The sequence below is a fragment of the Novosphingobium sp. PhB55 genome (assembly GCF_004368805.1).
Taxonomy (GTDB): Bacteria; Pseudomonadota; Alphaproteobacteria; order Sphingomonadales; family Sphingomonadaceae; genus Novosphingobium.
Genome location: NZ_SODQ01000016.1, coordinates 1 through 40443 on the forward strand (window position 1 = coordinate 1; position 40443 = coordinate 40443).

35 protein-coding genes, 1 tRNA gene, 1 pseudogene and 1 riboswitch are annotated in these 40443 nt (G+C 67.2%); of the genes and pseudogenes, 16 read left to right on the forward strand and 21 right to left on the reverse strand.

The window, feature by feature from the left end; translation table 11 throughout:
• Positions 1-17: 17 nt before the first annotated feature.
• From EDF57_RS24705 to EDF57_RS24725, 5 genes and pseudogenes are all read left to right on the forward strand, one after another.
• A tRNA-Met gene (locus EDF57_RS24705) sits at positions 18-94 on the forward strand.
• Positions 95-308: 214 nt separating this feature from the next.
• A pseudogene (locus EDF57_RS26155) lies at positions 309-568 on the forward strand (IS3 family transposase); the annotation flags it as partial.
• 273 nt (positions 569-841) lie between these two features.
• A complete protein-coding gene (locus EDF57_RS24715) occupies positions 842-1780 on the forward strand; it encodes a magnesium transporter CorA family protein (RefSeq protein WP_134096299.1) in 939 nt (312 codons plus the stop codon).
• Positions 1781-2140: 360 nt separating this feature from the next.
• Entirely contained in the window at positions 2141-2551 is a 411-nt protein-coding gene (locus EDF57_RS24720; RefSeq protein ID WP_134096300.1) for a cupin domain-containing protein, read from the forward strand.
• Positions 2552-2555: 4 nt separating this feature from the next.
• Positions 2556-2792, forward strand: coding sequence for a tautomerase family protein (locus EDF57_RS24725; RefSeq protein WP_134096301.1), 237 nt, complete (start codon positions 2556-2558; stop codon positions 2790-2792).
• A gap of 58 nt (positions 2793-2850) precedes the next feature.
• Here EDF57_RS24725 and EDF57_RS24730 read toward each other — a convergent pair whose 3' ends face one another.
• Complete coding sequence (locus EDF57_RS24730; RefSeq protein ID WP_208324957.1) at positions 2851-3597, reverse strand: siderophore-interacting protein; 747 nt, start codon at positions 3595-3597, stop codon at positions 2851-2853.
• The gene (locus EDF57_RS24735) at positions 3597-4292 is read right to left on the reverse strand and encodes a class I SAM-dependent methyltransferase (protein ID WP_134096302.1); all 696 of its coding nucleotides are present in this window, start codon (positions 4290-4292) and stop codon (positions 3597-3599) included. Before EDF57_RS24735 ends, EDF57_RS24730 begins: the two co-directional genes overlap by 1 nt.
• A 143-nt stretch (positions 4293-4435) precedes the next feature.
• Between EDF57_RS24735 and EDF57_RS24740 the strand changes: the two genes are divergently transcribed.
• A complete protein-coding gene (locus tag EDF57_RS24740; protein WP_134096303.1) occupies positions 4436-5245 on the forward strand; it encodes a helix-turn-helix transcriptional regulator in 810 nt (269 codons plus the stop codon).
• Between the two features lie 38 nt (positions 5246-5283).
• Here EDF57_RS24740 and EDF57_RS24745 read toward each other — a convergent pair whose 3' ends face one another.
• The gene (locus EDF57_RS24745; protein ID WP_208324958.1) at positions 5284-7236 is read right to left on the reverse strand and encodes a beta-N-acetylglucosaminidase domain-containing protein; all 1953 of its coding nucleotides are present in this window, start codon (positions 7234-7236) and stop codon (positions 5284-5286) included.
• Between the two features lie 457 nt (positions 7237-7693).
• Here EDF57_RS24745 and EDF57_RS24750 point away from each other — a divergent pair, with 457 nt between their 5' ends.
• Entirely contained in the window at positions 7694-8056 is a 363-nt protein-coding gene (locus EDF57_RS24750; protein WP_134096304.1) for a PRC-barrel domain-containing protein, read from the forward strand.
• 36 nt (positions 8057-8092) lie between these two features.
• On the opposite strand, the gene EDF57_RS24755 is transcribed toward EDF57_RS24750, so the two are convergent.
• Both EDF57_RS24755 and EDF57_RS24760 read right to left on the reverse strand, forming a co-directional pair.
• Positions 8093-8713, reverse strand: coding sequence for a TetR/AcrR family transcriptional regulator (locus EDF57_RS24755; protein WP_134096305.1), 621 nt, complete (start codon positions 8711-8713; stop codon positions 8093-8095).
• A 97-nt stretch (positions 8714-8810) separates the two neighbouring features.
• The gene (locus EDF57_RS24760; protein ID WP_134096306.1) at positions 8811-11033 is read right to left on the reverse strand and encodes a TonB-dependent receptor; all 2223 of its coding nucleotides are present in this window, start codon (positions 11031-11033) and stop codon (positions 8811-8813) included.
• A 256-nt stretch (positions 11034-11289) separates the two neighbouring features.
• Here EDF57_RS24760 and EDF57_RS24765 point away from each other — a divergent pair, with 256 nt between their 5' ends.
• Positions 11290-12234, forward strand: a complete 945-nt coding sequence (locus EDF57_RS24765; protein ID WP_134096307.1) for a 3',5'-cyclic-nucleotide phosphodiesterase — start codon at positions 11290-11292, stop codon at positions 12232-12234.
• On the opposite strand, the gene EDF57_RS24770 is transcribed toward EDF57_RS24765, so the two are convergent.
• The 3 genes from EDF57_RS24770 to EDF57_RS24780 form a co-directional block, all read right to left on the reverse strand.
• Positions 12200-13783, reverse strand: a complete 1584-nt coding sequence (locus EDF57_RS24770) for a peptidase (RefSeq protein WP_347876971.1) — start codon at positions 13781-13783, stop codon at positions 12200-12202. The genes EDF57_RS24765 and EDF57_RS24770 overlap by 35 nt on opposite strands.
• A gap of 4 nt (positions 13784-13787) precedes the next feature.
• The gene (locus EDF57_RS24775; RefSeq protein WP_134096308.1) at positions 13788-15830 is read right to left on the reverse strand and encodes a TonB-dependent receptor; all 2043 of its coding nucleotides are present in this window, start codon (positions 15828-15830) and stop codon (positions 13788-13790) included.
• Between the two features lie 198 nt (positions 15831-16028).
• A riboswitch (cobalamin riboswitch) is annotated at positions 16029-16273 on the reverse strand.
• A 146-nt stretch (positions 16274-16419) separates the two neighbouring features.
• Positions 16420-18510: an AsmA family protein gene (locus tag EDF57_RS24780; RefSeq protein ID WP_134096309.1), complete on the reverse strand. Its 2091-nt coding sequence runs from the start codon at positions 18508-18510 to the stop codon at positions 16420-16422.
• A 231-nt stretch (positions 18511-18741) separates the two neighbouring features.
• On the opposite strand from EDF57_RS24780, the gene poxB reads away from it, so the two are divergent.
• Positions 18742-20478, forward strand: coding sequence for a ubiquinone-dependent pyruvate dehydrogenase (poxB, locus tag EDF57_RS24785; protein WP_134096310.1), 1737 nt, complete (start codon positions 18742-18744; stop codon positions 20476-20478).
• A gap of 49 nt (positions 20479-20527) precedes the next feature.
• Here the strand turns inward: poxB and EDF57_RS24790 are convergent, their stop codons facing one another.
• The gene (locus tag EDF57_RS24790; protein ID WP_134096311.1) at positions 20528-20935 is read right to left on the reverse strand and encodes a hypothetical protein; all 408 of its coding nucleotides are present in this window, start codon (positions 20933-20935) and stop codon (positions 20528-20530) included.
• 322 nt (positions 20936-21257) lie between these two features.
• Here EDF57_RS24790 and EDF57_RS24795 point away from each other — a divergent pair, with 322 nt between their 5' ends.
• On the forward strand, positions 21258-21854 hold the full coding sequence (locus EDF57_RS24795) for a hypothetical protein (RefSeq protein WP_134096312.1): 597 nt from the start codon (positions 21258-21260) through the stop codon (positions 21852-21854).
• On the opposite strand, the gene EDF57_RS24800 is transcribed toward EDF57_RS24795, so the two are convergent.
• The 5 genes from EDF57_RS24800 to EDF57_RS24820 all read right to left on the reverse strand — a co-directional run bounded on the left by EDF57_RS24800 (position 21830) and on the right by EDF57_RS24820 (position 28058).
• Positions 21830-22447, reverse strand: a complete 618-nt coding sequence (locus EDF57_RS24800) for a chemotaxis protein CheB (RefSeq protein WP_134096313.1) — start codon at positions 22445-22447, stop codon at positions 21830-21832. The genes EDF57_RS24795 and EDF57_RS24800 overlap by 25 nt on opposite strands.
• Entirely contained in the window at positions 22444-23286 is an 843-nt protein-coding gene (locus EDF57_RS24805) for a CheR family methyltransferase (RefSeq protein WP_132270188.1), read from the reverse strand. The genes EDF57_RS24800 and EDF57_RS24805 overlap by 4 nt, the downstream gene beginning before the upstream one ends.
• 22 nt (positions 23287-23308) lie before the next feature.
• A complete protein-coding gene (locus EDF57_RS24810) occupies positions 23309-26833 on the reverse strand; it encodes a response regulator (RefSeq protein ID WP_134096314.1) in 3525 nt (1174 codons plus the stop codon).
• A 179-nt stretch (positions 26834-27012) separates the two neighbouring features.
• The gene (locus EDF57_RS24815; protein WP_134096315.1) at positions 27013-27546 is read right to left on the reverse strand and encodes a YceD family protein; all 534 of its coding nucleotides are present in this window, start codon (positions 27544-27546) and stop codon (positions 27013-27015) included.
• The gene (locus EDF57_RS24820) at positions 27543-28058 is read right to left on the reverse strand and encodes a ubiquinol-cytochrome C chaperone family protein (protein ID WP_134096316.1); all 516 of its coding nucleotides are present in this window, start codon (positions 28056-28058) and stop codon (positions 27543-27545) included. The genes EDF57_RS24815 and EDF57_RS24820 overlap by 4 nt, the downstream gene beginning before the upstream one ends.
• A 186-nt stretch (positions 28059-28244) precedes the next feature.
• Between EDF57_RS24820 and bamE the strand changes: the two genes are divergently transcribed.
• The 6 genes from bamE (at position 28245) to EDF57_RS24850 (ending at position 32288) form a co-directional block, all read left to right on the forward strand.
• Positions 28245-28724 carry an outer membrane protein assembly factor BamE gene (bamE, locus tag EDF57_RS24825; RefSeq protein WP_243841286.1) on the forward strand — a complete coding sequence of 160 codons (480 nt, stop codon included), beginning with the start codon at positions 28245-28247 and terminating at the stop codon, positions 28722-28724.
• 152 nt (positions 28725-28876) lie between these two features.
• Positions 28877-29446, forward strand: a complete 570-nt coding sequence (gene hslV, locus EDF57_RS24830; RefSeq protein WP_132270196.1) for an ATP-dependent protease subunit HslV — start codon at positions 28877-28879, stop codon at positions 29444-29446.
• Positions 29447-29460: 14 nt separating this feature from the next.
• A complete protein-coding gene (gene hslU, locus EDF57_RS24835; RefSeq protein WP_132270198.1) occupies positions 29461-30759 on the forward strand; it encodes an ATP-dependent protease ATPase subunit HslU in 1299 nt (432 codons plus the stop codon).
• 99 nt (positions 30760-30858) lie between these two features.
• Entirely contained in the window at positions 30859-31257 is a 399-nt protein-coding gene (locus tag EDF57_RS24840) for a GFA family protein (protein WP_132270200.1), read from the forward strand.
• A complete protein-coding gene (locus tag EDF57_RS24845) occupies positions 31254-31958 on the forward strand; it encodes a phytanoyl-CoA dioxygenase family protein (RefSeq protein ID WP_243841287.1) in 705 nt (234 codons plus the stop codon). The genes EDF57_RS24840 and EDF57_RS24845 overlap by 4 nt, the downstream gene beginning before the upstream one ends.
• A gap of 126 nt (positions 31959-32084) precedes the next feature.
• Complete coding sequence (locus tag EDF57_RS24850) at positions 32085-32288, forward strand: DUF1737 domain-containing protein (RefSeq protein WP_132270202.1); 204 nt, start codon at positions 32085-32087, stop codon at positions 32286-32288.
• 18 nt (positions 32289-32306) lie between these two features.
• On the opposite strand, the gene EDF57_RS24855 is transcribed toward EDF57_RS24850, so the two are convergent.
• From EDF57_RS24855 to EDF57_RS24885, 7 genes are all read right to left on the reverse strand, one after another.
• Entirely contained in the window at positions 32307-33356 is a 1050-nt protein-coding gene (locus EDF57_RS24855; RefSeq protein WP_166675398.1) for a glycosyltransferase family 61 protein, read from the reverse strand.
• A gap of 163 nt (positions 33357-33519) precedes the next feature.
• Positions 33520-33705, reverse strand: a complete 186-nt coding sequence (locus EDF57_RS24860; RefSeq protein ID WP_166675399.1) for a hypothetical protein — start codon at positions 33703-33705, stop codon at positions 33520-33522.
• Positions 33706-33791: 86 nt separating this feature from the next.
• Positions 33792-35612 carry an ABC transporter ATP-binding protein/permease gene (locus EDF57_RS24865; protein ID WP_134096319.1) on the reverse strand — a complete coding sequence of 607 codons (1821 nt, stop codon included), beginning with the start codon at positions 35610-35612 and terminating at the stop codon, positions 33792-33794.
• Between the two features lie 145 nt (positions 35613-35757).
• The gene (locus EDF57_RS24870) at positions 35758-36717 is read right to left on the reverse strand and encodes an aspartyl protease family protein (protein WP_134096320.1); all 960 of its coding nucleotides are present in this window, start codon (positions 36715-36717) and stop codon (positions 35758-35760) included.
• A 50-nt stretch (positions 36718-36767) separates the two neighbouring features.
• Complete coding sequence (locus tag EDF57_RS24875; RefSeq protein WP_134096327.1) at positions 36768-37685, reverse strand: beta-1,6-N-acetylglucosaminyltransferase; 918 nt, start codon at positions 37683-37685, stop codon at positions 36768-36770.
• Positions 37686-37697: 12 nt separating this feature from the next.
• Positions 37698-39149: an oligosaccharide flippase family protein gene (locus EDF57_RS24880; protein ID WP_134096321.1), complete on the reverse strand. Its 1452-nt coding sequence runs from the start codon at positions 39147-39149 to the stop codon at positions 37698-37700.
• Positions 39150-39154: 5 nt separating this feature from the next.
• Positions 39155-40147 (reverse strand): glycosyltransferase, encoded by a 993-nt coding sequence (locus EDF57_RS24885; protein WP_134096322.1) that lies wholly within the window; start codon positions 40145-40147, stop codon positions 39155-39157.
• Positions 40148-40443: the final 296 nt, after the last annotated feature.

Below are 40443 nucleotides of genomic sequence, written 5' to 3' on the forward strand. Positions count from 1 at the left end.
TCAGCCCTCAATGGTGACGCGGGGTGGAGCAGCCCGGTAGCTCGTCAGGCTCATAACCTGAAGGTCGCAGGTTCAAATCCTGCCCCCGCAACCATGAACATACCTCCACACACAACAGCCCGGGCAAGCGCGCGACTTAGCGCCGCACGCGCGGCAGTAGAGCCCGAGCAGGAGCATGCCGCAGGGACGGCACCTCGCGTACAGCTGGCTTTACGCCGATGCGCCCGGCAACTGGACCTGGTCCTTCCGAACTGCATGCCCGACAACATCATCCTGACGGACTGGTTTGGAAAAGTCTGACGACGCCAAACCAGCGCGGGGCCTTTGTCCTGATTGGCGTCGATCCCAGGACCGTCCGGCGCAAACTTCCGCCAGACGATAGCGCTATCCGGGCCACCATCCGTGAAGTCGCCGGCAAGTGGCGACGCTTTGGCTGTCGCCGGATAGGCATCATGATCGAACGCCCGGGATTGATGATGAACCACAAGAAACTCTCCCGGCTCTACCGGGAGGAAGGTCTGTCGGTCTGTCGGTCCGCCGCGGTCGCGGTCGAAAACGGGCGCGTGGCGGTGGCACACCGGCGCATCGCGCTCGCTTCATGCCGCGGCTCAACCTCTGGCCCCTGACCGAACTTATCCAATTTCGCACAGCGGCCGGGATCAGGGCTTCGTTCCAGGCGGCTTGCGCAGGGGCAGCACCGCCCCGAACCTTGCAACCTTACATCCGATTTTCACGCCTCTCCTGCACCGCTGGATCGACTTCGGAGCCGCCGCATGTCACATCGCCATGGAAGAGATCCGGACGACGGGACGGTGAAATCGATATCGGGGCGGAGAGCAAAGTGCTGAGATCATTTCCTGGCAGCGAAACGGAGGCCAGCGCCGCGTGGATCGATCTGATGTCGCCCGACGAGGCCGAAAAGGCCCGGATCGAGAAACGGTACGGCATTCGTATCCCCGACCTGGACACGCTTCGGGAAATCGAGACTTCGAGCCGTCTGCGCGTCGATGGCCATGTCCTGTACATGACCGCGCCCCTGATCGCCGGCACCACGACAAATCACTGGAAGCTGGCGCCCACGGGCTTCATTCTTACGCCGGACGTGCTCGTAACGGTCCACTATTCCGACCTTGCACCGTTTGACGCCGTCGCCGGCCAGCTGCGGGACAGCGCGGACCTGACGCCGCCGAGCGTATTGATCACGTTGCTGGAGGACGTGGTGGACCGCGCGGCAGACCATCTCGAGCACGCTTCGGAAATTCTCTCCCGCGCTTCGCAGGCGCTGTTCTTCGAGGAAGAGGCACGACCGGGCCTTCGCAAGGAAACGCGAAAGATCCGGGAGATCATACGGGATATGGGCCAGGCCAGCGACCGTGCTTCGCGCGTGCGGTACGCGTTCCTGAGCATCGGCCGGATGATAAGCTTCGTTCTGGACCGCTGCACGCCCAAGCTCGACGAGAACCTGCGCGAAAGGTTCGAATCGATCCGCCATGACATCAACTCGCTGGACGAATTCGAGACCAGCCTGGGCGGGCGGATCCAGCTCCAGCAGGATGCCGCTACCGCCTTCATCAACATCGAGCAGAACGACGTCGTGAAAGTGCTGACGGTGGCCTCGGTCGTCGGCATTCCGCCGGTGATGGTGGTCGGCGTCTACGGCATGAATTTCAAAGTCATGCCCGAACTGGACTGGCCGCTGGGCTACCCCTTCGCGCTGGCGCTCTGCGTGCTGTCGACCGTCATTCCCTATCTGTGGTTCAAGTGGCGCGGTTGGATCTAGGCCAAGGAAGGGCGGCCCGGCCATTACAGCCCGGCCTGTCGGCGCATCGCGGTAGCGGTCGAGATTTTCCGAGGCCAGGCCGGGTGACGCTCCGTGTGGCCCTGTCAACAACCGCACGCCCTGGCGGCATCGCCGCCGTGGAGAGGCTTGGCACCGCCTGCCGCATTGCTGAGGCCTGTTCATCGGTGCGTTGCCGGAGTCGGGGCTAATGGCGGCGGCCCGGAACGCCTAGATGAGGAGCCGGCGGTTCGCGCGTGCGGGCCGGCCATCAGCAACGTCGAAAAGGGCGGTCGGCATGATCGGATGGCTGTTCTCTCGGCGCCCGTTTGCACCGCTCAAGCTCAGGAAGGCACTCGCCCCATGGATATCACCCGCAAGGCAGACATGAAGACCGTCGAAGGCCCCGAGGCCTGTTTCACCGGCAGGGTCACGATCACCGGCCAGTTCCAGCGCGAGGATCCCTCGCGCGTGTCCGGCGCCATCGTGCACTTCGAGCCGGGCGCGCGCACGGCCTGGCATAGCCATCCGGCCGGGCAGACGCTGATCGTGACCGAGGGCGTGGGCTGGACGCAGATCGAGGGCGGCGCCAAGCTGGAATTCCATGCCGGCGACATCCTTTGGTGTCCCGCCGCGCACAAGCACTGGCACGGCGCCACGCCGCATGAGGGCATGACCCATATCGCCGTGCAGGAAGTGGTCAACGGCACCCCCGTCACCTGGATGGAGAAAGTGACTGACGAGCAGTATCTCGCACCACTGGCGAAGGATTGAGCCGATGCCGCATGTCATCGTGAAGCTGTGGCCGGGCAAGTCAGAGCAGCAGAAGCAGGCCCTGTCCGACCTTATCGCGCAAGGCGTGATGGACCATCTGGGCTACGGCGAGGGAGCGATTTCCATTGGCTTCGATGAGGTCGCTGCCGATGACTGGGAAGACCGGGTCGTGAAGCCCGACATTCTCGGCAAATGGCCGAGCCTGTCGAAGCGGCCGGGCTATATCGACCCACCTGCCTGAGCCGTGCGCGGCGTATCGCGAAGCCGGCGCTTATGGCCCGGCTTCGCGCCTCTCGCACTCAATCCATCCCGACTTTGCCGGGTGCCCAATAGGCTTTGGTCCTGATCCGGCCCGGCGGCACGCCATGTCGTTTCAGCGCCTGGCGCAGCCGTTGCACCGTTCCGGCCTTGCCGGTCAGGACGAAGGCATGGCCCGCGCCTGCCAGCGCGGGAAGGGCCGCCTCCATGCCGGCAAGATGGGCATCGTCGGCCGATCGTTGGAAGATGTGCACTGCGCCCATGCTCAGTTGGTCGGCCACGGCGGTGCTCTCCGTCTCGTCATCGACTTCGAAATATCCCGAGACGATGCGCCGGGGATCGTGCCGCGCCGCCGCGCAGGCCAGTCCGAGGGAGGTTTCGTCACCAAAGAACGCGATCGGGCCGTCGAAGGGGCGCAAGTCGAGCGAGGGACGCGGGCCGAACAGGTGGCACTCGTCGCCCTCGCGGGCCTCCCGGAGCCAGTGGCTGCCCGGCGCACTGCCATGCGCAAAACCCAGGAACTGCACTCGGCCCCTATCGGCATCCCAGTCCATCGGCGTGTAGGTGCGTGCGACGAAGGCGGAGTCCATGGCGATCTGCACTTTCTGACCGGGCGCCCATTGCGCGGACCGAAGCGCGGGACTTTCCAGCGAGACGAGGCGAAAGCGCTCGCCCAGCGGCGTATTGGCGGCGATGGCGGCGCGCTTCATGAGCAGCCCGATCAGGGCCTTGCCGATGCGGCCCGGCTTCCGTTCGGGCGCGGCGGGATCGCTGTAGGCCTCCACCATCAGGCGATCCTCACCGTGAATTCATTGCCGCGCCCCTCGCCGATCGGCAGCGGCTGCGAGAGATAGCCGTTCGCCGGATCGTGGATATAGGCCTGGTAGGCAGGATCGAAGGCATTCTCGCCAATGACCGCGGCCCCCGTTCGCAAGCGGGGTTCGATCAATTTGAGAACGGGCAGGTACAGCGACATGGCGCCATCGATGAGGGCCAGGTCGATCTCGCCGCCCGTGTCGCGCAGCGTTTGCAAGGCGTCGCCTTCCCGGATCTCGACGAGGTCGTCCAGACCGGCGTCGGCCAGATGGTCACGGGCTTTCGCGACTTTGCCGGGCTCTAGTTCGGTGCCGATGACGATACCGCCGCCATTGTCGCGCAGGCCGGCCGCGAGATAGAGGGTCGAAATGCCCATCGAGGTCCCGAATTCCACGATGCGCCGCGCTCCGGTCGCGCGGACGAGGGCATAGAGGAAGCGGCCGAATTCCGGCGATATCGCCAGGAAATTCCCGGCATAGCTCTGGTAGATGGCCGGATAGTCCTGCCGTTCCGCGGCCAGGTGCTGCCTGACGACCTCCTCGATCGTGGCGCCCGGGGCGTTCAGCTTGGCCATCATCATCGCAAGGTGTTCGCGATCCGATGCTTCGGCGGTCTCATGCAGTCGTTCGAGAAGCGCGGCCACGCGCGGGCTGTCCAGAGTGTTCACGGCTGTTCCTTCAGGGATGGGCGAGGACGAAGGCGCCTCGACGGTGCCTGCCGTCCGGGATAAGGACGCAGCCGGGTGGCGTCATTACGAAGGCTTGCCATGTTGTTATTCAATACCGCCAATGCGGCGTCGCAGCCGGGATCATGCCTGTGCCGGTTCTGAATCCCGCCGATGTCACGGAGTGGGTCGAGCCCGATGACGTCCCGCGGCCGATCGTGGCCTTCGGTGCGGCGATGGCGGACGACGAGGACTTCGAACTCGATCCTCACCGGCATCGGAAGGGTCAGATCCTGTTGGTCCTGCGGGGGGCGATCAGTTGCGAGGTCGAGGGCGGTCTCTGGATCGTGCCTCCGCGCAGCGCGATCTGGATTCCCGGCGGCGCTTTGCATTCCTTCCGGATCACGGGCGCGCTGGAGGGATATTGCGCCTTCGTCGATCCCGCCCTGAGCGGTGCGCTGCCCAAGTCGAGCTGCGCCGTGGCGGTGACGCCGCTGCTGCGCGAGCTGCTCGCGCGCGCTGCCCATCTCAGTTATCTCTACGAAGAAGGCGGTGCCAATTCCCGGCTCGTTTCGGTCATCCTCGACGAACTCGCCGCGGCGCGCGTGGAGGATCTCCACCTGCCGATGCCCAGCGACAGCCGCCTGCGCAGGATCATGGATGCGATGATCGCCGCGCCTTCGGATCGCGGCTCCGTCGCGAGCTGGGCAAAGTGCGCCGGGCTCAGCGAGCGGACCATGTTGCGCATCGTCCATCGCGAAACCGGCATGAGCTTCGGGCAGTGGCGCAGGCAGTTGGGTGTCGTCCTGGCGATCAAATGGCTGGCCGGCGGCGCCACCATCCAGCAGGTCGCCGCCGACCTCGGCTACGAGAGCGTGCCGAGCTTCGTGACCATGTTCCGCAAGACGCTGGGGACTTCGCCCGCCCGGTACATGGCCGAGCGCCATGCCGGGTGAGCCTGCAAATCGAGTGGGGGGAAAGTCTTCAATGCCCTTTACGGGGCGACGGGCCGTTCTGCCGACATACCGCTGTCCTGCTTCCCGGACCCGATGAGGGTCGGCGCATCGGCGATGAACCGGTCCAGGACGCCGTCGGCCAGCTTGACCGGGCCGCCGAACCGGGTTGCGCCGGGAATGGTCTGGATCGCAGCAGCTTCGGCGGCAAGGCGCTGGGCGCCGGCGAAGTAACGGAAGGCCGCATCGCTGCCCCGATCCGCCGCGTCGAGGCCGGCAGCGGTCAGCTGAAGCGCGCGGCCCCAGAGGACCATGGCATCCAGCCAGGGGCGGGATTGTTCGGCGAAGCCGGGATCGACGGTGCCCGAGCGGATGATGTCGGGCGCGCCGGCGATCTCATCGGCCCGGCGCCCCAGTTCCGCGATGGCGAGGCGGCGCGCGGCACCGTCACCTTGCGCGATAGCGTCGCGCGTCCGGTCGAGCGCGGCTTTCAGGGCCGGCGCCTGCTCCTGCCAGGGCTGACTGCCGAACGTCGGCGCCATGTGCTGGGTGTCGAAGAACAGCATGAGTGCGGCCGCGGCCTGCGCGTCGCCGCCGGCCAGTTCGCGGGCAGCGGCGCGCCAAGTGCGATCGGCGTCGTAGTCCTTGTCGTTCCACCCGAAGGCGGCAACGCCGGTCACGGCGACGCGGCTGGGCGCCTCCTGGTTCATCGGGTTCGACAGGATGCCGGTCAGTTCCTCGGACAGCCCGGCCTCGCGGCGGGCATAAGGGGCCAGCAGCAGGCGTCCGGTCGTGGTGGCGTAGTCGTTCACGGGGTAGTTGTCCCAGAGCAGCGTCTTGCGGCCGAAGGCCTTGGTCGCGGTGCGGGCATCCGGGATCGAGATGGCGGGAGGCACCACGTCCGTGCCGGTCCACTGCACCACGACCCGGGGATCGAGATGCTTGCGCAGGGCGGCCTTGTACGGGCTTTCTTTCGCATCGTAATACTCGGTGGGCACCATGATCAGCGGGCGCGACGCCTTGTCCTTCCGCAGGAGGTCCGCCTGCACCGCGTTAAGCAGGGCCGCCTGGGCGACACCGGCCGCTTCCGCCCCCGAAGGCCCGAAGGCAGCCGCGTCCCGGTCGCAATTCCACTTGGTGTATTCGATATCGTCGAGCGCAACATAGAAGCTGTGGACGCCGATCGTGCGCAGGGCATCGAGCTTTCGCTCCATCGCGTCGCGGTCCGCCGGATCGGAGAAGCAGACCGACGGTCCGGGGGAGATCGCGTAGACGAAGTCCACATGGTTTCGCCGCGCCGTCGCGGCCAGCTTGCCCAGCGCGGCCAGGGTCTCGGCCGGGTAGGGCTCCCGCCAGCGGTCGCGCGCAAAGGGATCGTCCTTGGGGCTGTAGACGTAAGTGTTCGCTTTTACGCTGGCGAGGAAATCGAGATGCCTGGTTCTGTCCGCCATGGTCCAGGGCGCGCCGTAGAACCCCTCGATCGTGCCGCGGATGGGCATTGCCGGATGGTCCTGGATGACGAGCGCGGGCAGGACGGGCTGTGCGGCGATCTGGCGAAAGGTCTGCACGGCGTGGAACAGTCCGTCGCCATCGCGGCCGGCCAGCGCGATCAGGCCGCCGCTGCCGATCGGGCGGCTGGCGATCGTATAGCCTTCGGCATGCGTGTCGAGCGAGGCACCGGTGCGCGCCAAGGCATCGCCGATGAGGGCGTTCTCCCCCGTCCCGAGCACGATATAGGGCTGCTGGAAAACCGAAGGGAGCTTGCGCGCCGTGGTGATGGTTTCCACGCCGGCGGCCGATAGAACCTTGCGAAGCAGCACGACGGTCTCGGGATCGACCTCGGGTGCTGTCACCAGGACGACCGAAGTGCCCAGGGCCAGGGCGCCGCCCGCCAGCTTGATCGAGGCCGGGGCCGGGATCACGACAGGTAGTGTCACCGTGCCGGCCAGGACGGGGCTCGCCGAAAGGGCCAGTCCCGCAGCCATCAGGATCATGGACGAGCGTGCGACCGCGCTGCCGTTACCTTGCATCAACCCCATTCTCCCCGGTATCATAATGGTATTATCGGAGATGGCTAATCGCTTTGGCGGTTGGCCGCAAGCGTTTAAGACCGCGCAAGGCGAGGCGCGCGATGTGATAACGCCAACCTAGGTCCAATCCGAGGGTGGCCCGCGCCGCACCCGGGCGATGCCGTCGCTCCGGGGGCATCCGGCCCGTTCCGCTCATCGCTGGCCTCTCCGCAGGCCATCTCACGCGCAGGTGGAGGAGCGAAGCAACGGAACGGCTGGGTGTACCGCGCGTTCAGAACGGACTTCCCGCATTCGAGGAACGCTTCATGGCTCAGGGACATCAGCGCCGCGCAGCCCGCGATAGGAGCCTGAAGCGGGTTCGCGGCCGGACTGTGCCGACCGGCCCGACCGCACGCACTCGCGGCGAAACAAGGAGACATTCATGACCGAAATCCCCGCAGTCACGCCTATGCTTGTCGAGGCGGACACCACCGGGCTCAAGGTGCGTTCGCGCGATGGCGACAACCTGGGGCACATCAAGGCCTTCATGGTGGACAAGCGTTCGGGTCAATCGACTTACGCGGTGCTCAGCCTGGGCGGGTTCCTGGGGTTCAACAAGAGCTTCTACCCGGTGCCCTTCAGCGTCCTGGCCTATGACGCCACGGACGACGACTATATCGTGACGATCGACCGGCGGGTGCTGGAAGGCGGGCCGAGCTGGGCCAACAACGCGCCGGAGTTCAACCAGGCCTATGCCGACCGCGTGTCGAGCTATTACGGGACCGCACCGGGGCCGATCGCTTAGGCAGCGCTCCGGTTCGGCTGGGCAAGTTCGGCCCGATCACACCGCCGGCAGCACCGTTCCATCGCTGGAGCGGGCTGCCGCCAGGCTTTCGCGCACGCGGGCCAGGGCGAGAGCGGCGGGTTCCTGCTCGCCCATCAGCGCGAAGGACCCGTTGAGGTCGAACATGCAGTGGCCGTGGACGGTGGCCACGAGCGAGCGGGCAAGGCGCGGGGCGTCGGCCTGGCAGGCAGGCGGCAGCACGGCGCGCACTTCGTCCACCACCATTTCGGTCAGGCCGCCGCGCAGAACGTCCTGTTCGGGCGGGATCGTGAAGTCGGGCGGAAGGTGATGGTCGTAGATCGCCAGCCAGGCATTGCGATTGGCGCGGGCGAAGCCGAAATAGCCTTCCACCAGCACGCGGATGCGGTCCTCTGCGCCACTGGCCAGGGCCTGCCGGATGTAGTCCGTCCAGAGCAGGAAGGTCCGCGTGTTGATGGCGATCAGCAGCTGATCGTACGTGCCGAAGACGTTGTAGAGCGTGCCGATCGAATAGCCGATCCGCTTGGCCACTTCCCTGGCGGAAAAGCGCGCGAAGCCGACTTCCGCGAGGTGCTTGTGCCCCTCGACGATCAGCATCTGTTCCAGTTCCTTGCGGCTATGGTCCGATCGTCTGCCCATGCGCGGCAATGTAACAAATGCCGTTAAAATGAACAGCGTTGAATATGCCTTCGGCCGTGCGATCCGGCGGCCCTCCGCAGAGGGCCGCCGGGTATCGTCAGAAGCGGAAGTTGACGCCGGCGCCCAGGACGCGGGGGTCGTTCACGAAGGCGGTCAGGTTGTTGAAATCGATCGCGCCGATCACGTTCGACTCGTTGGTGATGTTCCGCCCGAACACGAAGACGTCCACCGCGTCGGAGGGCGAACGCCAGCCGATGCGCGCACCGCCTTCGAAGTTCGTGCCGACGTGGAATTCGGTGGCGTCGTAAAGGAACAGGTTGAAGTCCTTCTGCGCCACCCAGTCGGTCTGGGCGTAGAGCTTGCTGCCGCTCGCCATCTCGTAAGTATACGAGGCGTTGAAGTTGAACAGCCAGCGCGGCGCCTGCGGGAAGGGATTGCCGTTGATCGAGGCGCGGCGCGTGGTGCCCACGTTGACGATGGGATCGCGCACGGTGCAGGCCGCACCGCAGAAGGCAACCAGCAGGTCCGGGTCGTCGATCTTGGTGAAGTTGTAGGAAACGCCGCCGTTGAACTGGAGGCCGCGAACCGGGTTGGCGGTGGCTTCGAATTCGACGCCCCGGCCCTTGCCGCGCTTGGCGTTGATGAGCTGGTTGAAGTTGCCCTGGCCGCCGATGGCGGTGAACTGCGGGTCCTTCAGGTCGTAGATATAGCCGGTCAGATCCACGCGGAAGCGGTTGTCGGGCGTGGCCGCCTTGATGCCGGCTTCATAGGACGTGATCGTTTCCGAATCCGCCGTCGTCAGGATGTTCGAGGTGGCGATGCGGCCCTGGATCGAAGGACCGCGATAGCCGTGGGCGATGCGGCCGAACAGGCTGACCTGCGGGCTGACTTTATAAAGCGCGCTGACGTCCCAGCTCGGCTGCTTGTCGCCCACATGGCGCGAATCCGCGAAAGGCGCGCCGAGGGTGCGGGCGGCGTCGAGGTCGCGCTGGTCGCGGGTCCAGCGGGCACCGCCGGTCAGGCGCAGGCTGTCGGTCACGTCGTAGTGGACCTGCCCGAAGACGGACCAGCTGTCGCTCTTCTGGCGCAGTTCGGAGATCACCGTGGGATTAATGCCGCCGGTGCCGTTCCACGAGGCGGAGATCAGCTCGAACTTCTCGCGCCAGTAGAACGCGCCGACCTGCCAGCCGAAGCGGGTATCGCCATTGCTGGCGAGGCGGACTTCGTAGGTCTGCTGGTCGAGGTCGCTGGAAAGGGTGCCGGTTTCCGAGTTGAACGGAATGGTGCCGCTGCCCGCCGTGGTGCCGAACACGCCGCCGTCGATGTCGCCGCGGCCCGAGCTGCTGCCCTGATAGGCCGAAACGATGGCGGTCAGCGTCGCGCCGCCCAGGTCATAGTCGACATGCAGCGCCTCGGAGGTGGTGTCCTGCGCCTGGGGGTTGTTGCGGCCGCCGTCGTAATAGACGGTGTCGCGGTCGTAGCGGTCGTTGAGCTTGTTCGAGCCAGTGGTCAGCACGTTGGCGCGGTTGAGCGTGCCGGTGCCGCGATAGGAACGGGCCTGGAGGGTGAGCAGCACCGAAAGGCGGTCGTCCGGCTTCCACAGGGCGTGGATGCGGCCGGCGATGTCGTCGAAGCCGCCAAGGTCCTTGCCGGGCTTGGTGAAGGAGGCGTCATAGGCGTTGTTCACCCAGTCCTCGCGGTGGTTGGCAAGGCCGGCGACGCGCAGCGACAGGGTGCTCGAAACCGGGATGGTCGCGCCCACTTCGGCGCGGATCGTTCCGAGTTCGCCCACGGTGAACTGCGCCTGGCCTTCGGCATGGTCGCCGGGGCGGCGGGTGTCCATCTTGACGACGCCGGCCGGGGTGTTGCGGCCGAACAGCGTGCCTTGCGGGCCCTTGAGCACTTCCACGCTGTCGAGGTCGAAGATCGGGAAGCCCTTGAGGTAGACGTTCTCCAGCACCACGTCGTCGAGCACGACCGAGACCGGCTGGGAGGCGTTGAAGTCGAAGTCCACGTTGCCGAGGCCGCGAATGTAGAGGCGCGGGGCGTAGCGGCCATTCGAGCTTTCGACGTAGAGGCTGGGCGTGCGGCCGGCCAGCGAGAGAATGTCGCCGCCGCCTTCGGCGATGGCGCTGATCTTGTCTCCGGAGAGGACCGAGACAGCGATCGGCACGTCGCGGATGTTTTCGGGGCGGCGCTGGGCGGTGACGACGATGTCGGCGGAAGCGTCGAGGGTGTCCGGCGCGGTCTGGGCCAGAGCAGGCGTCGCGCCGGCCAGAAGTGCCGGCACGCTGGCCAGCCAGTAAGTCTTCGTCTTCATCGTTGCACCCCTTGCGCGCGGCCGGTAGCTGACGAGCCGCCGCGCCCGCGAGACCTTGTGGTCTGGCGGACAGGGGGTCGCACCGGCGTTCTTCCTTGAAGCGCGGCCCTTAGCCCCCGATTGTGACATTTCCGATAAATTTCTTCCGTGCATCCACAAGAAATCGTAACCCGGTCATATGTTTATTGAAATTATGACATTTTTGCGACGGTACGGTTCCGCGGCGGCCGCCGGTCTGTCCCTCTCGGCACTTACGATGGCTGCGGGCGCGTCTGCCGATGCCGGGGGCGATTCCCATGCTTTCGATGTCGTGCCGCTGGGCGTGGCAGGCGGCGTGGTCGAAGGTTCGACGACCGCCTGGTACATCGCCCGGAAGGGGCAGGAGCAGGGGCTTGCCTGCGATGCCGGCACGCTGGTCCCGGGCATCCGCGTGGCCATCGCCAGGGGCGGGTTTCCGGCCGGCACCCGCGCCGGGGACGTGCTGCACCGCAGGATCGGCGCCTATCTCATCACCCATCCGCATCTCGACCATGTCGCCGGGCTGGTGATGGTTTCGCCTGACGACAGCGCGAAGCCGATCCTGGCCCTGCCGGAAGTGAATGCGGCGCTGGCGGCCGATTATTTCAACTGGAGCGCGTGGCCCAACATGGGCGACCGCGGGCGGCCACCCTTGCTGGCACGCTATCATTACCAGGATCTCGATCCCGTCGCGGCGCCCGTGCCGGTCGCGGCGACGGGCCTGACCGTCACCGCATTTCCGCTTTCGCACGGCGGCGCCCTGTCCACTGCCTTCCTCATCCGCGCAGGGGAGCAGGCGCTGCTCTGCATGGGGGACACCGGCCCCGATGCCGTCGAGCATTCGACCCGGCTCGACGCGCTCTGGCAGGCCGTGGCGCCGCTGGTACGCGCCGGGCATCTGCGCGCGATCATCGTCGAGACGTCCTATCCCGACCCGCGCAAGGACGCCGAGCTGTTCGGCCACCTCACCCCGCGCTGGCTGCACCGCGAACTGGCGCGGCTGGCGCAGCTGTCGGGCGGGACGGGGGCGATGAAGGGGCTGCCCGTGGTGATCGGCCATATCAAGCCCTCGGTCGACGGGGACCCCGCGATCGCCGCGACCATTGCCCGCCAGCTGGCCGAGGGCGACGGTCCGCCCGTCCGCTACGTCATCGCCGAACAGGGCGCCGCGCTGGCGTTCTGAGCCCCATCCTGAAGAGGCGCCGCACGTCGCGGCGCACCTTGTTCCAGGCCATCCATGTGCCGGTGCCGCAGACGAACGTGACGGCGGCCAGCAGCGGCAGGACCACCAGGTCCCACCACGGGCGCCGGCGCAGCAGCGGCAGGTCCAGCCGGTGCAGGCCGTCCTGCAGCCAGCGGAACCCGCGCCCGTTACGGTCGACAGCGCGCAGGAGCCGGCCGCTCACCGGATCGATGTAGAGGCGCGTCGCCTCGGCATCGGCCAGAACGGCGCGCCAGACCGGAAGCGGCGCGGGGGAACGGCGGCCATAGTAGTAGGCGTCCTCTTCCTCCAGGAGTTCGAGCGAGTCGAGCGAGGGCCTGCCCGACAGCGCGGTGCGCAGCGCGTCCTCGCCGAAGAGAGCGGGCTTTCCGGAAGCGTCGAAGCGCTGCGACGAAACTTCGCCGTCCGATATGGGCAGGCCCGATACCAGCAGGAAAGTGCGCCCGCCGAGCGGGGCGGCCTCCACCCGGCGCGCGCCGCGCGGCAGGTCGCCGAGCGCGGAGAGCGCCTGGCGCACATCGCGCCAGTGCATCGGCCCGGCCAGCCGCCCGGCCTCGGCAGGGCCGGCCGCGGAATCGAGGAAGCCCCAGGGGTTCATCGAAAACAGGCCGCTCGCCGCCCAGCTCAGGGTCAGCAGGCCGAAGAACAGCCCGAAGACATGGTGCCACCACCACAGGCCCTTGTAGGGGGAGCCGATAGTCCCGTCCCGCTTGCGCCGCAGCCGCGCGATACCGGCCCAGATGCCGGTGCCGGTGAGGAAGCAGCCAGAGAGCGAGGTCCAGACCACGACCTGGTTCCACAGCGCGCCGTCCTGCCGCAGGATCGTGGGGTAGAGCCAGTGCGGCACGGCGCCCAGCCAGCCCCAGAAGCGCTGGAAGCGGGTGGTCTCCTGCACCACCTCGCCCGAACGGCCCGAGATGTAGATCACGGTCCCGGCGGGATCGGCATAGTCGGCGCGGTAGAGCGGGGCGCTCCGCCGGTAGGTCTGCACCGTCCACTGGTCGATGCCGGTTTCGGACAGAGCGGGCGCTGCGCCGCCGATCGCATGGCCGCGGGCGTAGTCCGCCGCGATCCTGGCGAGGTCGGCGCGCCCGGGCGGGGCAAGCTTCCGCCCCGTGGCCAGGTCGATGGCGTCTGGCATGGTCCGCATCTGCGCGATGGAGCGGTCGCCGGTGGCCGCGGAAACGATCCGCAGGACCGGGCGGCCGGCCATCATCTCGACGTGCGCGGAGGCGATCGGCAGGTCTGGCGCGAGGCCTGCCTCCTCCCACGCGGTATCGTTCCAGACCTGACCGGGCGGCAGTTGCAGCGGCGCCAGGCCCTGCAACTGCGCTGCCGGCTCCAGCCTCGGATAGTCCACGTAGATCATCACGAAGCCCGACAGGCACCAGAGGGTCATCAGCAGCCCGACGGAGACGCCGAGCCAGCGATGAAGGACGAGGACGGGGCGCGGCAGCAAGCTGCGGGGCAGCAGGCTACCGGGCGCCTTGGAAGGCTGGAGCGCGGTCACGGCGTCAGAAACTCAGGCCGTATTGCATCCGCAGCGTGCGCGGCACGCCCCGGTTGAAATAGAGGAAGCGGCTGTTGCTGCCATCGAGCACGCCCTGGTCGGTCGCGGCCGAAAGGTAGCCGCGCGTGGCATATTCCCGGTCGAGCAGGTTCTCGATATTGACGCCGAAGCGGTTCCGCCGCGCTGCCCCGTCGACGTAAAGGTAAGCGCCGACATCGAGCAGCGCGTAATTGCCGTAGTTCCGCCGCCCCGCGCCGGATGCGGTCGACCAGACATCGCCGATCCAGCTGGCGTTGATGCTCGCGCCGAAGGGCTGGTCTTCGGGCGCATAGGACAAGGCGGCCTTGGCATATTGCTTGGGGTTGCGGTCCAGCTGCGTCGATGCGCCCTTTTCGCGCACGCGGGCATATGTGTAGCTGGCCGAGATCCCCCAGCCGCCCGGCCAGCGCGCGTCGAGTTCCAGCTCCGCGCCTTGCGAGCGGACCTTGCCGTCGAGGTTGGCGTAAGTGCCGCCGGGGAAGGCGGGATCGTCGTAGACGCTGTCGATCATGTCCGTGATGCGGCGGTCGAAATAGGTCGCCTTCCACCCCAGCGAGGCCGCGCCCAGCGGCAGGATGCCGCCTGCAGAGAGGTTGAGCGAAAGGCTCTGCTCCGCCCTGAGGTTCGGATTGCCCACCTCGCAGCAAGGGTCGTTGCCGTAGAGCTGCGAGGCGTCGGGCAGCACGAAGGCGGTGCCGCCATTGGCTTCCAGATAGAGCGCCTCGGCAAAGTCGTAGCGGCCCGAGACGTTCCAGATCGTCTTGCGCGCGCCGTCCGTGCGATTGTAGCGCAGGCCCGCCGCCAGGCGGCCCTTCGACGAGATCTCGTCGGTGGTGCGAAGCTGCAGGATCCCGGCGTGGACCTGCTCGCTGGTCGGCGCGATCAGCAGCACGTCGTCCCGGCCGCTGAAGTTCTGGAAGTCGTAGCCCAGCAGGTATTCCAGGCCGGGGTGCAGATGCAGCTTCATCACCGCGCTGCCTCCCCAGTCGCGATAGCCCCAGAAGGTGCCGGCTGGGTAGATCACCTGGGGCTGATGGTCGGGCAGCGAATTGCGGATCTGGATGTAGGCGGTCTTCCAGTCGTGGAAATAGCCTTTCAGGAAGAACTGCACACTGTCGCTGCCGGTGTAGTCGAGCCGCAGGCTGGCCACTTCCTCGTTCCGGTCGTTGCGGCTCTCGCGAATGCGGGTGGGGGATAGGTTGTCGAGCTTCGCCTCGGTATGCTGGTACTGCGCGATGAGCGTGAGATCCGGCGCCAGCGCGTACTGGTACTTGAGCCCGGCCGACCACAAGTCGTAGCCGAGGTGCCGGTCGGTGAGGCTGGGCTGATAGGCGCTGTAGGGCAGGTAGCCTTCCGAGCGATTGTGCGAGGCATAGGCCACGAAGCGGTGGTCGCCCAGGGCGCCGCGCGCATAGCCGTCCAGGGTCGTGCCGCCCCAGCTGTCGACCGAGGCATTGACTTGGCCGCCCGGATCGTCGGAAAAGCTGCGCGTCACCACGTTGATCACTCCGGCCGAAGCCTGGGTGCCGTAGAACAGGCTCTCTCCGCCGCGCAGGACCTCGATCCGCTCGATCATGCTGGCGGGCAGAGTGTCGTTGGGCGAGGTGCTGCCGTACAGGCGGTTGTTGAGGCGGATGCCGTCCATCGTCCAGAGCACGTCCTGCGTGCGCGAACCCTGCAGCGAGACGTCTACGTAAGTGAACGGGCCATTGCGGCCGCGCACGTAGAGGCCGGGTACCTGGTCCAGCGCCTTGGTCACGTCCACCGCGCCGCTGTTGCGGATCTGCCGTTCATCGACGGTGACGACGTCGTTGCCGTAGCGGGAGAGTTCCTGCGGCAGCGTCTCTTCCAGGCTCTGCCCGGTGACGACGATCGAAGGGCCATCCGCCTCTGCGGCATCGGCTTCCCGGCCTTCGACGTTCCCGCCATCCGCGGCTCGGGCCTGCGCGGCGCAGGCGAGAGTCAGCGCCGCGGCAAGCGCCGCGTGCGAAACGGTTGCGATCTTCATTTCATTCCCCTGCCGGGCGCCAAGCGAGCTTTTGGCAAGGGTCTGCCGCTCCCGAACCCAGGCCCGCGAACGACCGGCGCACCGACCGGCCGGGCGCCCGGATTCGGGACGACCGCTCAGCGCACCGTGCGGCCCTTGCCGCTGGTTCGTCGCTCAGACGGAAAAATCACCGTGCCCCGGCCATCCCCTGGACCAAAGCAAGAGCGACCGTACGCTGGCAGGTCTCCTGGCTCACGGGTCATCGCTCGATGCACGGCCTTCCCAGGCCTCGCAGGATTTAGCGTCCGGCCCAGTGGCTGCGGCAGGGGGCATTGCCCCGCCGCGTGATGTGCATCGCGCTCACCGCTTACAGTTGCAGGGACAGCCTCGGATTCAAGAGGAAGCCTCTCTCACCGTGTTCCCTATTAAGCCTCTTTCGAGGCACCAGCGCGATCATTACCCGCCCTCCTTGCGGAAATGGCGGACGCGATGAGCTAGCCGGGGCGTGCGCCCTGTGCAAGCGGGATGTGTTCGTGTGGGCGAAGCCGGCCAGAGCGCGCCCGTTCCGGTTCACGTCCGTTCCGAGCGGAGTTATCGCGGCGGAGGAAACTCAGTCGTTCTTGTTGGGACGGCCGGAGCCGACGTCGTCGCGCGGCTTGCCCTTGGCGGTGCGCTGGGACTGCGCATTGGCGCCCGACAGCACCGGGCCGCAGGCGGCGGACTTGGCATCGCCCACGTCCACAAAGGCAAGCAGGCCCGCCACCGGCGTCGCCGCCACGGCCAGTCCAAGACCCACTCCGGCGCGGCCGAGCAATTGCGGGCTGATCACCTGGAGGGAGGGCTTGGCGAAGCGGCCGCCGATGCCGACAGGCGACTGCCCGGAAAACAGGCTGAACTTCTTGCCGTCCGCGCGGAAGCCCATGTCGAGCGCCTCGGTGTCGAAGCTGAAGCCGCCGCGCCCGGTGATGACGTTCTTCGACGTGTCGATCAGGATCGGGTCGGCCGCCGCCGTGCCGCCTCGCACCGTGAAGGCCACCAGACCGCAGTTGAGCTGGACGGGCTTCTTCAGCTTGCCCTCGAACATCTTGGAGGCGAACGTGCCGAGGTCCAGCTCGGCCAGCTGCACGTTGCGCGTCCAGAACGTGCCGCGGGGCATGATGAAGGCGATCCGGCCCGATGCCGAAGCAAGCGAATCGTGAATCGTGTCGCCGCGGCCTTCCAGCTTGATGCGACCGCCGATCGTGCCGGTCGTGCCTGATTCCACCACGCCGTATCCGGCCAGCAGACGGCCCATCGGCGTGGACTTGAGGCGAATATCGTAGCTTACGGCCGAGGGGCGCTGACGCGTGTCGAACACCAGATCCGAGGCGACATCGCCGCGCGCCATCGAGAATGTCAGCGGCGACAGGGCCAGTCGTCCCCGGTCGAGCGAGAGCTTCAGGGCGATGTTCTGCACCGGCACATTGCGTGAGCGGACCACGCCGACCTTCCAGTCCAGCCCGGCGTCGAAGCGCTGCATCGTCTCCACGGGCAGGGCGGCGTCCGGCAGGACGCGCTGGGCGCCCGCGCCGGTGGCGGCGGCTGCGGCCACGGCGCCTTTCGATGCCACGATGTCCGGGTTGTAGCCGATGAACGGCGCGGCATCGACGATGTCCAGCCGCCTGGTCGCCAGCACGGCATCCAGCCGCAGCCGCTCGGCATTGGTCACCGTCAGCTTGCCCGAAAGGTCGGACTGGCCGAACGTGCCGGTCATGCCGGTGAAGCGATAGGTCTCCCCGTCCTTCACCAGCTGCGCTTTCAGTGCGTAGCGGCGGGTCTGCGGAATGGCGACGTCGATGATGCCCAGCAGTTCGGACAAGTCGCGCCCGCGGGCGCGGACCTTGAGCGGCACGTCCTCGAAATCGGCGATGGAGGGGAGGGTGCCCGAGACGTCGACCTGGTTGTTCGCCGCCCAGGCCGTGAGTTCCAGCGCGTTGCTGCCGCGATTGACGGTGGCGTCGGGGGAGAGCAGCCGGGCGCTCACGCGGAACGGGGTGCTGCGCAAGGTGCCGTCGCCGCGCAGCGAGACCGCCTTGCCGATCCTGGCATCGGTGGAAGTGACGGGATCGACCACGAGATTGGCAAGCAGCGGCATCTGCGGGTCGAGATAGCGGACGCGGGTGTCCGATATGGTGGCGCGGTCGATCCGGGGGAACTCGAAGGGCTTGCCCCCGCCGCCGCTGCCGAAAGTCCAGCTGTTGCGGCCATGGGCCTTGTCCCATTCGAGGTCCACGGCGCCGCCCTGAAGGTCCAGCGTATGAACGTGACGACGGCCGAACAGCAATGAAAGCGGGGCGATCCGCGCCTCGATATGGCGGGCGGCGAACATCTGCGGGCGGCCCGCCCATTCCGGGTTGGAGACGCTCAGGCCATCGGCCAGGAACTTGATGCGCAGCGGTGCGAAGTAGAGCTGGAAGTCTCCGCCCACCCGCACCTGCCGCCCGGCGGCCGAGCTGGCGATGCGTTCGAAGGGGTGCTTCAGGAACCGGCCCTTGGTGATGAAGAGGACCAGCCAGGCCGCGAAGACCAGCGCGACGATCGCGATCAGCACATTGCGCAGGATGCGCAGCAGACGGGTGCGGTCCGGCCGCTTGCCCGGGGGGCGATGCCCCGTCTCTTCCCGTGCATGGTCCTGCACATCGATCTGCGCCGCTGCATCCATGTGGGCCTAAGCGCCGACGGGCCGTTTGGTTTCCCGGCAAGGCGCAAGTCCCGCACGTCCGGGCGAAAAAACCCCGAAAGAGCCCAATCGGGCGGAGCTGAGGGAACGGCACCTCATACCTTGGCATGGTTGCGCAGGCGCCGAAAACTGTCAGCTTCGTGGGCACCCTTCGCCAGGAGGGGGGTTTGAACCCTTCGGTGCCCTATTCGATGTCCCGACACGAGGTGAAACATGGCCAGGAACGTTGCCGAACAATTCATTGCCACGCTGGAAGCCGCCGGTGTCAAACGAGTCTACGGCGTGGTCGGTGACAGCCTCAACGGGCTGACCGATGCCATCCGCGCCCATGGCCGGATCGAATGGATCCATGTTCGCCACGAGGAAGTGGCCGCCTTCGCCGCCGGCGCCGAGGCTCACCTGACCGGCAGCATCGCGGTCTGCGCGGGAAGCTGCGGGCCGGGCAACCTGCACCTCGTCAACGGCCTGTTCGACTGCCACCGCTCCCGCGTGCCGGTGCTGGCCATCGCCGCCCAGATTCCTTCGCCCGAGATCGGCTCGGGCTATTTCCAGGAAACCCACCCGCAGGAGCTGTTCCGCGAGTGCAGCCATTACTGCGAGCTGGTTTCCGATCCTTCGCAGATGCCGCGCAGCCTGGAAATCGCGATCCGCACCGCCATCGGCGAGCGGGGCGTCTCCGTCCTGGTCATCCCCGGAGACGTGGCGTTGAAGCCCGCCGCCAACGAGGCCTGGCCCAAGCCGCTGGGCCTGCTGCCCAAGCCGCCGGTGGTCGTGCCCGAAGAGGCGCAGCTCGATGCCCTGGCGGCCATGCTGGAGCCGGACAAGCGCGTGACCCTGCTCTGCGGCTCGGGCTGCGACGGCGCGCACGACGAACTCCTGGCGCTGGCGGAAAAGCTCAAGGCGCCGATCGTCCACGCGCTGAAAGGCAAGGAGCACGTCGAGTACGACAATCCCTACGACGTGGGCATGACCGGGCTGATCGGCTTTTCCTCGGGCTACTACGCGATGATGGATACCGACATCCTGTTGATGCTGGGCACGGACTTTCCCTATCGCCAGTTCTACCCCACCGGCTCCGATGTGCGGACCCTGCAGGTCGACATCCGGCCCGGCCAGCTCGGCCGCCGGGCCTCTCTGGACCTGGGCGTGGTAGGAGACGTGGGCGCGACGATCCGCGCGCTGCTGCCGCGCCTGCCGGACAAGCCGGATCGCAAGCATCTGGACAAGGCGGTCGAGCACTATCGCCGCACCCGCAAGGACCTGGACGGGCTGGCCGAAGGCAAGCCGGGAAAGACGCCGATCCATCCGCAGCAAGTGGCCAAGGCGCTCAGCGACCTGGCTTCCGAGGATGCCGTGTTCACCTTCGATGTCGGCCTGCCCACGGTATGGGCGGCGCGCTACTTGCGGATGAACGGGAAGCGGCGGCTGATCGGCTCGCTCTGGCATGGCTCCATGGCCAATGCCATGCCGATGGCGCTGGGCGCGCAATGCGCCTTTCCCGGTCGGCAGGTGATCTCGCTATCGGGAGACGGCGGGTTCGCCATGCTGATGGGAGACCTGCTGACGCTGCGCCAGTACCGCCTTCCCGCCAAGATCGTGGTCTTCAACAACGGCACGCTGGGCTTCGTGGAAGTGGAGCAGAAGTCCACCGGCTTCCTGCCATTCGGCACCGAACTCGACAATCCGAACTTCGCGGCCATGGCCGAGGCGATCGGCATCAAGGGAATCCGGCTGGAAGACCCGGCCGACGTCGAATCCGGCCTGGCCGAGGCGCTGGCCCATGACGGTCCGGTACTGGTCGATGCCGTGGTCGCCCGGACCGAGTTGCCGATCCCGCCCAAGATCAATGCCGAGATGGCCAAGGGCTTCACGCTCTACATGCTGCGTGCGGTGATGAGCGGGCGCGGCGACGAGCTTGTCGATCTGGCGCGCACCAACCTCTGGCATTGAGTGGGCGTCGCTGCGGCCGGCGCGGGAACGCCGGCCGCCCGGCGCGCCATCAATAGACGCAGATCTTGCGGCTGGCACCCTGGACCCAGCAGGCGGGATCGCGCGGGCTGCGCGTGAAGGCGCCTTGCGGCACCATCCGCGCGCCGTTGTCGTAATCCACCGTGATGCGGCTCGGCGCCGTCTTGTCCGCGTAGTAGGCCCGGCCTTCCACGTCGATGGCGAAGCTGCCGTCGCCGTTGCGGGGGTAGAAAGTGCAGACCTTGCGCGGATCGCCGTCCAGCACGCATTGCGCCGGGCGGCCCTTGCTGACGGTGCCGCCGTCGTAGTCCGCCACCGGCTTCAGCGGGCTGCCGACATGGAGTTCGTTGCCATGGCTGTCCTTCACTTGCGCGCCCGCGGGTGCCGAAAGGGCGGCGGCCAGGGAGAATGTCAGGGCCGGAAGGCGAAGCGCGCGCATGATGATTCTTTCAAGGTTCAGGGGCAAGTTTCAGGGGCGAAATTCAGGGGGCGGATACAGAAGGCTGACCTTCGCTGATCGCATCCCGGCAGGGCCGCGGGCAAGGGGTGAACGGGAAATGTCATGATCGGTGCGTGCCGGAGGGCCGCCGCTGTTTGCGCGGCGCTGGGCGCGCCCTGGCGAAACCGTGCTTGGCCTGGTTGCCAAGCTCCTCTAAGGGGCCGGGCCAGTGGCCGCCCGGGGACCGGGATCGGCCCTGTGTGGCAGGTTTCGGACAGGCCCCGGGCACGACCAGCAGGAATTTTCGGATGACGGTTTTCAGATGATAGGTGCAAAAGACCTGATCCAGCTCGGCACGCTGGTGGCCGCGCAGCACGGCTGGGCCGCGGCCAAGGCGTTCAAGGCCTACGAGATGCCGGATGGCGACAAGGCCCGGCTGGCGGCCTGCGCGGTGGAGATCCTGAAAGTCTTTCCCAAGGCCGCGAGCGAGGATCGCGCGGCTTCTGCCTGGCTGAGCGCGGCGCTGGCGGTACAGCTCGAACGGCACCTTTCGGCGCCCGTGCAGGTGGTGGCCGGGGTGCTCTCGGTGGATGGAACGCCGGTTCACGGCCGCCGCGAGCCGGTGGACGGCCCTGCCGTGTTCGGCGCCGAGGACCTGCATTGGAGCGGGCACGTTTGGGTCATGGTCGGGCCTTACGTGGCCGACATCGCCATCTTCCGCGAGGCTGCTTCCGTCAACTGCCCGGCCGAACTGGCGCGCCACGTCCATTCGGTGTTCGGACCGGACAAGGGCCTCTACGTCGATCACTGGCGGCGCACCAGGCGCTCGGGCCTGGGCTACGAGCCGCAATATGTCCTGAGCAGCGAGGAAGTGACGCGGCTGATGGGCGGCGCCTACCGGCTGATTTCGCCGGCCTGATTTCCGGAAGACCGATCGCCGGCGGCCAGCAGGCGGCGCACCAGCCCGTCCAGGGTCAGCCGCTCGGCGCTCGGCGTCAGGGCCAGGGCGGCCTCGGGCATGACCGGATAGGCGGCCTGTGCGGGGTCCTGCACGATAGCCATGCCTCCGGCCGCGGCCACGGCGGCCAGGCCCTCGGCGCCGTCATGGTTGGCGCCGGTGAGCACGGCGCCGATCAGCCCCGGGCCATAGGCATCGGCGGCGCTTTCGAAGAGCACGTCGATCGAGGGGCGGGAAAACTGCACCGGCCCCTCCACCGAAAGCGAGATCGTGCGATCCGCCTCCACCAGCATGTGATAGTCCGGTGGGGCGAAGAGGATCGTGCCGGGCGCGGCCGGTTCCTTGTCGTCGGGCTCGCGCACGTCGAGCGGGCAGCGGGCCGCGAAAAGCGAGGCCAGCACGTTGCGACGCTGGGGCGGGACATGGACGACGACCAGCACTGGCAGCGGATAGCCGCGCGGAAGCTGCGGCAGCACATGCAGCAGCGCTTCCACCGCGCCGGCCGAAGCCCCGATGACCACCGCACGCGGCGCGCTCGGGGCGCTTTCGGTCATGGATCGCGCCTCTGGTAGATCTTCTCCTCGCGCACGAAAGCGCTGAAGGCCCCGGCATATTGCGAGAAGCGCAGGCTTTCCCGCGCGCCCAGCCCCAGAAAGCCCTTGCGTGCCAGCGATTCCCGGAACAGCCCCACCGCGCGGTCCTGCAATTCCCGGTCGAAATAGATCATGACGTTGCGGCAGGAGATCAGGTGCATCTCTGCAAAGACGGCATCGGTGACCAGGCTGTGGTCGGAAAAGACCACGCGGTCGCGCAGGCTCTTGTCGAAGACGGCGCGGCCATAGGCGGTGGAATAATAGTCCGAGAGCGAGGACTTTCCGCCCGAAAGCTGGTGGTTCTCGGTAAAGGCCCGGATCCGGTCGAGCGGGTAGATGCCGCGCGCGGCGGCGTCCAGCGCTTCCTGGCTGATGTCTGTGGCGTAGAACAGCGTCCGGTCCTCCAGCCCTTCCTCGCGGAACAGGATGACGAAGGAATAGAGTTCCTCGCCGGTGCTGGACCCCGCGATCCAGACTTTCAGCGAGGGGTAGGTGCGCAGATGCGGCACGACCTTCTCGCGAATGGCGCGGAAATAGGCGGGGTCGCGGAACAGCTCGCTGACCTGCACGGTCAGGAAGCCGAGCAGGCGCGTGACGATGGCGGGATCGCGCAGCATGCGGTCCTGCAGCGCCGAGAACGTCGGCAGGCCGAGCTGGTCGCGGGCCTGCCGCAAGCGCCGTTTCAGCGAGGCCTGGGCGTAGCCCCGAAAATCGTAGTGGTAACGGCTGTAGAGGGCCTCCAGCAGCAGGCGGATCTCGATATCCTCGATCTTCTCCTCCTGGATCCTGTCGTTCTCCATCACGATCGTCCCGCGTGGTGCTTCATCGCGGCATCCAGACCCGGACGAGCGAGAGCAGCTTGTCCACGTCCAGCGGCTTGGACATGTAGTCGTTGGCGCCGGCCTCGATGCAGCGTTCCTGGTCGTCGGGCATGGCCTTGGCGGTCAGGGTGATGATCGGCAGCTTGGCCCAGCGCGGGTCCTGGCGGATTTCGCGCGTGGCGGTGAGCCCGTCCTTCACCGGCATCATCACGTCCATCAGCACCAGGTCGATGCGGCGGCCGTCATCGCCGGACGAGCGGTCGAGCGCGTCGATCGCCTCCTGTCCGTTGCGCGCGATCTCCACCACCGCGCCTTGCGGTTCGAGGATGTTGGTGAGCGAGTAGACGTTGCGCACGTCGTCCTCCACCACCAGGATGCGCCGCCCTTCGAGGATCGCGTCGCGGTTGCGGGCCTGCTGGATCATGCTCTGCTGCTCGGGCGGCATTTCGGTGACGACCTGGTGCAGGAACAGCGACACTTCGTCGAGCAGGCGTTCGGGCGAGCGGGCGCCCTTGATGATGATCGAATCCGAATAGCGGCGCAGGCGTTGCTCGTCGTCCGGCGTCAGATCGTGGCCGGTATAGACGATAACCGGGGGGAAGGCATAGGCGCCCTCGCGGCTGAGGGTTTCCAGCAGGGTGAATCCGCTGGCATCGGGCAGGGCGAGGTCCAGCACCATGCAATCGAATGTCTGGCTGGCCAGCAGCTCCAGGCATTCGGCGGCAGTGGCGGCGGCCACGGTTTCGACATCGCCCGAAGTCAGCAGCCGCGCCACGGCGTCGCGCTGGACGGGGTCGTCCTCGACGATGAGCACCCGGCGCGTGGAGGAATCGAGCTTGGCGGCCAGGGCCTGGAGCACGGCCGAAAGATCCTCGCGCTTCACCGGCTTCACCAGATAGCCGATGGCGCCCAGCGACAGGGCGGTCTGCGTATGGTCGGAACCCGACACGACGTGGACCGGGATATGGCGCGTCTCGACATCGCGCTTCAGGCGGTCGAGCAGGGCGAGGCCGGACTGGTCGGGCAGGCCGATGTCCAGCACGACGGCATGGGGGCGGAAGCTGCGCGCCAGTTGCAGCGCCTCTTCGGCGGTGCCGGAAACGAGGCACTGGAAGCCCATTTCCCGCGCCATGTCGCGCACGATGCCCGCGAAGGAGGAATCGTCCTCGACCACCAGCAGGACCCGCTGGGCCATGGCGGCCGTGTCGCGGTCGTCCTCGACCGGGCGCGGCAGGACGGCCGCGGCCGGAGCGCGCCCGGCAGGTGGCGCGGGCGGGGCCGGCTGGGGGGACGCCGCGAACTGGGACGCGGTGAATTGCGGCATGCCGGAAGGGGCGGGCGCGAAGACCGAGGGCAGCGCCGGTGCAAGGGCACTCGCGCTGCCCGGCCCGGCCTGCGCCGGGTCATGGGCGAGCGGCATGCGCAAGGTGAAGCGGCTGCCCTTTCCGGCCACGCTCGTCAGCGAGATCGCGCCGCCCAGCAGGCGGGCCAGCTCGCGTGAGATCGAAAGGCCAAGGCCGGTGCCGCCGTACTTGCGGTTCACCGTGCCGTCCGCCTGCCGGAACGCCTCGAAAATGGCGCGTTGCTGATCTTCGGGAATGCCGATGCCGGTGTCGGTGACCGCCAGCAGCAGGGCATCGTCGCCGTCCGGCGCGATCTCCAGCCGCACGCTGCCCGCCTCGGTGAACTTGAAGGCGTTGGACAGCAGGTTCTTGAGGATCTGCTCCAGGCGCTGGCGGTCGGTATCGAGCGTGGCGGGGCAATCCGGGGCGATGCGGATCTCGAAGTCCAGCCCGCGCGTCTGCGCCACCGGCTGGAAGACCTGCCGCATGTCGCTGGCGAGCCGGTCCAGCAGCACCGTCTCGGGCCGGATCTGCAAATGCCCGGCCTCGATCTTCGAAAGGTCGAGAATGTCGTTGATCAGCGCCAGCAGATCGTTGCCGGACGCTTCGATGGTTCGGGCATATTGCACCTGCTCGCCCGAGAGGTTGGCGCGCGGATTGTCGCCCAGCAGCTTGGAGAGGATCAGCAGGGAATTGAGCGGCGTGCGCAATTCGTGGCTCATGTTGGCCAGGAAGTCGGACTTGTAGCGGCTGGCCTGCTCCAGCTCCTGCGCCTTCAGTTCGACCACGGCATTCGAGCGGGCCAGATCGTCGCGCTGGTGCTCCAGTTGCTGGGCCTGTTCCTCCAGCTGCGAGTTGGTCTGTTCCAGCTCGACCTGCTGGTGCTCCAGCCGCACTTGCGATTCGCGCAAGGCGCGGCCCTGTTCTTCCAGCTCTTCGTTGGAGACGCGCAGTTCCTCGCTCTGGACCTGGAGTTCCTCGGCATGGTGCTGCAAGTCGGCGCGGTAGCGGGCCGAGCGCAGCGCGACGCCCGCCGCGTTGGAAATCTCGCGCAGGAACGTCAGGACCTGGTCGTCCACCGGCTGGAGGAAGCCCAGCTCGATCACGCCGTGGACCGTTTCGTCGGCCACGACCGGGGCGATCAGCAGATGGCGCGGCTTGTCGCTGCCGAAAGTGGAGCCGATGGTGAGATAGCTGTCGGGAATGTCGGCCAGGAGCACCGGCTCGCCATCCGCCGCGACTTGCCCCAGCAGGCCCTGCCGCAGCGAGAAGCGCTCGACGATGCCCGCATCCTCGGGCACGCCGTAAGCCGCGACCCGGCGGAAGTGATGGCCGTCCCCGGAAAACACCGCGCCTGCCTGCGCGCCCACGAAGCGGACCAGGAAGGCCAGGATGCTCTCGCCCAGTTGCTCCACCGGCTGGTCGCCCAGCACGGCGGAGGCCAGGCCGACCTGGCCGGATTGCAGCCACTCGCGCTGCCCCGCGGCAATCGCCGCGCGGCGGATCAGGAAGCCGATCACCAGGGTCAGGACGATGCCCAGGAGGCAGGAGGCCACGCCGCTCGCCCAGGCCGACTTGTAGGCCTGCTCCATTTCCGTGAGCCGCTCCTGCCGCAGCCGCGCCTCTTCCAGCTGCATCTGCGCGAGCTGGCTGCGGACCGCGTCCATCTCCACTTTGCCGCGATCCGAGGCGACCAGCAGCAGCGCGGCTTCGAGGCCGCCGTTCCTGCGCGCCTCGATGGTCTCCTTCAGCTCGGCCAGCTTGGCATCGATATGGCGGCGCAGCGGCTGGAGGCGGCTCTGCTGATCGGGATTGTCGCGGGTGAGCGCGGTGATCGTCTCAAGCTGCCCGCCGACATCGGCCAGCGCGCTGCGGTAAGGGTCGAGATAGCTCTCCCGCCCGGTCAGCAGGTATCCGCGCTGCCCGGTCTCGGCATCCTGCACCGCCGAAAGCAGGCCGTTCAGCGACACGATCACCTCGTGCGAATGGACGATCCTGGCGGCATCGTCGCGCAGCACGCGCACATTGAGGTAGGCCACCGTCCCGCTGGCCAGGAAGAACAGGATGGCGATCGCGAGGCCGAACGTCGTCTTGGGATCGAGACCGGGGCGCGACCGGGTTCGCAGGGAAGAACTGCCGAGAATCTGCTGGGCAGGATCGGTCTGCGGGAATGGTGAATTCATGGGCCTGCCAGGAAAGGAGAGCGGAACCTCCCGCTTGCGGGGAAATACGCCAGCGATCAAGGCGTTCCGTCACCGGAAGGAAATCCTGAGCGCGATCTCCGCGCTCCCACGGCGGCAGGTGGCCGCATTTCGGGCGAAACCCTTCGGATTCTTCCCGGCCGGGCGTCACCCGGCGCCAGTCACTCCTTCAGGCCAAGACCCTTGAGGGCCGCGAAGGGGCCGCTGTCTTCGGGCGTGCCGATTCCGGCGGCCTTGCGCGCGGCATCGGCTTCCGGCCCGGTCAGGAACGGATCGATGGCCAGCGCGAGGCTCTGCGCCACCGCTTCGCCGAGGTCGATATGGCTGCCGGTATATTCGACTTCATCGCAATCGTCCGAATCGAGTTCGATTTCCTCGTCCGGCGTATGATCGCCGGCCTGGGGAACGAAGCGGAAGTAGACCGGCTCGTCCAGCGACACGGCGATATCCTCGGCCGAAACGGCGCAGGCCTGGATGTAGTCCGCCTTGATCCGGCCGCGCCCTTCCACCTTGCGGTCGCGGCGTTCCAGTTCGATGTCGGCGGCGAGCCGGTCGATCCGCACGAGACCGAAACGCACCGCCAGCGCGGCGCGCTCGGCCGCGTCGGCTTCGACGCGGTGGGCGGCTTTGACTTCGGCCTGGCGGATGTCGAGGCTGCGGGAGAATTCGGGCTTGAAGGCAGGGGTGTCGGTCATCGCGCAATGCTCGCGTTCATGAGGTCGGGATCGGAAACGGCGTCGAGCTGGAGCGCCAGCGCCTTCACATGGGCGGCAAGGGCCAGGCGGTCGGCGCCCTCGATCAGCGTCACGTTGCGGCCGAGGACTTCGGCCAGTGCTGCGCCGCCTTGCGGCAGCGCTTCACGAAGCGCGCCGATGCGGCCGCCGAGCACGCTCATCAGCTTGCCCATGCGCTTGCCCACCACCAGGTCGCCCACGCCGGACTGGCGCAGCTGGCCGTCCATGTCGTCCACGAACAGCTCGGTCAGGTGGACCGAGGGGGTGATGAGCGCGCCGTCCCGTTCCATCCGCAGCATGACGAGCGCCAGCACCAGCGTGACCGCATCGAAGCGGCCGGCCACGGTATCGGCCACGCCGAACTGCGCATACCAGGGCTTTTCGCGGGCGATTTCCACCACCCGGTGCCAGAGCGGACGGACTTCTGCGCGAGGGTCGGAACTCTTGCCGACGAGACGGGAAAGCAAGGACACGGACAGTCTGACCTTTCGTTCATCGGCAATTCAATCGACCTGCCCCAACGCCCATTGCGTGACGGGCTGGCGGGCTCTAAGGCTCGGTGCCGTTATCTGGCCGATATATGGGCCCTGCGCCGGGTGGCAATGCCCGAACCAGGCCTCGGCCCCGAATGGAGTGGGAAAATGCGCAGTTACGGTCACATGGCTAAGGCGGCAGGCATCGCGCTGGCGCTGGCTGCGCTGACGGCAGGATGCACGTCGGTCCGCGACCATCGCGGTTACCTGATCGACCAGACGCTGCTCGATTCGGTGCAGCCCGGCATCGACAACCGCCTCTCGGTGGAAAAGACGCTCGGCCGACCGACGTTCGTCAGCCAGTTCGGCGAGAAGGACTATTACTACATCTCGCAGACGGTGAAGACCCCGCCGTTCCGCCGTCCGCAGACCTCGGAGCAGACCGTGCTGCGCGTGCGCTTCGATCCGGCCGGCAATGTCGTCGGCGTCGACAAGCGCGGCATGGAGCAGGTGGCCCGCATCAACCCGAACGGCGACACCACGCCGACCCTCGGCCGTCACCGCGGGTTGCTGGAAGACCTGTTCGGCAACATCGGCGCCGTTGGCGCTGGCGGCATGGGCGGTGCCGGTACCCAGCCCACCGGCCCCGGACCGAACGGCAGCTGATTCCAGATGGAGAGAGGGCGGTCACGAGATCGCCTGCAAAACGTCCGTGAGACCGCATATCGGTTTCGCGGACGTTTTTTGTTGTTTCGGGCGCGTGGGTGGTTGCGCCTTACCCGCTTGAACCCTGAGAATGCCGACATATATCCCGCGGCATGGATAATAGCGGGGCTAGCCACGGCCTGATCCAGTGGCACGGTACGACGATCATCGGTGTGAAGAAGGGCGACAAGACCGTCATCGCCGGTGACGGTCAGGTTTCCATGGGCAACACGGTGATGAAGCCCAATGCGCGCAAGGTGCGCCGCATCGGCGACGGCAAGGTGATCGCGGGCTTCGCCGGCGCCACGGCTGACGCCTTCACCCTGTTCGAACGGCTGGAGCGCAAGCTGGAGCAGCACCGCGGCCAGCTCATGCGCGCGGCCGTCGAACTCGCCAAGGACTGGCGTACGGACAAGTACTTGCGCAATCTCGAAGCGCTGATGATCGTGGCCGATGCCGATACCTTGCTGGTGCTCACCGGCAATGGCGACGTGCTGGAGCCCGAAGGCGGCCCCGAAAGCCAGATCACCGCGATCGGCTCCGGCGGCAACTACGCCCTTGCCGCCGCGCGCGCCATCGACAGCTACGAGGACGACGCCGAGAAGATCGCGCGCCGCGCCATGGCCGTCGCCGCCGACATCTGCGTCTTCACCAACGACCGCGTGACGGTCGAGACCATCTGAGCTTCCAGGACACCATGAAAGACAACCTGACCCCCAAGGCCATCGTCCGCGCGCTCGACGCGCATATCATCGGCCAGAGCGAGGCGAAGAAGGCCGTCGCCGTGGCGCTGCGCAACCGCTGGCGCCGGCAGAAGCTCTCGCTCGACTTGCGCGACGAGGTGACGCCGAAGAACATCCTCATGATCGGCCCGACGGGCTGCGGCAAGACCGAGATCAGCCGCCGCCTGGCCAAGCTGGCCGATGCGCCTTTCGTGAAAGTGGAAGCGACCAAGTTCACCGAAGTCGGCTATGTCGGCCGCGACGTGGAACAGATCGCCCGCGATCTCGTGGAAGAGGCCATTCGCCTCGAAAAGGACCGCCGCCGCGATTCGGTGCGTGAGGCTGCCTCCAAGGCCGCGATGGAGCGCCTGCTCAATGCCCTGGTCGGCGAGGGCGCATCCGAGGCCACCCGCGCCTCGTTCCACCAGCGCATCACCGAAAACGCCATGAACGAAACCGAAGTCGAGATCGAAGTCGAGGACACGCCCTCGGCGCCGATGGAGATCCCGGGCATGGGCGGCTCGGTCGGCATGATCAACCTCTCGGACATCATGGGCAAGTTCGGCGGCCAGAAGCTGACGCGCCGCAAGATGAAAGTGCCCGACGCCTGGGACAAGCTGGTCGACGAAGAGTCGGAAAAGCGCATGGACCAGGACGATGTCGCCCGCACGGCGCTCGCCAATGCCGAGACCAACGGCATCGTCTTCCTCGACGAGATCGACAAGATCGCCGTTTCCGACGTGCGCGGCGGCTCGGTGAGCCGCGAAGGCGTGCAGCGCGACCTGCTGCCGCTGATCGAGGGCACGACCGTGGCGACCAAGTACGGTCCGATGAAGACCGACCATGTCCTCTTCATCGCCAGCGGCGCCTTCCACGTCGCCAAGCCGAGCGACATGCTGCCCGAACTCCAGGGACGCCTGCCGATCCGCGTGGAGCTGAAGGCGCTGACCGAGGAAGACTTCGTGCGCATCCTCTCGGAAACCCGCGCGAACCTGGTGGCGCAGTACAAGGCGCTGCTCGAAACCGAGGAAGTGACGGTGGAGATCACCACCGATGCCGTGCAGGAAGTGGCCCGCATCGCCGCGCTGGTGAACGAGACCGTGGAGAACATCGGTGCCCGCCGCCTGCAGACGGTGATGGAAAAGCTCCTGGAGGAACTCAGCTTCGAGGCTGAGGACCGCAAGGGCGAAACCGTGGTCATCGACCGGACTTACGTTCGCGAGAAGCTGGAAGGCCTGGCCGGAAACGCCGACCTTTCGAAGTACATTCTCTGACCAGACCGTCGTCCCGGGTCCGGCCCGGGACGACTTTAGTTGTTCCTTGAATGTTCCGCCGAATCGATTAGCCTCCCCCGCATCAGAGGGAGATTCGCGATGAAGTTGGAAGGTGGATGCCAGTGCGGTGACGTGCGCTATGTCGTGGACGGAGAGCCGGAACACGTCGCGCTCTGCCACTGCGCCGATTGCCGCAAGTCCTCCGGCGCGCCGGTCGTGGCCTGGGCGGCCTTCAAGACGCCGGACTTCGCGCTGACAGCTGGAAACCCGTCGGTCTACAACTCCAGCGGCAGCGCCATGCGCCACTTCTGCCCCCGCTGCGGCACGGGCATTTCCTATACGAACGAAGCCTATCTTCCCGGTCTTGTCGACATCCAGGTCGCCACGCTCGACGATCCCGACGCTCTCCCGCCCCAGGCCCATATCCAGGTGGCCGAACGCGTGGGCTGGATGCAGCATATGGGCGAATTGCCGGAATTCGAGCGCTATCCGGGGTGATCGAACCCGACCTGGCCGCACCGAGGGCAGCTGACCTGGCGCTCGATCTGGCGCGGGATGGGGCCTGTCTCTGTCCTGGCGGCGCGCTTCCGATCCTGAAGGACTTGCAGGACGTGCTGGCGAAGTGGCCGGATGGCCGCGCGGGATGCCGCATCGCCGGGGATCCCGAACTGGCCGAGATACTGTCGCCCAGCGGGCCGGTCGGCGCCATCGTCGCCCGGCACCGAAGCCGGCCCGGGAAGCCGGTAAGGGCCGTGCTGTTCGACAAGAACGACCGGGCGGACTGGTCGCTCGGCTGGCATCAGGACCGGACCATCGCCCTGCGCAGCCGCGCCGAGGCGCCGGGGTTCGGGCCATGGACGGTGAAGCAGGGGATCGATCATGTCGAACCGCCCTTCGCGGTGATCGAAGCCATGATGACCTTGCGGATTCACCTTGATCCGGTGGACGAGGACAATGCGCCCCTGCTGGTGGCGCTGGGCTCTCACCGGCTCGGCCGCATTGCGGTCGACAGGATCGGGGCCGTCGTGGACGAAGCGCCGATCCATGCCTGCCTGGCCGAGCCAGGCGACGTCTGGCTCTATCGCACGCCGATCCTCCACGCGTCCCATGCGGCGCGGCCGGGGCGGCGCAGGCGCGTGCTCCAGGTCGATTACGCGGCTGGGGACTTGCCAGCGGGGCTGGAGTGGTTAGGCATCTGATTCGCTGGAGCAGTTTCCGATCCGACGGATCGGCCGGGCTGCTCCAGCGGCGTGGTTTGCCGCGTTTTCCGGGCCAGCGGGTGAATCCTCCCGGTAGAAACGCTCTAGCGAGAGAGAGATGCCAGGATGTACCAGACCCCCGAGGACCGCCCGATCTACCGCCTGCTCACCGGAGCTGACGACCGTGCCTTCTGCGAGCGTGTGTCCGAAGCATTGGCGCAGGGATGGCGGCTCTATGGTTCGCCGTCGCTGTCGTGGGATACCGCCGAAAACTGCATGAAAGCGGCCCAGGCCGTGGTCTGGCACGAGGCCGACGTCGTCAAGGACTGAGCCCAGACCGAGGCGTTCTCAGGCGCCCATGACGATGGGGTGAGCCGGCGCTGCCTTGCCGGCTTCCCGGCCGCCTGCGCCAGGAGTGCTTTCATCCAGCGCCTCCTCAAGCTGGGCCAGATCGACACGGAACGGGCTTTGCTTGTGCCGGTAGATTTCGGCCCAGCCCTGATACTGGACATTCTCGTCGAAGCTCGGGATCAGCTGGACATAGCGGTCCACCTTGTGCCCGATCCCGATGGGAAAGTGATCGTGATAGACGCTGGGCGGCATGATCTCGATCAGCCGGGAGGTGCGGGCTTTCAGCGCCAGATAGGCCAGCGCTGCCCCGTGGATGGCGACGACGTCGTCGGCCTCCTGCATCAGGGCGATCTGGTCCGGGATCGCGTGATCTTCCATGTAGACCACGGTGAAGCCCCGAGCCTCGAGCATGGCGTCCAGCTGCGCCGCATTGAGGGGCGACCTTGGGCCGCGGCGGGAAATGAACAGCTTGCGGTGGCCCGATGGCGCGGCGGCGTGGTCGGTGTAGACTTCGCCGGTATAGCTGTAGAGCGGGGCGTCGAAATGCGCCTCGATCCCGAACTGCGATAGCCCGCGCGCGAGCCGGAAGCTGAGTTTCTCGCCCGACACCGGCCGATAGGTGCAGAGCGGATCGATCCCGAACTGCAACAGCAATTCGCGAAACGCCGGCTGTAGCGGGCGGAACACGAACGCGGCCTCCCCCACCGCGCGCCGGGCGGAAAGACACAGCGGGACGATGTCCATCAACAGGTGCGAGACGTTGTTGGGCTCTATGTGGCGGGTGTCGAGGAACAGGCCCGCGTCGATCGGCTTGCCCCACCGGCCGATCGCGCGCTTGGCCAGCGCGCGGGGACCGAAGCCGGCGAGATCGGCGGATCGTTTCGAGCAGGTCCGTTCCGACAGCAGGGTCAGCGCGCGGAAGTCCATCGGCCGGCCCACTTCCAGCGTCAGGCGGCTCTCGCCGGCGAAGAGCCGCACTTCAACCGGCTCGCGCCGGGGCACCGGCTGGACGAAGTGCCTGACAAACGGGTCGGTGGTGGCGAGCATCTTTTCCCTGCCGATCGAATCCGCGCCGGATGCCGGCCGGTGGCGGGCATTTTTCCGGATCTTGCGGTGAGGGGCAATCCGAAGGTCGGCCCGGGGCTTTTCGGGAAGGGAAACGAGGGAGGCCTGCGCCTTCAGGGCGCGGCATGGGCCGAGGGGTTCGGGGTCAGTCCGGTCGGGGCGCCTGGTCGCGAATGGCGCCATCGGGGAGAGCGACTTGTACCTTCTCGGCGGAGACGGCCGTCACCGGGCGAACCGGCGCGGGTTCTTCCTGCGCGAGAACCGGGCCGGCGATCACGGCCGCAGGGATCAGGGGAGCCAGGGCCGCCATGTGCAGGAGGACGGCGGACATCGGTGGGATCTTCACGCGGGCAGGCTCCGGAGGATTGGACCCTTGCGCAACCCGCGAGGGCGGGCAAGGTTCCTGCCCGCCCTGCGCTATTCCGCCGCCTCGATCATCGCTTCGGCTTCCGCCGCCTGACGGGCCCACATCTCGGCATAGAGACCGTCCTGCCGCAGCAGTTCGGCATGGGTGCCGCTTTCGGACAGGCGGCCGTCGTTGAGCACCAGGATCCGGTCCGAATCCGAGATCGTCGACAGGCGGTGCGCGATCGAGAGGCTCGTGCGGTTTTCCGAGACGCGGTGCAGCGTGGCCAGGATGTCCTGCTCGGTGCGGGTGTCGAGCGCGGATGTCGCCTCGTCCAGCAGCAGGATCGGCGGGTTCTTCACCAGCGTGCGGGCAATGGCGACGCGCTGCTTCTCGCCGCCCGAGAGCTTGAGGCCGCGCTCGCCCACTTCCGTGGCGAAGCCTTGCGGGAGGCGGTCGATCAGGCCCATCAGCACCGCGCCGCGAGCGGCCGATTCGATGTCCGCCTGAACCGCGTCGTCACGGCCGTAGCCGATGTTGTAGCCGATGGTGTCGTTGAACAGCACGGAATCCTGCGGGACGATGCCGATGGCGGCGCGCAGCGATTCCTGCGTGATGCCGGCGATGTCCTGGCCGTCGATGAGAATGCGGCCTTCCTGCGGATCGTAGAAACGGAACAGCAGCCGCGCGAGCGTGGACTTGCCCGCGCCCGAGGGACCGACGACGGCGAAGTTCTGGCCCGCCGGAACTTCGAACGTCAGGCCCTTCAGGATGCGGCGGTCGGGCTCGTAGCCGAAGACCACGTTGTCGAACACGATCGATGGCCGCTGGATCACCAGCGCCGGGGCGCCGGGCTTGTCAGAGACTTCCTGCGGTTCGTCGAGCAGGCGGAACATCTCCGCCATGTCGATCAGGCCCTGCCGGATCGTGCGATAGACCATGCCCAGCATGTCGAGCGGACGGAACAGCTGCGTCAGGTAAGTCTGCACGAAGACGAGCTGGCCGGCGGTATATTGCCCCTTGTACCAGCCCCACACGGTATAGCCGAGCGCGCCGGCCATCAGCAGGTTCACCACCACGCCTTGCGCGATATTGAGCAGTCCCAGCGAATTCTCGCTCTTCACTGCCGCCACGGCATAGGCCCGCGTCGCCTGCGCGTAGCGTTCCTGCTCGCGATGCTCGGCCGAGAAATACTTCACCGTCTCGTAGTTGAGCAGCGAGTCCACCGCCCGCGCCAGCGCCTGCCCGTCCAGCCGGTTCATCTGTTCACGCAGCTTGGTGCGCCATTCGGTGATCGTGCGCGTCACCCAGATATAGGCGGCGATGGCCAGGGCCGTCGCGATCACGAGGCCGGGGCCGAAATTGATGTAGAAGATCACGGCCACGACCACGAGTTGCAGGATCGTGGGCGCGATGTTGAACAGCATGAAGTAGAGCATCGTGTCGATGCTCTTGGTGCCGCGCTCGATGGTCTTGGTCACTTCGCCGGTGCGGCGCGCCAGGTGGAAGCGCAGCGAAAGGCGGTGGAGCTGGCCGAACACGTTCTCCGCCAGTTCGCGCGTCGCGTCCTGGCCGACACGCTCGAACACGATGTTGCGGAAGTTGTCGAAGGCGGTCTGGATCAGGCGGCCGGCCGCATAGCCCAGCACCATGAGCATCGCCAGTTGCACCAGCCTGGGTCCGGTGGCGCCCATCAGGTCTACCGCCCATTTCATCAGGTAGGGCAGCGCCAGCTGCGTCGCGGTGGACAGCAGGATGAACACGCAGGCCCAGACGATCCGCCAGCGCAGCGCCGGATTTCCGACGGGCCAGAGATAAGGCATGAAGCGCAGCAGGGTGCGCCAGCCATCGTGGCGGGCGCGCGAATCGGTGACGGCGGTGTCTGGCGGCATCGGCGCTATTTAGGGTGCCGGCGCCAATAGACAATCGCGCGGGCGTGACAGGGGCGCGCGACGGGCGGGCGCGAGACACCAAGCACCGTGCCAATCTGCGGCCGCGAGCAGGGCGTAACCCCCGCTCCGGGCATAAGCCAGCCGCTCAGGACCCCTTGGGCATGTCGAACAGGATGCGCCGGGTGGAGAAGTCGATGGCGATCCGCTTGAACACCCGCAGTTCGCGCATGCCCAGGAAGATGGCGGGTCGCTTGCGCAAGTTCAGCTCCTTGAAGGCCGGCGCATCGGCGAAGGCGATCAGCACGTTGGAGATGTTCACGTCGTCTATCTGCAGCTTGCGGGCGAGGCCGAGGCCCGCGGGAAGCTCGTGGCCCGTCACGGAGAGCAGGGTGGTCTGGCCGGTGGATCTGTCGCGGATGGCGCGTTGCAGTGCGAGGTTGCCGATGGTGGAGCTGGCACCGGTGTCGATCACCACATCGGCGCGGATACCGTCGATCAGGGCGTTGGTCATGATCAGCCGCCCCGCCTTCTTGCGGGCGCGCACGATGATCTCGTAGCCGCTGCTGCCGCCCAGGCTCTGCGCATCGCCGATGGCGATGGTGTTCTTCGTGAAGTCGAGCACGACCCGCTGGTCCTGCAGGCTATCAGTGCCGACGATCCCGTCCGCGCCGATGTGCTGGCGTTCGAGCAGGGGCACGGTGAGGCCCGAATAGGATTTCAGCCCGATGTCGAGCGAGTCGAGCCGGGCGGTGGCGACGCTGCTCATGCCGCCCATGCTGATGACCCGCACGATCGGCCCCGGAACCAGTCCCAGCTTTCCCGCCAGCGCGGACGACACCACCGTGGTCTGCGAGCCGGTGTCGATGAGGAAGTTGTAGGGGCCGCGGCCCTCCACGCCCACCGAGACGGTCATGCGGTCGTCATCGTCGGCCTGGCCCTGGATCGGCGCATCCATATCACTGTCGAAATGCTGCGGGCCGGGCTGTTTCGGGACCGGTTGCGGCAGTTGGACCGCGATCGGCTGGGACGGCGGGGGGAGAGGCTGTGCGCCCAGGATCGCCACTTCGGCGAAGATGAGCGTCAGCCCGAGGGCTGCTCCTGGCATCGTTCTCTCCTGCGCACCGCTATTTTGCGGATGTCGCAGGGTCGATCATATCACTCGGGCCGGGGCGACACCAATGTTTCCGCATGGCCGCCGTCCCGTTCCGGCGCATGCGGCAGTGCAGGGGAATCGAGGAAGAACCGGTCGTGCGCCGCCGAAACCTTGCGCATGAACCAGGCATCGCTCGCGGCCACTTCCGCGAGGTCTCTCGCGCCGAGCAGGCGCGGGCTGGACGAACCTTGCGGGAAACGGACGAAGCGCTGGTTGGCGGCGATCCGGTCGGGGAAGAAATGCGCGACTAGCGTGGGCACGACATGTTCGTCGCTGCAGAGCGTGCCCTTCAGGCGGCCGCTCCGCAGCAGCGGCGGAAGCTCGCGGGCCAGCATGTCGAGCGCATCGGCGGGAAGCGACCACCACTGCGAGCCATAGGCCCAGGTCCCGAAGGGCTGCGCGCGTTCGCGTCCCAGCTTGCCGCGCGTGCGGTCCAGCCAGCGCGCCAGGCGGCGAAGCTCCCAGGTGGCGGCATAGGCGAGCCGGTCCCGCGCGGGGTCGAGCCGCAGCCAGCGGGTGTCGAAACGATAAGTCTGCATGCGCTCGGCCATGTGGCCGGGCCGCAGTTCGACATGGCAGAGGTTCGCTCCGAGCGCGCGCACCATGTCCGCGCGGGCAGCCACCGGCCAGTCGGTGCCGCTGAGCAGATGGGCGCGCTCGCAGCCGAGGCGGGTCGCCTCTCGTACCAGCTTCGCGGTGGCGGCCACCTGGCTCCAGTGGCCCCAGCGCACGGCGACCGGGTCCGCCACCAGATGCACGCGTCCGGCGGGACCGGGCAGGCGCTTGCGCAAGGCGTGCCAGAGCGCCGAGCGGCGGTCGGCATGAATCACCGCGAAATCCTCGGCGCTCGCGGCCAGCAGCGTTTCGATCAGGCGTTCGAGCTGCTCCGGCGCATCGTGGGCGAGCAGCAGGTAGGCCATTCTCACGGCCGGTCAGCCCGCCCGGCGCGACAGGATCGGGCGAGACAGCGCCTCGGCCATCATGCGCACTTCCTTCCAGGCCGGATGGCGCGTCGCCGCAAGGGCCGCCAGCCAGGCGAGAACGCCGGTGGCGCTGAGCACCAGCAGGGCGAGCAGGCCCAGCTCCATGCCTTGCCAGCGCGCGATCATCAGCGGCACGCCCGCGGCCAGCGCGCAGATACCGCTGCGGACGTAGACGTTCATCAAGGCCCCGAAGCGGAAGCCGATCAGCCGGCCGAGATAGACCGCGTAGATCGCCCACCAGACGAAGCCGTAGATCACGCGGCTCATGCCTGCGGCGTCGAGGCTGATGAAGCAGCCTGCGGTGAGGATCACCACGGCGGCGGACGTGTCGAGCAGATTGACCCAGACGAGCTTTCGGATCTGGCCCAGCAGCAGGGGCACGTCCATTTGCAGCGGGACGGCGACGAAGAAGATCTCCCCCAGCGCGGTCCAGCGCAGCAGCGGGGCGGAGCCGATCCAGTTGGGGCCATAAAGCAGCATGACCAGCGGCTCGGCCGCCAGGGCCAGGCCGATCATCGCCGCCCAGTTGAGCGCGGTATAGCAGGCTACCAGGTGGAGATAGGGCTCGGCGAGCGGCTCGCCCGCATCGCGCTTGCGGGCGAAGGCGGAGTAGAACACGCTGCCGATGGCGCCGGTCACCAAAGTGGTGAGCTGGCCGGCCAGGGCGCTGGCGCGGCTGAACAGGCCGGTCGCGGCGATCCCGAGCAGGCGGCCGACGATCAGGTCCTGCGAACGCTGGCCGATGGCGGCGCTGGCGCTCAGGACGAAGGACATCGAGCTGAACCCGAGCATGGGGCGCACCGATCCGGTGTCCTTCGGCAGGCGGGGACGGACGGGGCGATGGAGGTTGGCGATGGCCGCGCGCGCTATCGCGGTGGCCAGCACGCCCCAGGCCAGCGAGGAGGCCCCGAAGCCGCAGGCGGCAAGGGCGATGGCGGTGCCGTTACCGGCCAGTGCGCTGCCGGCGTTGACCTGGAAGAGCGTGCGGAAATTCATCTCGCGCACCAGCAAGGCTGCAGGAACGGTGGCGTAAGGCGTGATCAGGTAGGATGCCGCGATCAGCCAGAGCAGCGGCGCGATGGCCGGCTGCGCGTAGAAGTGCGCCACGATCGGCGCGGCCACGGCCACCACCACGGCCACCGTCCAGCCGATCGTCACGGCCACGGCCGCGTAATGGGGCAGGGCCGCGGGGCTCATTTCCGGCTGGCCCGAGATGAAGCGGGTGATGCCCAGGTCCTGGAAGATCGAGACCAGCATGGCCGCGGCCAGCGCGATGGAGAACAGCCCGACATCGGCCGGCAGCAGGAACAGGCGCGAGATGACGATGCTCGCGACGAACTGGATGGTGAACGTCGCGTATTGGGCGGCAAGGGACCAGAGCGCGGCGCGGCGGACCGACATCGCGCTCAGTTCCGCGCCAGCGCGGCGGCAAGGCGCGCCGCGCGCAGGGGCTCGCCGAAGCGAAGAAGCCGGGCGACCGTACGCCACAGTCCATCGCGGCGTCCGCCCTCGCGCACATGGTCGAGAAGAATCTCGAAGCCGTCGTCCCGCATTGCGGCAGGCGACCAGCGCAGGCTCAGGGCCACACGCTCGCGCGCGGCCTGTGATACGCCGCTCCGCCCGAACAGTGCGTCGAGTTCGTCGATGGCGGGCAGGCGGGAGAGATGCTCGGTCGGATCCGGGCGTCCGTCGCGGCGCTCTTCCCAGGCCAGGCGCGCGATCACGGCCCCGATCTGCTGCTCGGTGGAATGGCGCGCGGATACCTGGTCGGGATAGCGGCGATAGCGCAGCAGGCGTTCGGGAATGTTGCCCATCCGGGTCACGCTGGAAAGCCTGAGCCAGAGGTCCAGGTCCTCGCAGTGGCGGAACGCGGCGTGATAGCCGCCGACGGAGAGCACCACGTCGCGGCGATACATCACTGCGGGATGGCAGATGAGCTGTTCGCCCTGCTCGATTGCCGCCAGCATTTCCTCGTGGACCAGCGGATGGTCTGCCCCGCTGCGCACCAGCGCTTCGCCGTGCTCGCCGATGTCCTCGCTCCAGCTTCCGACCACGCCGTAGTCCGGATGGTCGGTCAGGAAGGCGACCTGGCGAGCGAAACGCTCCGGGCGGCAGATGTCGTCGGCGTCCATGCGGGCCACGAGCGGCGCCTGAGCCATGTCGAGCAATTGGTTGAGACTGGCGATCAGGCCGCGGTTTTCGCGGATCACCGGCCGAACGCGCGAATCGGCCTCGGCATATCGCCGGATGATCGCCGCCGAACCGTCGGTCGATCCGTCGTCCAGGATCAGCAGCTCGAAATCGGCAAAGCTCTGGCCAAGCACGCTGTCTATGGCGAGCGGCAGGAATCGCTCGCCATTGTAGACGCTCATGGCAACGCTGATCGCCGGTTTCGGCATGGACGCTTCGGAACTCCCTCTGGACGCGGCGGCAAATGGCCCGGCTGCTGCCTTATGCGAGGCTGGTAAAGAAAGCGTGAGGCGATTGTCCAAGGTCCCCCGCAGGGCCAGGGAAATGGCCAGGGGTTGATATCCCGCGATCCACTCCCATATTTGCCCGTGAAGAGGTCGAACCCACGGGAAACCACGGTAATTTCAGAAATGTCGTTTTTTTGAAATTAGTGTTTGACCGAATCACGGGTGGCACTTAGAGGGCCTCTCACCGCAGCGGACCACACGGTCTTGCAGCGGTCGCC

Excerpts from the sequence above, each read along its gene's own strand:
- EDF57_RS24720 (WP_134096300.1), top strand. The coding sequence starts at position 2,141 with ATGGATATCACCCGCAAGGCAGACATGAAGACCGTCGAAGGCCCCGAG.
- EDF57_RS24725 (WP_134096301.1), top strand. The coding sequence starts at position 2,556 with ATGCCGCATGTCATCGTGAAGCTGTGGCCGGGCAAGTCAGAGCAGCAG.
- EDF57_RS24730 (WP_208324957.1), bottom strand. The coding sequence starts at position 3,597 with ATGGTGGAGGCCTACAGCGATCCCGCCGCGCCCGAACGGAAGCCGGGC.
- EDF57_RS24740 (WP_134096303.1), top strand. The coding sequence starts at position 4,436 with ATGCCTGTGCCGGTTCTGAATCCCGCCGATGTCACGGAGTGGGTCGAG.
- EDF57_RS24745 (WP_208324958.1), bottom strand. The coding sequence starts at position 7,236 with ATGATCCTGATGGCTGCGGGACTGGCCCTTTCGGCGAGCCCCGTCCTG.
- EDF57_RS24750 (WP_134096304.1), top strand. The coding sequence starts at position 7,694 with ATGACCGAAATCCCCGCAGTCACGCCTATGCTTGTCGAGGCGGACACC.
- EDF57_RS24755 (WP_134096305.1), bottom strand. The coding sequence starts at position 8,713 with ATGGGCAGACGATCGGACCATAGCCGCAAGGAACTGGAACAGATGCTG.
- EDF57_RS24760 (WP_134096306.1), bottom strand. The coding sequence starts at position 11,033 with ATGAAGACGAAGACTTACTGGCTGGCCAGCGTGCCGGCACTTCTGGCC.
- EDF57_RS24765 (WP_134096307.1), top strand. The coding sequence starts at position 11,290 with ATGGCTGCGGGCGCGTCTGCCGATGCCGGGGGCGATTCCCATGCTTTC.
- EDF57_RS24775 (WP_134096308.1), bottom strand. The coding sequence starts at position 15,830 with ATGAAGATCGCAACCGTTTCGCACGCGGCGCTTGCCGCGGCGCTGACT.
- EDF57_RS24780 (WP_134096309.1), bottom strand. The coding sequence starts at position 18,510 with ATGGATGCAGCGGCGCAGATCGATGTGCAGGACCATGCACGGGAAGAG.
- poxB (WP_134096310.1), top strand. The coding sequence starts at position 18,742 with ATGGCCAGGAACGTTGCCGAACAATTCATTGCCACGCTGGAAGCCGCC.
- EDF57_RS24790 (WP_134096311.1), bottom strand. The coding sequence starts at position 20,935 with ATGCGCGCGCTTCGCCTTCCGGCCCTGACATTCTCCCTGGCCGCCGCC.
- EDF57_RS24795 (WP_134096312.1), top strand. The coding sequence starts at position 21,258 with ATGATAGGTGCAAAAGACCTGATCCAGCTCGGCACGCTGGTGGCCGCG.
- EDF57_RS24800 (WP_134096313.1), bottom strand. The coding sequence starts at position 22,447 with ATGACCGAAAGCGCCCCGAGCGCGCCGCGTGCGGTGGTCATCGGGGCT.
- EDF57_RS24805 (WP_132270188.1), bottom strand. The coding sequence starts at position 23,286 with ATGGAGAACGACAGGATCCAGGAGGAGAAGATCGAGGATATCGAGATC.
- EDF57_RS24810 (WP_134096314.1), bottom strand. The coding sequence starts at position 26,833 with ATGAATTCACCATTCCCGCAGACCGATCCTGCCCAGCAGATTCTCGGC.
- EDF57_RS24815 (WP_134096315.1), bottom strand. The coding sequence starts at position 27,546 with ATGACCGACACCCCTGCCTTCAAGCCCGAATTCTCCCGCAGCCTCGAC.
- bamE (WP_243841286.1), top strand. The coding sequence starts at position 28,245 with ATGGCTAAGGCGGCAGGCATCGCGCTGGCGCTGGCTGCGCTGACGGCA.
- hslV (WP_132270196.1), top strand. The coding sequence starts at position 28,877 with ATGGATAATAGCGGGGCTAGCCACGGCCTGATCCAGTGGCACGGTACG.
- hslU (WP_132270198.1), top strand. The coding sequence starts at position 29,461 with ATGAAAGACAACCTGACCCCCAAGGCCATCGTCCGCGCGCTCGACGCG.
- EDF57_RS24840 (WP_132270200.1), top strand. The coding sequence starts at position 30,859 with ATGAAGTTGGAAGGTGGATGCCAGTGCGGTGACGTGCGCTATGTCGTG.
- EDF57_RS24850 (WP_132270202.1), top strand. The coding sequence starts at position 32,085 with ATGTACCAGACCCCCGAGGACCGCCCGATCTACCGCCTGCTCACCGGA.
- EDF57_RS24855 (WP_166675398.1), bottom strand. The coding sequence starts at position 33,356 with ATGCTCGCCACCACCGACCCGTTTGTCAGGCACTTCGTCCAGCCGGTG.
- EDF57_RS24860 (WP_166675399.1), bottom strand. The coding sequence starts at position 33,705 with ATGTCCGCCGTCCTCCTGCACATGGCGGCCCTGGCTCCCCTGATCCCT.
- EDF57_RS24865 (WP_134096319.1), bottom strand. The coding sequence starts at position 35,612 with ATGCCGCCAGACACCGCCGTCACCGATTCGCGCGCCCGCCACGATGGC.
- EDF57_RS24870 (WP_134096320.1), bottom strand. The coding sequence starts at position 36,717 with ATGCCAGGAGCAGCCCTCGGGCTGACGCTCATCTTCGCCGAAGTGGCG.
- EDF57_RS24875 (WP_134096327.1), bottom strand. The coding sequence starts at position 37,685 with ATGGCCTACCTGCTGCTCGCCCACGATGCGCCGGAGCAGCTCGAACGC.
- EDF57_RS24880 (WP_134096321.1), bottom strand. The coding sequence starts at position 39,149 with ATGTCGGTCCGCCGCGCCGCGCTCTGGTCCCTTGCCGCCCAATACGCG.
- EDF57_RS24885 (WP_134096322.1), bottom strand. The coding sequence starts at position 40,147 with ATGCCGAAACCGGCGATCAGCGTTGCCATGAGCGTCTACAATGGCGAG.